General features: G+C 64.2%; 56 protein-coding genes, 1 pseudogene and 1 riboswitch (1 of these 58 cut by a window edge). Of the genes and pseudogenes, 39 read left to right on the top strand and 18 right to left on the bottom strand.

The annotated features are described in order from the left end of the window. Positions 1-290, bottom strand: a 290-nt coding sequence (locus tag EN818_RS07985; protein WP_145972129.1) for a leucine zipper domain-containing protein, incomplete at its 3' end; no start/stop codon positions are given. Between the two features lie 84 nt (positions 291-374). On the opposite strand from EN818_RS07985, the pseudogene EN818_RS07990 reads away from it, so the two are divergent. Beyond that, positions 375-911 (top strand): annotated as a pseudogene (locus tag EN818_RS07990) (acyl-CoA dehydrogenase); the annotation flags it as partial. 27 nt (positions 912-938) lie between these two features. Then, positions 939-1,691, top strand: a complete 753-nt coding sequence (locus EN818_RS07995) for a crotonase/enoyl-CoA hydratase family protein (RefSeq protein ID WP_135904160.1) — start codon at positions 939-941, stop codon at positions 1,689-1,691. A 22-nt stretch (positions 1,692-1,713) separates the two neighbouring features. Here the strand turns inward: EN818_RS07995 and pdxH are convergent, their stop codons facing one another. Beyond that, a complete protein-coding gene (pdxH, locus tag EN818_RS08000; protein ID WP_135904162.1) occupies positions 1,714-2,331 on the bottom strand; it encodes a pyridoxamine 5'-phosphate oxidase in 618 nt (205 codons plus the stop codon). A gap of 40 nt (positions 2,332-2,371) precedes the next feature. On the opposite strand from pdxH, the gene EN818_RS08005 reads away from it, so the two are divergent. The 4 genes from EN818_RS08005 (at position 2,372) to EN818_RS08020 (ending at position 5,426) form a co-directional block, all read left to right on the top strand. Further along, positions 2,372-2,836, top strand: coding sequence for an RT0821/Lpp0805 family surface protein (locus EN818_RS08005; protein WP_135904164.1), 465 nt, complete (start codon positions 2,372-2,374; stop codon positions 2,834-2,836). 116 nt (positions 2,837-2,952) lie between these two features. Further along, on the top strand, positions 2,953-3,873 hold the full coding sequence (locus EN818_RS08010) for a J domain-containing protein (RefSeq protein WP_135904166.1): 921 nt from the start codon (positions 2,953-2,955) through the stop codon (positions 3,871-3,873). Positions 3,874-3,981: 108 nt separating this feature from the next. Continuing rightward, on the top strand, positions 3,982-4,800 hold the full coding sequence (fabI, locus tag EN818_RS08015) for an enoyl-ACP reductase FabI (RefSeq protein WP_129553069.1): 819 nt from the start codon (positions 3,982-3,984) through the stop codon (positions 4,798-4,800). A gap of 38 nt (positions 4,801-4,838) precedes the next feature. After that, complete coding sequence (locus EN818_RS08020; protein WP_135904168.1) at positions 4,839-5,426, top strand: histidine phosphatase family protein; 588 nt, start codon at positions 4,839-4,841, stop codon at positions 5,424-5,426. 283 nt (positions 5,427-5,709) lie between these two features. Here EN818_RS08020 and EN818_RS08025 read toward each other — a convergent pair whose 3' ends face one another. Further along, positions 5,710-5,970, bottom strand: a complete 261-nt coding sequence (locus tag EN818_RS08025; protein WP_095805546.1) for a DUF1344 domain-containing protein — start codon at positions 5,968-5,970, stop codon at positions 5,710-5,712. A 105-nt stretch (positions 5,971-6,075) separates the two neighbouring features. Then, a complete protein-coding gene (locus EN818_RS32590; protein ID WP_189523770.1) occupies positions 6,076-6,225 on the bottom strand; it encodes a hypothetical protein in 150 nt (49 codons plus the stop codon). On the opposite strand from EN818_RS32590, the gene aroC reads away from it, so the two are divergent. The 3 genes from aroC to EN818_RS08040 all read left to right on the top strand — a co-directional run bounded on the left by aroC (position 6,224) and on the right by EN818_RS08040 (position 9,696). After that, the gene (gene aroC, locus EN818_RS08030) at positions 6,224-7,339 is read left to right on the top strand and encodes a chorismate synthase (protein WP_129553067.1); all 1,116 of its coding nucleotides are present in this window, start codon (positions 6,224-6,226) and stop codon (positions 7,337-7,339) included. The genes EN818_RS32590 and aroC overlap by 2 nt on opposite strands. Positions 7,340-7,415: 76 nt before the next feature. Further along, positions 7,416-8,516, top strand: a complete 1,101-nt coding sequence (gene ribB, locus EN818_RS08035) for a 3,4-dihydroxy-2-butanone-4-phosphate synthase (protein ID WP_095805548.1) — start codon at positions 7,416-7,418, stop codon at positions 8,514-8,516. Between the two features lie 199 nt (positions 8,517-8,715). Beyond that, complete coding sequence (locus tag EN818_RS08040) at positions 8,716-9,696, top strand: hypothetical protein (RefSeq protein ID WP_095805549.1); 981 nt, start codon at positions 8,716-8,718, stop codon at positions 9,694-9,696. A 14-nt stretch (positions 9,697-9,710) separates the two neighbouring features. Here EN818_RS08040 and bluB read toward each other — a convergent pair whose 3' ends face one another. After that, on the bottom strand, positions 9,711-10,448 hold the full coding sequence (gene bluB / locus EN818_RS08045) for a 5,6-dimethylbenzimidazole synthase (protein ID WP_095805550.1): 738 nt from the start codon (positions 10,446-10,448) through the stop codon (positions 9,711-9,713). A 41-nt stretch (positions 10,449-10,489) separates the two neighbouring features. After that, positions 10,490-10,670, bottom strand: a riboswitch (cobalamin riboswitch). A gap of 116 nt (positions 10,671-10,786) precedes the next feature. On the opposite strand from bluB, the gene EN818_RS08050 reads away from it, so the two are divergent. From EN818_RS08050 to EN818_RS08085, 8 genes are all read left to right on the top strand, one after another. After that, entirely contained in the window at positions 10,787-11,713 is a 927-nt protein-coding gene (locus EN818_RS08050) for a histone deacetylase family protein (protein ID WP_135904170.1), read from the top strand. 3 nt (positions 11,714-11,716) lie between these two features. Further along, positions 11,717-11,968 (top strand): exodeoxyribonuclease VII small subunit, encoded by a 252-nt coding sequence (locus EN818_RS08055; protein WP_059186707.1) that lies wholly within the window; start codon positions 11,717-11,719, stop codon positions 11,966-11,968. A 25-nt stretch (positions 11,969-11,993) separates the two neighbouring features. Then, positions 11,994-12,260 (top strand): DUF2277 domain-containing protein, encoded by a 267-nt coding sequence (locus EN818_RS08060; protein WP_129553063.1) that lies wholly within the window; start codon positions 11,994-11,996, stop codon positions 12,258-12,260. An 8-nt stretch (positions 12,261-12,268) separates the two neighbouring features. Next, a complete protein-coding gene (locus EN818_RS08065; RefSeq protein WP_135904172.1) occupies positions 12,269-13,189 on the top strand; it encodes a pirin family protein in 921 nt (306 codons plus the stop codon). A 262-nt stretch (positions 13,190-13,451) separates the two neighbouring features. After that, positions 13,452-15,365: a 1-deoxy-D-xylulose-5-phosphate synthase gene (dxs, locus tag EN818_RS08070; RefSeq protein WP_135904174.1), complete on the top strand. Its 1,914-nt coding sequence runs from the start codon at positions 13,452-13,454 to the stop codon at positions 15,363-15,365. Between the two features lie 199 nt (positions 15,366-15,564). Continuing rightward, complete coding sequence (locus EN818_RS08075; RefSeq protein WP_135904176.1) at positions 15,565-16,338, top strand: TlyA family RNA methyltransferase; 774 nt, start codon at positions 15,565-15,567, stop codon at positions 16,336-16,338. Continuing rightward, entirely contained in the window at positions 16,335-17,576 is a 1,242-nt protein-coding gene (locus EN818_RS08080) for a class I SAM-dependent RNA methyltransferase (RefSeq protein ID WP_135904178.1), read from the top strand. The genes EN818_RS08075 and EN818_RS08080 overlap by 4 nt, the downstream gene beginning before the upstream one ends. A 237-nt stretch (positions 17,577-17,813) precedes the next feature. Next, positions 17,814-20,288 carry a caspase domain-containing protein gene (locus EN818_RS08085; RefSeq protein ID WP_135904180.1) on the top strand — a complete coding sequence of 825 codons (2,475 nt, stop codon included), beginning with the start codon at positions 17,814-17,816 and terminating at the stop codon, positions 20,286-20,288. A 177-nt stretch (positions 20,289-20,465) separates the two neighbouring features. On the opposite strand, the gene tldD is transcribed toward EN818_RS08085, so the two are convergent. After that, positions 20,466-21,878, bottom strand: a complete 1,413-nt coding sequence (tldD, locus tag EN818_RS08090; protein WP_135904182.1) for a metalloprotease TldD — start codon at positions 21,876-21,878, stop codon at positions 20,466-20,468. Positions 21,879-22,011: 133 nt separating this feature from the next. Continuing rightward, a complete protein-coding gene (locus EN818_RS08095) occupies positions 22,012-22,557 on the bottom strand; it encodes an invasion associated locus B family protein (protein WP_095805559.1) in 546 nt (181 codons plus the stop codon). A 328-nt stretch (positions 22,558-22,885) separates the two neighbouring features. Here EN818_RS08095 and coxB point away from each other — a divergent pair, with 328 nt between their 5' ends. From coxB to rnhA, 12 genes are all read left to right on the top strand, one after another. Next, on the top strand, positions 22,886-23,770 hold the full coding sequence (gene coxB, locus EN818_RS08100) for a cytochrome c oxidase subunit II (protein WP_129553057.1): 885 nt from the start codon (positions 22,886-22,888) through the stop codon (positions 23,768-23,770). Positions 23,771-23,808: 38 nt separating this feature from the next. Next, a complete protein-coding gene (ctaD, locus tag EN818_RS08105; RefSeq protein ID WP_095805561.1) occupies positions 23,809-25,458 on the top strand; it encodes a cytochrome c oxidase subunit I in 1,650 nt (549 codons plus the stop codon). 76 nt (positions 25,459-25,534) lie between these two features. Next, positions 25,535-26,479 (top strand): heme o synthase, encoded by a 945-nt coding sequence (locus tag EN818_RS08110; protein WP_129553055.1) that lies wholly within the window; start codon positions 25,535-25,537, stop codon positions 26,477-26,479. Next, positions 26,476-26,658, top strand: coding sequence for a hypothetical protein (locus EN818_RS08115; RefSeq protein ID WP_095805563.1), 183 nt, complete (start codon positions 26,476-26,478; stop codon positions 26,656-26,658). Before EN818_RS08110 ends, EN818_RS08115 begins: the two co-directional genes overlap by 4 nt. 8 nt (positions 26,659-26,666) lie before the next feature. Beyond that, positions 26,667-27,293: a cytochrome c oxidase assembly protein gene (locus EN818_RS08120; protein WP_095805564.1), complete on the top strand. Its 627-nt coding sequence runs from the start codon at positions 26,667-26,669 to the stop codon at positions 27,291-27,293. Then, the gene (locus EN818_RS08125; protein ID WP_189523772.1) at positions 27,226-28,176 is read left to right on the top strand and encodes a cytochrome c oxidase subunit 3; all 951 of its coding nucleotides are present in this window, start codon (positions 27,226-27,228) and stop codon (positions 28,174-28,176) included. Before EN818_RS08120 ends, EN818_RS08125 begins: the two co-directional genes overlap by 68 nt. A gap of 90 nt (positions 28,177-28,266) precedes the next feature. After that, positions 28,267-28,752: a L,D-transpeptidase family protein gene (locus EN818_RS08130; protein ID WP_135904186.1), complete on the top strand. Its 486-nt coding sequence runs from the start codon at positions 28,267-28,269 to the stop codon at positions 28,750-28,752. Positions 28,753-28,766: 14 nt separating this feature from the next. Beyond that, the gene (locus EN818_RS08135) at positions 28,767-29,153 is read left to right on the top strand and encodes a DUF983 domain-containing protein (protein WP_095805567.1); all 387 of its coding nucleotides are present in this window, start codon (positions 28,767-28,769) and stop codon (positions 29,151-29,153) included. Then, positions 29,150-29,905 (top strand): SURF1 family protein, encoded by a 756-nt coding sequence (locus EN818_RS08140; protein ID WP_189523773.1) that lies wholly within the window; start codon positions 29,150-29,152, stop codon positions 29,903-29,905. Before EN818_RS08135 ends, EN818_RS08140 begins: the two co-directional genes overlap by 4 nt. Positions 29,906-29,982: 77 nt before the next feature. After that, on the top strand, positions 29,983-30,987 hold the full coding sequence (gene ispH, locus EN818_RS08145) for a 4-hydroxy-3-methylbut-2-enyl diphosphate reductase (protein ID WP_129553054.1): 1,005 nt from the start codon (positions 29,983-29,985) through the stop codon (positions 30,985-30,987). 5 nt (positions 30,988-30,992) lie between these two features. Then, positions 30,993-31,955 carry a homoserine kinase gene (locus EN818_RS08150; protein WP_135904188.1) on the top strand — a complete coding sequence of 321 codons (963 nt, stop codon included), beginning with the start codon at positions 30,993-30,995 and terminating at the stop codon, positions 31,953-31,955. Further along, positions 31,952-32,485: a ribonuclease HI gene (rnhA, locus tag EN818_RS08155; protein WP_135904190.1), complete on the top strand. Its 534-nt coding sequence runs from the start codon at positions 31,952-31,954 to the stop codon at positions 32,483-32,485. The genes EN818_RS08150 and rnhA overlap by 4 nt, the downstream gene beginning before the upstream one ends. 16 nt (positions 32,486-32,501) lie before the next feature. Here rnhA and EN818_RS08160 read toward each other — a convergent pair whose 3' ends face one another. The 3 genes from EN818_RS08160 to EN818_RS08170 form a co-directional block, all read right to left on the bottom strand. Beyond that, positions 32,502-32,978 (bottom strand): DUF2938 domain-containing protein, encoded by a 477-nt coding sequence (locus tag EN818_RS08160; protein WP_095805571.1) that lies wholly within the window; start codon positions 32,976-32,978, stop codon positions 32,502-32,504. Then, the gene (locus EN818_RS08165; protein WP_095805572.1) at positions 32,978-33,460 is read right to left on the bottom strand and encodes a peroxiredoxin; all 483 of its coding nucleotides are present in this window, start codon (positions 33,458-33,460) and stop codon (positions 32,978-32,980) included. The genes EN818_RS08160 and EN818_RS08165 overlap by 1 nt, the downstream gene beginning before the upstream one ends. A gap of 84 nt (positions 33,461-33,544) precedes the next feature. Then, on the bottom strand, positions 33,545-34,351 hold the full coding sequence (locus EN818_RS08170) for a protein-disulfide reductase DsbD domain-containing protein (RefSeq protein ID WP_135904192.1): 807 nt from the start codon (positions 34,349-34,351) through the stop codon (positions 33,545-33,547). 126 nt (positions 34,352-34,477) lie between these two features. Here EN818_RS08170 and EN818_RS08175 point away from each other — a divergent pair, with 126 nt between their 5' ends. Next, positions 34,478-35,086 (top strand): YqgE/AlgH family protein, encoded by a 609-nt coding sequence (locus EN818_RS08175; protein WP_135904479.1) that lies wholly within the window; start codon positions 34,478-34,480, stop codon positions 35,084-35,086. An 81-nt stretch (positions 35,087-35,167) separates the two neighbouring features. Here the strand turns inward: EN818_RS08175 and EN818_RS08180 are convergent, their stop codons facing one another. From EN818_RS08180 to thrC, 4 genes are read right to left on the bottom strand one after another with little or no spacing between them, the layout of a single operon-like run. Continuing rightward, positions 35,168-38,056, bottom strand: a complete 2,889-nt coding sequence (locus EN818_RS08180; RefSeq protein WP_095805574.1) for an EAL domain-containing protein — start codon at positions 38,054-38,056, stop codon at positions 35,168-35,170. 3 nt (positions 38,057-38,059) lie between these two features. Further along, the gene (locus EN818_RS08185) at positions 38,060-38,656 is read right to left on the bottom strand and encodes a GNAT family protein (protein ID WP_095805575.1); all 597 of its coding nucleotides are present in this window, start codon (positions 38,654-38,656) and stop codon (positions 38,060-38,062) included. 14 nt (positions 38,657-38,670) lie between these two features. After that, positions 38,671-39,963, bottom strand: a complete 1,293-nt coding sequence (locus tag EN818_RS08190) for a pitrilysin family protein (protein ID WP_135904194.1) — start codon at positions 39,961-39,963, stop codon at positions 38,671-38,673. Positions 39,964-39,977: 14 nt separating this feature from the next. Continuing rightward, positions 39,978-41,375, bottom strand: a complete 1,398-nt coding sequence (gene thrC / locus EN818_RS08195) for a threonine synthase (protein WP_135904196.1) — start codon at positions 41,373-41,375, stop codon at positions 39,978-39,980. A gap of 129 nt (positions 41,376-41,504) precedes the next feature. Between thrC and EN818_RS08200 the strand changes: the two genes are divergently transcribed. Beyond that, positions 41,505-42,236, top strand: a complete 732-nt coding sequence (locus tag EN818_RS08200; protein ID WP_095805578.1) for a hypothetical protein — start codon at positions 41,505-41,507, stop codon at positions 42,234-42,236. 98 nt (positions 42,237-42,334) lie between these two features. Here the strand turns inward: EN818_RS08200 and EN818_RS08205 are convergent, their stop codons facing one another. Further along, on the bottom strand, positions 42,335-43,024 hold the full coding sequence (locus tag EN818_RS08205) for an HAD family phosphatase (RefSeq protein WP_135904198.1): 690 nt from the start codon (positions 43,022-43,024) through the stop codon (positions 42,335-42,337). A gap of 170 nt (positions 43,025-43,194) precedes the next feature. Here EN818_RS08205 and EN818_RS08210 point away from each other — a divergent pair, with 170 nt between their 5' ends. Further along, positions 43,195-44,328, top strand: a complete 1,134-nt coding sequence (locus EN818_RS08210; RefSeq protein WP_095805580.1) for a site-specific DNA-methyltransferase — start codon at positions 43,195-43,197, stop codon at positions 44,326-44,328. Positions 44,329-44,477: 149 nt separating this feature from the next. On the opposite strand, the gene EN818_RS08215 is transcribed toward EN818_RS08210, so the two are convergent. Then, positions 44,478-45,089 (bottom strand): HAD family phosphatase, encoded by a 612-nt coding sequence (locus EN818_RS08215; protein WP_095805581.1) that lies wholly within the window; start codon positions 45,087-45,089, stop codon positions 44,478-44,480. Positions 45,090-45,099: 10 nt separating this feature from the next. Further along, on the bottom strand, positions 45,100-46,221 hold the full coding sequence (gene mutY / locus EN818_RS08220; RefSeq protein ID WP_135904200.1) for an A/G-specific adenine glycosylase: 1,122 nt from the start codon (positions 46,219-46,221) through the stop codon (positions 45,100-45,102). Between the two features lie 32 nt (positions 46,222-46,253). Here mutY and EN818_RS08225 point away from each other — a divergent pair, with 32 nt between their 5' ends. From EN818_RS08225 to smc, 3 genes are all read left to right on the top strand, one after another. Continuing rightward, positions 46,254-46,754: a DUF721 domain-containing protein gene (locus tag EN818_RS08225; RefSeq protein WP_129553044.1), complete on the top strand. Its 501-nt coding sequence runs from the start codon at positions 46,254-46,256 to the stop codon at positions 46,752-46,754. A gap of 198 nt (positions 46,755-46,952) precedes the next feature. Beyond that, positions 46,953-47,696 carry a DsbA family protein gene (locus EN818_RS08230; RefSeq protein WP_135904202.1) on the top strand — a complete coding sequence of 248 codons (744 nt, stop codon included), beginning with the start codon at positions 46,953-46,955 and terminating at the stop codon, positions 47,694-47,696. Between the two features lie 117 nt (positions 47,697-47,813). Continuing rightward, entirely contained in the window at positions 47,814-51,272 is a 3,459-nt protein-coding gene (smc, locus tag EN818_RS08235) for a chromosome segregation protein SMC (RefSeq protein WP_135904204.1), read from the top strand. Between the two features lie 49 nt (positions 51,273-51,321). On the opposite strand, the gene EN818_RS08240 is transcribed toward smc, so the two are convergent. Then, complete coding sequence (locus tag EN818_RS08240) at positions 51,322-51,624, bottom strand: hypothetical protein (protein WP_129553041.1); 303 nt, start codon at positions 51,622-51,624, stop codon at positions 51,322-51,324. 228 nt (positions 51,625-51,852) lie between these two features. Between EN818_RS08240 and EN818_RS08245 the strand changes: the two genes are divergently transcribed. The 4 genes from EN818_RS08245 to EN818_RS08260 all read left to right on the top strand — a co-directional run. Further along, positions 51,853-52,995, top strand: coding sequence for a helix-turn-helix domain-containing protein (locus EN818_RS08245; protein WP_135904206.1), 1,143 nt, complete (start codon positions 51,853-51,855; stop codon positions 52,993-52,995). A 485-nt stretch (positions 52,996-53,480) separates the two neighbouring features. Continuing rightward, on the top strand, positions 53,481-54,095 hold the full coding sequence (locus tag EN818_RS08250) for an RNA ligase family protein (RefSeq protein ID WP_135904208.1): 615 nt from the start codon (positions 53,481-53,483) through the stop codon (positions 54,093-54,095). A gap of 371 nt (positions 54,096-54,466) precedes the next feature. Then, a complete protein-coding gene (locus tag EN818_RS08255; protein ID WP_245518802.1) occupies positions 54,467-56,116 on the top strand; it encodes an EAL domain-containing protein in 1,650 nt (549 codons plus the stop codon). 129 nt (positions 56,117-56,245) lie between these two features. Further along, positions 56,246-56,506, top strand: partial view of a ubiquinone biosynthesis methyltransferase UbiE gene (locus tag EN818_RS08260; protein WP_135904481.1) — the 5' portion only. Its footprint extends 252 nt past the window's final position; 261 of the gene's 513 nt are visible here — the first part of the coding sequence; it begins with the start codon at positions 56,246-56,248; its stop codon lies off the right edge, out of view.

Below are 56,506 nucleotides of genomic sequence, written 5' to 3' on the forward strand. Positions count from 1 at the left end.
CCGACCTCATGGGCGATGTGCTTGCCGGTCCAACGTTGCCGCCGCAGCGCCATGATGCGCTCGGCGATCAACGCAGCGGTGGCCTGCGGCATATGGGCGGGCCGCGAGGAACGGTCGATCATGCCGGCCCGCCCTTCGGACTTGTAGCGCTCGACCCAGCGCGCCACGATCTTGGCCGACACGCCGTAGACACGCGCCGCATGGGCTTTGGAGAAAGCGCCTTCTATCACCGACAGCGCCATCTCCTCTCGACGCAGCGGTGTGAGACGGGCATTCTTATGGATGTTCATTCGGATCCTCCGATGGATGCTGAAGCGTGGTAACTCCAGTCTCCTCGGTCCGGTCCGAATGGACAACCTCCCGAAAGCTCACAGCTAGGCGTCCAGGTGCATGGCGGCATGGGCTTCATCGAGGAGACGGGCGCGGCGGCGCTCTATCGGGACGCCCGCATCGCGCCGATCTATGAAGGCACCAACGGCATCCAGGCGATCGATCTGGTGTCGCGCAAGCTGCCGCTCGGCGGCGGCGAGCACGTGCATCGCTACATCGGCGAATTGAAAGCGGTAGCCGATGGCGTGCGCACCTCCAACATTGAAGGCTTCGGCCGCACCGCGGACAATCTCGACCGCGCGCTTGCCGACCTCGACGAGGCGACGCGCTTCCTGCAGAAGCAGTTGGCCGACGGCAAGGCCGACGCCGCAATGGCCGGCGCCACGCCCTATCTGCGCCTGATTTCGCTGACCGCCGGCGGCGCCTATCTGGCGCAGGGCGGTCTCGCCGATCGCGGCCGCATCCCCCTTTGCCGCTTCTTCGCCGAAAACCTGCTTGGTGAGACCCAGGCCCTGAAGGAGCGCGTCGTCGACGGTGCCGACAGTCTCGCCGCCGCCGGCAAGGCGTTGATCTTGGCCTGAACGCCCCGAACTGCGAAGGAATCGACCGTGACCGATCATATCCTCATCGAGCGCCGGGGCGCCGTGCAGATCACCCGCATGAATCGGCCGGACAAGAAGAACGCCTTGACCCGCGCCATGTACGCGAAAATGTCGGCAGGTCTTGCCGAAGGCGACGCCGATCCGGCGGTGCGCGTCCATGTCTTCCTCGGCGTACCCGGCGCCTTTTCTGCCGGCAACGACCTTGCCGACTTCCTGGTGATCGCCACCGGCGGCGAGGGCGGCACGGAAGTCTGGGACTTCCTGGTGGCGCTGGCCAGGGCGGAGAAGCCGATGGTGTCGGGTGTCGACGGCATCGCCGTCGGCATCGGCACCACGCTCAATTTGCATTGCGACCTGACCTTCGCCACGCCGCGCACGATCTTTCGCACGCCCTTCGTCGACCTCGGCCTGGTGCCGGAAGCCGGCTCCAGCCTGCTCGCGCCGCAAATCCTCGGCCGTCAGGGCGCCTTTGCGCTGCTCGGTCTTGGCGAGGGCTTTTCCGCCGAGCGCGCCAAGGCCGCCGGCCTGATCTATGAAGTGGTCGCGGAAGACGCGCTGGAGGACGCGGTGCTTGCTGCGGCCAACGAGATCGCCGCCAAGCCGCCACAGGCGCTGAAGATCGCCCGCGACCTTATGCGTGGCTCCCGCGAGGAACTCCTCGCCCGCATCAAGGTGGAGAGCGAGCACTTTCGCCAACGGCTGAAATCCGACGAGGCGCGTGCCGCGCTCACCGCTTTCATGACGCGCAAGAAAGGTTGAACCCTCCCGCCTTCTGCCGTCCTCAGGGATAGAGCCGCGTCTTGTCCCAGCCGCCAGCGGCGTTGCGTGAAAATACGAGCCGATCATGCAGCCGGAACGGACGGTCGTGCCAGAATTCGATCGTGGTCGGCACGATGCGGAAGCCTGACCAGTGCTTAGGCCGCGGGATGTTACCGATCGGATAGCGCGCCGTGTACTCCGCCACCGCCTTCTCCAATGCGAAGCGGCTTTCCAGCGGCCGCGACTGTTTCGACGCCCAAGCGCCGATGCGGCTGCCGCGTGGCCGTGTCGCGTAATAAGCGTCGGCCTCGGCGTCGGTGACGATCTCCACCGGTCCCCGCACGCGCACCTGGCGGCGCAGCGACTTCCAGTGGAAGCACATCGCCGCCTTCATCGTGCCAAGAATCTCGCGACCCTTGGCGCTCTCGAAATTTGTGTAGAAGACGAATCCGTTTTCATCGAACCCCTTGAGCAGCACCATCCGCACATCCGGCATGCCATCGGTGTCGACGGTTGCCAGCGCCACGCCATTGGGATCGTTGATCTCGCTTTTTGTGGCGTCGTCCAGCCATTCGGCGAAGAGCCGGAACGGCTCCGAGGCCTCGGTGAAGTCACTGCTTGTTAACTCAGTTTCGTTCATAGTTTTCCGAATTTTTTACGGTTACGGAGGAGTGGGCCGATTGTCGCGTATCGCGCAAGCTTTTGACAACTGGCAATGGAGCGCTATCGCTTCGGCCAGCCTCAAGGCTGCGTTGCTGACGCTGGCGCTTCCGCTTGCCGCCTGCGGCGCCGGCGGCTTCAGCCTCGAAAAGGCCGAGGTCGACCGCTCGATCATCACCTCCAGCGCGTCTCCCTCGCCTGCCGCGCCGGCTGCCGGCGATAACGACTCCGACCAGACCACCATCGGCAACGCGGTCTCCTCGGCCGACATCCGCGAACTCGGCGGCCAGGCGGTGCCATGGGCCAATGCCGGTACCGGCTCGCGCGGCTCCATCACTGAATTGGTGGAACTGAAGGATGGCGGGCTGACCTGCCGCAGCTTCGCCGCCACGCGGGAGAGCTTCGACGGCGTCGTCATGTACAAAGGTCAGTTGTGCATGGCCGGCACTGGCGGCTGGCGCATGCAGCAATTCAAAGCGCTCTGACTTCGGGGCGCCCGGATTTTCGCTTGTCGGTTTCCTCTTGCGCCACTGGAATTTCTTCCTATCCAAGCGCATATAGGGGGCGACTGTGACTCAATTCTCTCTTGCAGGCAGGAAACATGCGCGACCCCTATGAGGTGCTGGGCGTTGCCAAAAACGCATCGGCCAAGGACATAAAATCGGCCTACCGCAAGCTCGCCAAGAAGCATCATCCGGACCAGAATCCGAATGATCCCAAGGCGAAGGACCGTTTTGCCGCCGCCAATCAGGCCTACGAGATCGTCGGTGACGAGAAGACCCGCGCCGCCTACGACCGTGGCGAGATCGACGCCGACGGCAAGCCGAAATTCCAGGGCTTCGAGGGCGCGGCCGGTGGCGATCCGTTCGCCGGCTTCCGTCGCCAGCAAGGTCCTGGCGGCGCGCATTTCGAATTTCGCACCGGACGCCCGGGCGGCGACCCGTTCGACGGCAACAGCGACATTTTCAGCCAGATCTTCGGCGATGCCTTCTCCCGCGGTGCAGGCCGGGGCGAGCGCCGCCAGCCTGCGCAGGCCGCTGATTTGAATGTCACGCTGGACATCAGCGTCGAAGAGGCGGCCACCGCCGAGAAAGTAACCGCGATGTTCCCGGATGGCCGCAAGATGGCGGTCAAGCTGCCGGCCTATGTCGAGGAGGGCCAGACCATTCGGCTCAAGGGACAGGGCGAGCAGGGGCCCGGCCAGCCCGGCGACGCGCTGGTCAAGATCCATATCCGCCGCCATCCGCGCTACCGCATCGAGGGCCGCGACCTGCATGTCGACCTGCCCGTCGACCTGGCAGACGCGGTGCTCGGCGCCAAGGTGGCGGTCGAGACGCCCACCGGCAAGCTCGCCGTCAATGTTCCGGCATGGTCGAGTTCGGACAAGGTTCTGCGCCTCAAGGGCAGGGGACTGCCGGAAAAAGCCGGCGGTCATGGCGATCTTTACGCGCATGTGCGGCTGATGCTGCCGGAAGGCGGCGACGCCGAGCTCGAAGCCCTGATGCGCCGCGCAAAAGGGTGACCGGCGCAGTTCTGTCGCCTCCACAGCCGGCTTTCGGCGCTTGAAGGGGCCTTGTGCCTGTGCGATAGGGCTCTCCACGAAGCAGATATTCTTGCGGAGAGCTTTCACATGGCGGGTGCAAAAGGCCTGATGGCCGGCAAGCGAGGCCTGATCCTCGGCGTCGCTAACAATCGGTCGATTGCTTTCGGCATCGCCAAGGCCTGCGCTGATCACGGCGCCGAAATCGCGCTCACCTATCAGGGCGAAGCCTTCAAGAAGCGCGTCGAGCCGCTGGCGGCGGAGCTCAACGCACATGTCGCCGGTCATTGCGACGTGACCGATCCGGCAAGCCTCGACGCGGTGTTCGACGACATCGCCAGGCACTGGGGCAAGCTCGACTTCCTCGTCCACGCCATCGCCTTTTCCGACAAGGACGAGCTGACTGGCCGCTATGTGGAGACGACGCGCGACAATTTCCTGCGCACCATGGACATTTCGGTATTTTCCTTCACCACCATCGCCAAGCGCGCCGAGCCGTTGATGGCCGAAGGCGGCTCGCTGCTGACGCTGACCTATTACGGCGCCGAAAAGGTCATGCCGCATTACAACGTCATGGGCGTCGCCAAGGCGGCGCTCGAAGCCAGCGTGCGTTATCTCGCGGTCGACCTCGGTGCCAAGAAGATCCGCGTCAACGCCATCTCGGCCGGCCCGATCAAGACGCTTGCCGCCTCCGGCATCGGCGATTTCCGCTATATTTTGAAGTGGAACGAATACAACGCGCCGTTGAAGCAGACAGTGACGCAGGAAGAGGTTGGCGATTCCGGCGTCTATTTCCTGTCGGACCTGTCGCGCGGTGTGACCGGCGAGGTCCATCACGTCGATTCCGGCTATCACGTCGTCGGCATGAAGGCGGTCGACGCGCCGGACATCTCGACCATCAAGGACTGATCCTCCGTCCCGGCCCTGGCCCGAGCTCCGGAAGACTGATGTATCCGCTCGTCTACATCGCGCGCCACGGCCAGACTGATTGGAATGTCGAGGGTCGGCTGCAGGGACAGGCGGATACAGACATAAACGCGCTCGGCCGCGCGCAGGCGACCCGCAACGGTCGCCGCCTGGCCGAGTTCGTCGACAAGCCCACCGATTTCGACTTCGTCGCCAGCCCGATGCGCCGCACGCGCGAGACGATGGAGCTGATGCGCGCGGCGATGGCACTCGATCCGCTCGCCTACCGCACCGATCCACGTCTTGTGGAGTTGAGTTTCGGCGATTGGCAGGGTTTCACCTTTGGCGAGCTCGAGGCCAGGCTTCCGGGTTCGACCGCCGGACGCCGGCACGCCAAATGGGATTTCCAGCCGCCAGGTGAGGGCGCCGAAAGCTACGAGATGCTGCTCGAGCGCATCAAGCCGTGGTTGGATACCCTCGACCGGCAGACGGTCTGCGTCACCCACGGCGGGGTCATGCGCTGCCTGTTCCGCCTTGTCGAAGGAATGTCGAAGAAGCAAGCGGCCAACCTCGATATTCCGCAGGATCGCCTGCTGCGGCTGCAGGGCCGCAGCCTGGAGTGGCTGTGAGGCAGACGCCTCAACCTCGTCATCCTAGGCGAAGCAGGAGCGAAGCTCCGTCGCGGAGACCCTAGGATCCATGTCGTGACCTAGCCGAATGGCAAAAGCGGCGCAGAATAGAAAACGTTCTGCACTGCTGCAAAGCTCCGACGCAACGGCATGGATTCTAGGTCTGCGCGCGTCGCTCCGCTCCTTGCTTCGCCCTAGAATGACGAAGCTTTCGGCGTCCGGCTAATTTCGAAAGTGGTCCTCTACCGGCGCACCGCGTTGGCCAAGACCTCGCAGCGAGGAACTAATTCTGGTCGCTGTCCGGCAGCTGCATATCGGTAACGACGTTCTCGCCATTGGTCACGTCGAAAGCGATGACGATGTCCATGCCGGGTTTCAGTGCGTCCAGATCGGTCTCGGCGTTGAGCTTGTAGGATTTGCCGTCGTCCAGCGTCAGCGTCAGCGTGTCCTTGTCGACCTTCTTGATCAGTCCTTCGGTCTGGCCGGCGAAGGCGGCGGTGGAAATCAAGAGCATGGCGCCAACAGCGCCAATCAGGGTACGCATCGTCGTCCTCTTTGGTCATTGCGCCGGCTGGTCAGCGGCGGATCCTCAACGGCGGATGGAAGAGAGCAGAAACCAACCGAATGTGTCAAAACTAAATCCGCCCGATCACAGATTGATGCGCCGGAACACCGTTTGACCGCTGTGGAAAACGCCAATAGAAGGCAGCGTGCAGCGCTGCGCGTCCTTTTGGATGCGTGAGGAACGCTGCACCACTTTTAGTTTGCCGGCTCCGCCGCCGGGCAGGGCGCTTTCCATGTCTCACAACACCTTCGGCCATCTTTTCCGCGTCACCACCTGGGGTGAAAGCCATGGCGCCGCGCTCGGCTGCGTTGTGGACGGCTGTCCGCCCGGCATCCGCTTCAAGCGGGAGGATATCCAGGCCGAACTGGACAGGCGCCGCCCAGGCCAGTCGCGCTTCGTCACCCAGCGCCGCGAGCCGGATGAGGTGAAAATCCTCTCGGGCTTCATCCTCGACGAAGACGGCGAGACGATGATCACCACCGGCACGCCGGTGTCGATGCTGATCGAGAATGTCGACCAGCGCTCCAAGGACTATGGCGAGATCGCCCGCCAGTACCGGCCCGGCCATGCCGATTACACCTATGAGGTCAAATACGGCCTGCGCGACCATCGCGGCGGCGGCCGCTCCTCGGCGCGCGAGACCGCGGCTCGGGTGGCTGCCGGCGCGTTGGCGCGCAAGGTGGTGCCGGGCATGATCGTGCGCGGCGCGCTGGTTTCGATGGGCGAGAAACGAATAGATCGCGCCAACTGGAACTGGAATTTCGTCGGCGATGCCGAAAACCCGTTCTTCACTCCCGATCCAGCGTCCGTTCCGGTCTTCGCTGCCTATCTCGACGGCATCCGCAAGGCGGGCTCATCGGTCGGCGCGGTGATCGAGATCGTGGCCGAAGGCGTGCCGGCGGGCCTCGGCGCGCCGATCTATGCCAAGCTCGACCAGGACATCGCCTCCGGCCTGATGTCGATCAACGCCGTCAAGGGCGTCGAGATAGGCAACGGCTTCGAGGCCGCCCGCATCACCGGCGAAGAGAACGCCGACGAGATGCGCATCGGCAATGACGGCAAGCCGGTGTTCCTGTCCAACCATGCCGGCGGCATCCTGGGCGGTATCTCGACCGGGCAGGCGATCGTCGCCCGCTTCGCCGTCAAGCCGACCTCCTCGATCCTGACGCCGCGGAAGTCGATCGACAAGGACGGCAAGGACGTCGATGTCATGACCAAGGGACGCCACGATCCATGCGTCGGCATCCGCGCTGTGCCAATCGGCGAAGCCATGGTTGCCTGCGCGATCGCGGATCATTATCTGCGGCACAGAGGACAGACAGGTAAGGGAATAGGCAGTAGGGAATAGGCAGTAGGCCGCCCGAACAGCCTTTTTCTTTCCCTACTGCCTACTGCCTATTTCCTGCGAGCGAAGCGAGCACCTCATGCCCTACGACCAGAAGAAGATCGTCGAAGCGATCCGCGCCTTCGAGCGCGGCGAGATCGTCGTCGTCATGGACGATGACGGGCGCGAGAACGAGGGCGACCTGATCGTTGCCGCCGTTCACTGCACGCCGGAAAAGATGGCCTTCATTGTCCGCAACACCTCCGGCATCGTCTGCACGCCGATGCCGCGCGAAGAGGCGCGGCGGCTGAACCTGGCGCCGATGGTGGCCGACAATGATTCCGCCCACACAACCGCCTTCACCGTCAGCGTCGATTTCAAGCACGGCACGACCACCGGCATCTCCGCCGACGACCGCACCCTCACGGTGCGCAACCTTGCCAACGGCAATGTCGGCGCCTCCGATTTCGTCCGTCCCGGTCACATCTTCCCGCTGATCGCGCGCGAGGGCGGTGTCTTGATGCGTTCGGGCCATACCGAAGCGGCGGTCGATCTGTGCAAGCTCGCCGGCCTGCCGCCGATCGGGGTCATCTCCGAACTGGTCAATGATGACGGCACCGTCAAGCGCGGCCCCGAGGTGCAGGCTTTCGCCGAGGAGCACGGCCTGAAGCAGGTCTCGGTCGCCGATCTCATCGCCTATCGCCAGCGCAAGGAAACGCTGGTCGAGCGCGTCGCCTGTTCCGACATCGACACGCCCGGCGGCAAGGCGCAGGTCTTCACCTACACGCTTCCCTGGGATTCCATGCACCACGTCGCGGTTGTCTTCGGCGACATCCGCGATGGCGAGGACGTTCCGGTGCGCCTGCATTCGGAAGATGTCGTCACCGACGTCTTCGGCACCAGCCACCGGCTGGACGCGATCATGAAAGCCATGGGCGAGCGCAAGCGCGGCGTCATCGTCTATCTGCGCGAGGGCTCGGTCGGCGTCGCCCACCAGGAGCGCAACCGTCCGGCGAGCGGCGAACGCGAGGACCACGAGGAGGCGCGCCGCCGCGAGAACGAGTGGCGCGAGATCGGCCTCGGTGCGCAGATCCTCAAGGATCTCGGCATTTCGTCGATCAACCTGATTGCCTCGCGCGAGCGCCACTATGTTGGTCTCGAGGGCTTTGGCATCCACATCGCCAAGACCGAAATCCTGTAGGTGGGATTCAGGGTGACGCTTGCGGCTTCCGAGCGGTAGCTCGAAAGCCTGCTCAAGCGGGCCCTGGTCACACCACTGGCTAACCATACCGTCGACTTTGTGCACCGGTTTTGGCAGCCGCGAGCCGCAGCCACAATTGACAAACGTGCGGGTGAGAGCATCCTCCTCGGCCATTCTCTGAGGCGGGAGAGTCGGGGTCATGTGGGACTTCAGCGTCGGCAGGTCGGTGTCCATCATGATGAGGACCTGGCCGTTCATTGCCTTTCGAATGATCGTCTATTTCGGCATCACGGTGGCCTACATCATGGCGACCGGAACCGGCGCCAGCGTCGGCTACGGCGTCGGCCACATCTCCACCGATCCCGACGGGCCGATGTCGTTTGCCCTATGGGGCGGGGTTGTCGGCTTTGGCGTCGTTTCGATCGCGGTCTACTGGATCCGCGAATACATCCTCTACGTCCTCAAGGCCGGCCACATCGCCGTGATCGTCCACCTGATCGACGGCCACGACGTGCCCGACGGCCAGGGCCAGATCGCCTATGCGCGTGAGGTGGTGACCAAGCGCTTTGCCGAGGCCAACATCCTTTTCGTCGTCGACCAACTGGTGAAGGGCGCGATCCGCGCCATTTCCGGCCTGGTCGGCGGCATCGCCGCCTTCCTGCCCATTCCGGGACTCAGTGGCGTGGTCAGCTTCATCAACACCGTCATCCGCCTGTCGCTGACCTATGTCGACGAGATCATCCTCGGCTACAATATCCGCATCAATTCGAACACGCCTTTCGAGACCGCCAGGCAAGGGGTCGTGCTCTACGCGCAGAACGGCAAGCACATGGTCAAGAACGCCGTCTGGCTGGCGGTGATCATGTGGGGCGTGTCCTTCGTCATCTTCCTTTTGATGCTGGCGCCGGCCGGTGCCATCCTGTGGGTCATGCCCGGGCAGCTTGCCGGCTGGGCCTTCGTGCTGGCCATCGTCTTTGCCTGGGCTTTCAAGGCGGCCTTCATCGAGCCCTTCGCCATCGCCTCGCTGATGCAGGTCTATTTCGCCGCCATCGAGGGCCAGGCTCCCAATCCCGAATGGGACCGGCGCCTGGCCGACACCTCGTCGAAGTTCAGGGAGCTTCGCGACAAGGCGCTCAATTCCTTCGGCGGCTCGCGCTGGGATGCGCCCCGGGCGGCTTGATAGCAGCCGCCTGATCAGGGCTTCGGCCGGTCGCCGAGACCGAGGCTGGCGATCGCCGATTTGAGCGGTGCCTCGCCGGCGCCGCAAAACGTCTCGCTCATCACCAGTTCGGGCAAAGGCAGGCGCCTGCCCCAGCCATGTGCTTCCAGGTCCGGCTTCGGCGCGAATGCCGAGACGCGGCCGACGCACAGATAGGCGATCGGCGTGACATGGTCGGGGATCGACAGCAGCCGCTTCAGCGCTTCGGTCTCGATGATGCTGACCCAGCCGACGCCGACGCCTTCGGCGCGCGCCGCCAGCCAGAAGTTCTGCACCGCGCAGACGGTGCTGTAGAGATCCATCTCCGGATTGTGCCAGCGCCCGAGCGGCGAGTTCTGCGAGCGCTGCCGGTCGCAGGTGATGCAGAGATTGAGCGCGCTTTCGCAGATGCCTTCGAGCTTCAGCTTGCGGTAGAGCGCCTGCCGCTCCGCCTCGATGGCCGGCAATTCCTGCTCGCGCGCCGCCAAAAACAGGTCGCGCACCTGGCGGCGCCGTTCAGCATCGCGGATGACGATGAAGTTCCACGGCTGCATGTAGCCGACCGACGGCGCGTGATGGGCGGCCGTCAGCAGCCGCGCCAGCACGCTGTCGTCGAGATCGTCGGCGACGAAATGGCTGCGCACGTCGCGCCGGGTGAACATCGCCCGGTAGACCGCCTCGCGCGCCAATTGGTCAAAGTCATCGCCGCCGCCGGCGGCCGCTCCTGCCTGCATCGCTTTTCCCCTTGCGACAGCAGCCCTGCGCCTGACCAAGCGCAAGACCATGTCTGCCAGGCCGGTCTTCTGGCTCGGGATCGTCCCGCGTCCGGCGCCTTCCCGTCATCGACAGTGGCTTTTGCCGGCGCGGTCCCCCTTACAGCGTTGGGCACGCCACGGAGTTCAACCGTGTTCCCGATTCTCCCGCGCGTTGCGGGCACCAGGCAGTGACACGACCTTACCGTGAGGCGGGCGCCGCGCCAATGCCGTCAGCGACACTATCGGGCGCGAATTTTCCCCAGCCATTCGGCGCTGAAACATGGTCATCCGGGCTGCGCGTGCCTAGATTAGGCGCCATGACAACCCGTCTCTACACTCATCCGGTATTCCTGGAACACCTTACGCCACCCGGTCATCCCGAGCGGCCCGACCGTTTGCGCGCCATCGAGCGTGTGCTGGATGATGACTCATTTTCGGCTCTGGATCGCGTCAAGGCGCCGGAAGCCGATGAGGCGACCATTCTCTATGCCCACCCGCAGGATTTCGTTGCCCGCGTCCGCGCCGCCATTCCCGAGAGCGGCATCGTCTCGATCGACGCCGACACCAGCGCCAGCCCGAAGAGCTGGCAGGCCGCGGTGACGGCGATCGGCGCCGCCAATGCGGCCGTCGACGACGTCTTCGACGGCCGCGCCAGCAATGTCTTCGTTGCTGCGCGGCCGCCCGGCCATCATGCCGAGAAGACCACCGCGATGGGCTTTTGCCTGTTCAACACCGCCGCGATCGCGGCCCGCTACGCGCAGAAGAAGCACCAGGCCGAGCGCGTCGCCATCGTCGACTGGGACGTGCACCATGGCAACGGCACGCAGGACATTTTCTGGGACGATCCGTCGGTGCTCTATTGCTCGACCCACCAGATGCCGCTTTATCCCGGCACCGGCGCAAAGAGCGAGACCGGCGCCGGCAACATCGTCAATGCGCCGCTGGCCCCCCGCACCGGCAGCGAACTGTTCCGCGACGCCTTCCTGTCGCGCGTGCTGCCGTCGATCGACGCCTTCGCGCCCGCCCTGATCATCATTTCTGCCGGTTTCGATGCGCATCATCGCGATCCGCTGGCCGAGATCAACCTGACCGAGGATGATTTCGACTGGGCTACCGGGCAACTGATGGAGCGCGCCGGGCGCCACAGCGGCAATCGGCTCGTCAGCCTGCTGGAGGGCGGCTACGATCTGCAGGGATTGGCATTTTCGGTCGCCGCCCATGTCGGGCGGCTGATGAAGGGATAGGATATGGCTGGCGAAGGCAATGAGGACGTCAAGGCGATGAGCTTCGAACAGGCGCTCGACGCACTGGAGAAGATCGTCGATGATCTGGAGCGCGGCGACGTCCCGCTCGACCAGTCGATCCGCATCTACGAGCGCGGCGAGGCGTTGAAGGCACATTGCGATCGTCTGCTGAAGGCGGCCGAGGACAAGGTCGAGAAGATCAGGCTGTCACGCGACGGCAAGCCGGTCGGAACGGAGCCGCTGGACGCCGAGTAGGTAAAAACGGGCAAGGAGTTCAAGCATGTGCCGCAACATCAAGACCCTGTTCAACTTCGAGCCGCCGGCGACGGACGACGAAGTCCATGACGCGGCGTTGCAGTTCGTGCGCAAGCTGAGCGGTTCGACCAAACCGTCAAAGCGAAACGAGCATGCCTTCAACCATGCCGTCGAAGCGATTGCCGCAGCGGCGCGTGAATTGCTCGATTCCATGGAGACCACCCAGCATCCGCGCAATCGCGAGGAAGAGGCTGCCAAGGCGAAGGCCAGGTCAGCACTCCGCTTCGCCTGAGCCATCGCATGAGCTTCTTCCCGGCCAACGATCCTGAACCCGGCGATGCCTTCGCCTGCGATCGTATCGAGTTGATGATCGTCCCCAACGCCAAGGACATCGGCGGCTTCGAGGTTCGCCGCGCCCTGCCGACGGCAAAGCGCCGGCTGGTCGGGCCGTTCATCTTCTTCGACCGCATGGGACCGGCAATCCTGAGGGCAGGGCAGGCGCTCGACGTGCGCCCGCACCCGCATATCGGGCTGTCAACCGTCACCTATCTGTTCGATGGCAGGATAAGGCATCGCGACTCGCTCGGCACTGAGATGGTGATCGCGCCCGGCGACGTGAACCTGATGACCGCCGGGCGCGGCATCGTCCATTCCGAGCGCACGCCGGAGGAACTGCGCGGCGCGCCGATGTCGATCTCCGGCCTGCAGACCTGGCTGGCGCTTCCCGACGGCAAGGAAGAGGTCGCTCCGATCTTCGAGAACACGGCGGTGATCCGCCTGCCGAAGATCGATGCCGAAGGGATCAGCGGCCGTGTCGTCATCGGCGAATTGTCCGGGCTGCGATCGCCGGTCACGACCGCTTCCGACACGCTCTATGCCGATCTGCGGCTGGCGCCGGGCGCCAGCGTGAAAATTCCCCCCGAGGCCGAGGAACGTGCCATCTACACGCTGGAAGGCGAGGTCTCGATTTCCGGCGACCGCTTCCCCGCAGAACGGCTGCTGGTCTTCAAACCGGGCGACGAGATCGTCGTTTCGTCCGAGCGGGGGGCGCATTTTATGCTGTTCGGCGGAGCCTCGCTCGGCTCCAGGCGTTATATCTGGTGGAACTTCGTTTCGTCTTCGAAAGAACGCATCGAGCAGGCAAAAGAAGAATGGAAGACAGGCCGCTTCGATATCGTTCCCGGCGATGAGGAAGAGTTCATTCCGCTGCCGGAAAGCTGAACCGCGTCACTGACACGCATTTACATTCGCCTGCCGGCGGCATATTTCGCGCATGATCGAGGCGCATATTTGTGAAGGTTGAGCAATTCCAGGAAAAGTGTGAAACGGTTTTCCGTCCGAAATCGCGTGGAACAAAGAGCAATTCCAGGAAAAGTGTGAAACGGTTTTGCGTCCGGAATTGCGTGGAACAAAGAGACAGAGCGGTCCCGTGAAACGGTTAACCTCTCTGACGCAAGGTTAAGATCTTACAGGCCGCTCCGCAGTGAACCAGAAACCCGAAACCCCGCTTCTCGACCAGGTCCGCATCCCGGCGGATTTGCGGGCGCTTGACGAAAGCGCGCTGCCGCAGCTGGCGACGGAACTGCGCGCCGAGCTGATTGATGCCGTTTCGCATACCGGCGGCCATCTTGGCGCCGGCCTCGGCGTGGTCGAGCTGACGGTCGCCCTGCATTATGTCTTCAACACGCCGCAAGACCGGCTGATCTGGGACGTCGGCCACCAGGCTTATCCGCACAAGATCCTGACCGGCCGCCGCGACCGCATCCGCACGCTGCGCCAGGAGGGCGGGCTCTCCGGCTTCACCCGGCGAGCAGAGAGCGAATACGACCCGTTTGGTGCCGCGCATTCCTCGACCTCGATTTCCGCCGGACTCGGCATGGCCATGGGCCGCGATCTTTCCGGCGGCCGCAACAATGTCATCGCCGTCATCGGTGACGGCGCGATGTCGGCCGGCATGGCCTATGAGGCGCTGAACAATGCCGGTGCGCTCGACGCCCGCCTGATCGTCATCCTCAATGACAACGACATGTCGATCGCCCCGCCGACCGGTGCGATGAGCGCCTATCTGGCCAGGCTCGCCTCGGGCAAGGCCTATCTCGGCCTGCGCGATTTCGGCAAGAAATTGTCGTCCTATCTCGGTAAGCGCGCAGATCGCGCCATCACGCGCGCCGTCGAGCATGCGCGCGGCTACGTCACCGGCGGCACGCTGTTCGAGGAGATGGGCTTCTACCACATCGGTCCGATCGACGGGCACAATCTCGAGCACCTGATCCCGGTGCTGAAGAACGTGCGCGACAATGCCGACGGCCCGGTGCTGATCCATGTCGTCACCCAGAAGGGCAAGGGCTACGCGCCGGCCGAAGCCGCCGCCGACAAATATCACGGCGTCAACAAGTTCGACGTCATCACCGGCGCGCAGGCCAAGGCGCCGGCCAACTCGCCAAGCTACACCAAGGTGTTCGCCGAGAGCCTGATCCAGGAGGCGCGCGAGGACGACCGCATCGTGGCGATTACCGCCGCCATGCCGAGCGGCACCGGCCTCGACCTCTTCGGTGAGGTGTTCCCGGCCAGGACCTTCGATGTCGGCATCGCCGAGCAGCATGCGGTGACCTTCGCCGCCGGTCTCGCCACCGAGGGCTACAAGCCCTTCGCCGCCATCTATTCGACCTTTCTGCAGCGCGCCTACGACCAGGTCGTGCATGACGTGGCGATCCAGAAACTGCCGGTGCGCTTCCCGATCGACCGCGCCGGCTTCGTCGGCGCCGACGGCGCCACCCATTGCGGCGCCTTCGACACGACCTTCCTGGCCTCGCTGCCCGGCTTCGTCGTCATGGCCGCCGCCGACGAGGCGGAATTGCGCCACATGGTGCGCACCGCCGCTTCCTACGACGAAGGCCCGATCGCCTTCCGCTATCCGCGCGGCAATGGCGTCGGCGTCGACATGCCGGAGCGCGGCTCGGTGCTCGAGATCGGCAAGGGCCGCATCCTGAAGGAGGGCACGAAGGTGGCGCTTCTCTCCTTCGGCACGCGGCTGCAGGATTGTATGCTCGCCGCCGAGGAACTCGGCGCGGCGGGCCTTTCGACCACGGTCGCCGATGCCCGTTTCGCCAAGCCTCTGGACGAGGAACTCATCCGCCGTCTCGCGCGCTCGCATGAGGTTCTGGTGACGGTGGAAGAGGGCGCGATCGGCGGCTTCGCCAGCCAGGTGTTGCATTTCCTCGCCCATGAAGGGCTGCTGGAAAACGGCCTCAAGGTGCGCCCGCTGATCTTGCCGGACGAGTTCACGGACCACGCCAAGCCCGAGAAGATGTATGCCGACGCGGGCCTCGATACGGCCGGCATCGTGCGCACGGTCTTCGCCGCGCTGGGCCACGGCGTGCAGGCGCAGCGCGCCTGAATCGAAGCTTCAACTTTCTGAATCGGTTTGCCGGCTTAAAGCTGTAACTTGTTGTTAGCGCTGCCGTATCGTCGCCGGCAAGATGACGTGACATACGAGCAGGTTCCTCAGCTGCTGACGCCGGCGTCGAGCGTCGTGTGTCGCGGACGGTCTTCTGATGCCCATTGCCTTCGCGGCCGGCTTTCGCCAATGAAGGCCGATGAATTCTCCCTTGCCAGCCAGCACGCGCCTGAGGCTCGACGAACTGCTCGTCGAGCGCGGCCTGTTCGCCAGCCGCTCGCGCGCCCGCGACGCGGTCGCCCGCGGCACGGTCAGCGTTGACGGCGCGGTCGCCCGCAAGCCTGGCCAGCTCGTCACGCCGGACTGCCTCGTTGCCGTAGACGATCCGGCACAGGCCTTTGTCTCGCGCGCGGCGTTGAAGCTCATTGCCGGCCTCGACCTTTTCGGGCTCGATCCCGCGGGCAGCGAAGCGCTCGATATCGGCGCCTCGACCGGCGGCTTCACCCAGGTGCTGCTCGAACGAGGCGCCGCCCACGTCACGGCGATCGATGTCGGTCATGGCCAGATGCATCCTGGGATCGCCGGTAATTCGAAGGTGAGGGTCATCGAGGGGCTGAACGCCCGCGACCTCAACGCCGCCGATCTGGACGGCAGCATTCCCAATTTCCTGGTTTGCGACGTCAGCTTCATTTCGCTGAAGCTCGCCTTGCCTCCCGCGCTTGCCCTGGCCGCCGAAGGCGCCAGGGCGCTGCTTCTCGTCAAGCCGCAATTCGAGGCCGGCCGCGAAGCGATCGGCAAGGGCGGGCTGCTCAAGGACTCGACCGACGCCGAACGCATCGCCGCCGGTTTGCGCGACTGGCTTGCCGGCATTGCCGGATGGCGCGTGCTGGGACTCGATCCGTCGCCGATCGAAGGCGGCGACGGCAATCGCGAATTCCTGCTCGCTGCAGTCAAGGACGCGGTTTCGCGATGAGCGCGCGCTTCACCATCGCCAAGCTTGGCGCGCAGGGCGACGGCATCGCCAGCACCGATGGCGACGAAGTCTTCATCCCGTTCACGCTGCCGGGCGAGATCGTCACCGCGGTCCGCCAGAAAGACCGCGCCGCGTTGATGTCGGTGCTTGAGACCTCGCCGCTCAGGATCGATCCTGCCTGCCGCCATTTCACCGAATGTGGCGGCTGTGCCTTGCAGCATTTCGAGGCCAAGGCCTATCAGCAGTGGAAGCGCGAAAAGGTCGTGCAGGCATTGAAAGCCAAGGGCATCGTTTGCGAGGTCGATGCGCTGGTGCCTTGCGCGCCTCACACGCGCCGCCGTGTGGTCTTCAGCGCCCGCCGTACCGACGCCGGCATGCTGCTCGGCTTCGTGCGCGCGCTTTCTTCCGAGATCATCCCGATCGAGGAGTGCCCGATTTCGCTGCCGGCGATCGTATCGGCGCTGGATCGGCTACGTGCCCTGGCCGGACTGGTCTGCGCCACGCCGAAGGCCTTCCACATGACTGTGACCGTGACGGCTTCGGGCCTCGACGTCGCCGTCCAGGACGCCGGCAGGCTTGGCGAGAACCAGCGGCGGGTCGCATCCAACTTCGTCATGGCCGAAGGCTTGGCGAAGCTTTCCGTCGATGGCGAGGTGATCATCGAGCCGAAGAAGCCGGTGGTGCAATTCGGGTCGATCGCCGTCGCCATGCCGCCGGGCGCGTTCCTGCAGGCGACCGAGGCCGCCGAGCAGACGATGGCGAGCCTCGTCGGCCGGCATCTTTCGCGCGCCAAGAAGGTGACCGACCTCTTCGCCGGCTGCGGCAGCTTCGCGCTCAGGCTCGCATCGAAGTCGGAGGTGCATGCGGTGGAGGGTGACGCGCCGGCGCTTGCGGCGCTCGACCGGGCCTTCCGCTTCGCCAGCGGCCTGAAGCGGGTCACCAGCGAACGCCGCGATCTCTTCCGGCGACCGCTGACGTTCAAGGAGCTGAACGGCTTCGACGGCCTGGTCTTCGACCCGCCGCGTGCCGGCGCCGAAGACCAGTCGAAGCAGATCGCGCGCTCCGACGTGCCGCTGGTGGCGGCCGTGTCCTGCAACCCGGTGACGCTGGCGAGGGACCTGCGCATCCTCATCGATGGCGGCTACGCGCTGAAGAACGTGACCCCGATCGACCAGTTCCTGTGGTCGCCGCATGTCGAAGCTGTCGCGCTGCTGGAGAAGCCGAGACGGCGCCGATAATGCGTGCGGCGGTTCTGCGGCAAGGACAATGCAATCGTCCCGCCTGAATCCGATAGCGGGACGCGCTGTAGTCCGCAGCCGATGGTTCACAAGAAATTATGAAGCCTTTGTTCCCTCGACGAAATTGTGCCCTAAAGCTGCCTTGTTGCAGGGTCTTAATTGCGTTGTCTGGGAAATATTCCGGCCGCTTCCGCGTTACTGATCTGAACGGACGGCGGATAACGGACGGCGGTTGCAATGCGGACGCTTCAGAAGGTCATCGGCCTCGTCGTAGCTCTCATCGTGCTAGCCGTCGCGCCGGCGACGACCGCGCTCGGGCAGGAGCAAAAACGCCTCGCTTTCGTCATCGGCAACGCGGCCTACTCTCCAGGCGAACTGGTGACGCCGGCGAATGACGCCGGGTTGATCGCACAGACCTTGCAGGCGGCCGGCTTCGATGTGGTCGGCGCGCGCGACGTGGACCAGGAATCCCTGCGCGGCGCCTTCCGCGATTTCCTGACCAAGGTTTCGCAAGCCGGTCCGGACGCAGTCGTCTTCGTCTTCCTTGCCGGCCGCGGCGTGCAGTTCGAGGGCGAGAACTATTTCCTGCCGGTCGACGCCAAGATCGCGAATCCGGCCGATGTGCCGATCCAGGCGGTGCGGATCTCCGATCTCACGCGGCCGCTCGCGGCGCTGCCGACCAAGGTCAACATCGTGGTGCTCGACGCCGCGCGGCCCAACGCCCTCCCGCGGACCAACCAGCCGCTGGCCGGCGGCCTCGCGCTTGTCGATCCCGACCCGAACATGCTGATCGCCTTCAATGCCGCTCCGGGAACGGTCGCGCCGGAGGGCAAGGGGCCGTATGGCGCCTATGCCCCGGCTCTGGCTGAGATGATGCGCGAAGGCGGTCTGCCGCTCGACGAGTTGTTCGATCGCGTGCGCCTGCGCGTCAACGAAGTCACCCAGGGCGCGGAAGTGCCATGGAATGCCTCGAAGATCAGCGCACCCTTCGTCTTCTTCGACCGCGCGCCCGATGCTCCCGCGCCGAAGGTTTCGGAGGCCGAAGACCAGGCGAACCGGACGAGAGAGATCCGCGACTTCGATGCCGACGACGCCTATGTGGCGGCTCTCGATCGCGACACGCTGAGCGGCTACGAGGAGTTCCTCGTCGCCTATCCGCACGATCCGATGGCCAAGCGGGTGCGGGCAATCTGCGCGGCACGGCGCGAGGCGATCACTTGGCGCCAGACTTGGATGCGAGACACGCCGGAGGCCTACTGGTCCTACCTGGACCGTTATCCGCATGGCCCGCACGCGTGGGACGCGCGTCGCCGGCTGGAGCATTTCGACGCCGAGCTTGAGCCACCCCCGAGCTTCACAGTCATCATCTATGACGTGCCGCCGCCGCCGGAGGAGGAATTCATCTATGTCGACCGGCCGGTGCTCTATTTCGACGATCCTGATTTCGATTTCGAGCCGCCGCCCCCCGTTGCGATAATCTTCCTGCCGCCGCCGCCGCCAGATTTCATCGTGCTGCGGCCGCCGCGGCGGCCGGTCGACGTCTTCGTGCTGCCTGTCCCGGTCTTCGTGCCCGTGCCCGTGTGGGTCAGGCCGCCGCGCTATATCGTGCCGCCGCCCAACGACATCATCTTCAACAACATCCACAACACGACCGTTATCAACACCATCAACAACACGACGATCACCAGCGAGGCCAGGCAGCCAGACGGCACTGAAGAGGGCGGCCTCACCGCCGGCCGGAAGGTGACCGCCGGCGCCGCCGCCGCGATGGCGGCCAGGGTCGCATTGCCGCCGCTGTTGAAGAAGCGAGCCGCGATCCAGCAAGGCAAGCAGCCCGGCGTGGTCATGCCGCTGTCCAAGAATGAATCCGCGGGCAAGCTTGGAACCGATCACGCCCTGCCGGGAGGCCGCGGCAAGACGCTGCCGCTCGTCAATGGCAGGCCGGCGCCCAACGGCCTGAATTTGCCCGGCAACGCGTCCAGGAAGCTGCTCGGCAAGCAAGGCACCGTGGACGCCGACCGCGAGGCGACCGGAAACGCAGCTGCTGCCGGCAAGAAGGGGCCGATCAGCATCCAGGGCAAAGACCGCAAGTTCCGCAAGCTGCCGACCGTCAATGGCAGGCCGGCCGAGCAAGGTTTGAGCGTCCGGGAAAAGACCAGGAAGTACAATCCGAATGTATTGTCCGATCGGAACGACGGCAAACCGAGGAAGCTGAGGCGCAAGGATTTGTCCGCCGGCCAGTCGTTCGTCGAACCGAATGATCGGGCTCCGGCCAAGGATAGGGGCAGAAACTTCCGCAAGCTGCCGACGGTCAACGGTGCGCCGGCCGACAGCCGCTCGAGCGTGCAGAAGAGACTGAGAAAGAACAATCCGAATGTGTTCTCCGACCAGGTTCAAGGCCCGGCTGGCGGCGGCAGGAAATTCCGCAGGCTGCAGAACGATCAAGAGGGTTCAGCCGGCGCGGAGATCAACGTCCAACGCAATTTCAAGGTCAACCGGCCGAACGAGAATGCGCAGCGCCAATTCAAGCTGCAGCAAAACCGCAACGTTGAGGTGTTCTCCAAGCCGCAGAGGCCGGAGTTCCGGGCGCAGCCGAGACCTCAGGGTCAGCCGCAGGAGCGTCGTCTGCAGCAGCAGCCCCAGCGACAACCGCAGCAGGGAAACAAGAGACCTGTCTGCGGGCATCCGGGCGAGCCGCCCTGCAGGCAGTAGGTCGGCCGGCAACTCGGCGGCTCCGGTCCGTGAAGTTACAAGACGGGGGATGTCTTTGTTCCGCGCAAAGAAGCAGGAAACCGCTCCGGTCCCGGCAGGCCGTTCGGCCGTCGCGCTTGGCTATGTTCGTGAAGGCTGCCGCCCTGGTTGACTAATTGATGGCACAGGCCCGGGGCTTCAAACCCTGGTGCCGCCCACCGTCATCTCGTTCATTCTCAGATGTGGCTGGCCGACGCCGACAGGCACGCCCTGGCCGGCCTTGCCGCACATGCCGATGCCGTTGTCGAGCTTCATGTCGTTGCCGACCATGGTGACGCGGTGCATGGCGTCGGGCCCGTTGCCGATAAGCATCGCACCCTTGATCGGCTGCGTCACCTTGCCGTTCTCGATCATGTAGGCCTCGGTGCAGCCGAACACGAACTTGCCCGAGGTGATGTCGACCTGGCCGCCGCCGAAGGAGACGGCATAGATGCCGTTCTTGACCGAGGCGATGATCTCCTCCGGCTGCATGTCGCCCGAGGTCATGTAGGTGTTGGTCATGCGCGGCATCGGCTGGTGCGCATAGCCCTCCCGCCGGCCGTTGCCGGTGGCCTTCATGCCCATCAGCCGGGCGTTCTGGCGATCCTGCATGTAGCCGACCAGTCTTCCGTCCTCGATCAGCACGTTGCGCGCCGAGGGGGTACCTTCGTCGTCGACGGTGAGCGAGCCGCGCCGCTCGGCGATCGTGCCGTCATCGACCACGGTGACGCCCTTCGCCGCCACTTGGCTGCCCATCAGCCCGGCGAAGGCGGACGTCTTCTTGCGGTTGAAGTCGCCCTCCAGTCCGTGGCCGACCGCCTCATGCAGCATCACGCCCGGCCAGCCGCTGGACAGCACGATGTCGAACGTGCCCGCCGGCGCTGGAACCGCCTCGAGATTGACCAGCGCCTGCCTGAGTGCCTCGCCGGCTGCGAATTTCCAGCTCTCTTCGGTGAGGAAGTCGCCAAAGCTCTTGCGGCCGCCCATGCCGTAGGAGCCGCTTTCCTGCCGGTCGCCGTCGCCGACCACCACGGCGACATTGATCCTGACCAGCGGACGGATGTCGCGCACCACCTGGCCGTCGCCGCGCACGATCTCGACATGCTGCCAGGAGGCCGCGAGCGAGGCCGTCACTTGCCGCACACGCGGATCGGCAGCACGCAGCCAGGTGTCGATCTCCTGCAGAAGCTTGGCCTTGGCCTCGAAGCTGGGCGAGGGGATGGGGTTCTCGTCGCCGTAGAGGTGGCGGTTGGTGCGGGCGGGCGCGGCGGCGAGCGTGCCGGTATAGCCGCCCTTGACCGCCGACACGGCATCGGCGGCGCGCAGCAGCGAAGCTTCCGAAAGATCGCTGGAGTGGGCATAGCCGCTGGCCTCGCCGGCCACGGCACGCAGCCCGAAACCCTGGTCGGTGTTGAAATTGGCCGTCTTCAGCCGGCCATTGTCGAACATCAGCGCTTCGCTCTCGCTGTATTCGAGGAACAGCTCGCCGTCGTCGGCGCCCTTGATGGTCTCGGCGACGATCTCTTTGATGCGATCGTCGGAAATGTCGAATTGGCCGATCAGGCTGTTCATGGCAGGGCTGTCCGCTGGCGGTTTCGTCTTACCCCCGATGTAGGGGCCAAGACCGGCCAAGGCAATCGGCGACGTTCACACGGGATTGTCAGCGCCGCAGAACGACCCGTCGGCCGCATTGCCGCCGCAGCGCTCAGGGCAGGGCGGCGAAGCCTTCTGCGAATCCCTTGAGGTCGACGGGAATGCCGATGCCTTCCTCGGGCGTCTGGAAAACGATGAACGTGGCGGAGGTGCCGCTCTTCAGCGTGTCGAGCAGCGGTTTTTCGAGGATCACTTCGGCATAGCAGCCGTCCTGGAAGCAGCGCACGAAGTAGGCGCGGCCAATGTCCTTGCCGTCGACGTTGAGGCCAAGCCCGTTGGGCAGCAGCACGCCGAGTGGCGCGAGCACGCGCAGGATTTCGGCCTTGTTGTCGGCGGTGCGCAGGACCACTACCGAAAGTCCCATCTCGGGACGGTCCTCGGCCACGACGTTCTGCATCATCACGCATTGCTCGGAGGTCGCGCCGGCAGGCGTGTCGCAGATGATCGACCATGCCCCGTGCGTCGACTTGACCGTGCCGCTGGGCGGCGCGGCGGTCTGAGGCGGCGCGGCGCTGGCTCCGCCGGCCAAGCTGGCGCCAAGCAGTGCGGCGAGGAAAAGAACCACCTTCGCCGAGGGTCTCGAAAGCCAGGAAGTCATGACGGCTCCATTGCGAATCACGGCACTTTAAGCCGCGCCAAGGCCAAGTAAAGGACGAGACCGTCGCCGGCCCGCCCGGATCCCGGCAATTACGCGCTTTTCCAGAGCAATTTCGCCCGAATTGCGACCGCCCGGCGCGCAGCGTCGCGACGGTCGAGGACCTCCTCTGGGTTGCGCGCAAAAATGCCGCACGGTTTCCTCCGCTCCTTCCTTGCGGAGGGCAGTAGACTATGGTTTGAACCAGCCTAGGGAAAGACCGGGATTCCCAATCCCGGCACTGTCCGTTATTGGTGCGATCCGATCGCAGGAAGTGGGAGACGTGAGGGCGATGAGAAAATTCCTGGCAAGCGCCAAGTATCTGGCAGGTGCTGCAGCCGCGGGCGCGCTCCTCTCCAGTGCATCCGCTTATGCGGATCAGCCGCGGGCTTGGGAGACCGGATTCCAGGCGCCTGCGACCGACATGATGCGGCAGATCGAGTGGTTCGGAAACTACACCTTCGTCTTCATCGTGGTGATCACGCTTCTGGTGCTGATCCTGCTCGCCTATTGCATCCTCAGGTTCCGCGCGAGCGCCAACCCGGTGCCTTCCAGGACCAGCCACAACACTTTGATCGAGGTCATCTGGACAGTGGGTCCGGTCGTCGTGCTGCTGCTCATCGCCATCCCCTCCTTCCAGCTGCTCACCGCTCAGTATACGCCGCCGGAAGAAGCCAAGCTCACCGTCAAGGCGACCGGCAACCAGTGGAACTGGGACTATGAATATCAGGTCGACAAGACCTTCTCCTTCAACTCGGCGATCCTGCAGGACGCCGATCGTGCCAAGGCCGGCAAGGAAGATCGCAATCTCTACCCGCGCCTGCTCGCCGTCGACAATGAGCTGGTGGTGCCGGTCAACACCATGACCCGCGTGCTGATCACGGCCACCGACGTCATCCATTCCTTCGCCGTGCCGTCCTTCGGCATCAAGATGGACGCCGTACCTGGGCGCACCAACGAGACCTGGTTCAAGGCGGACAAGGAAGGCCTCTACTATGGCCAGTGCTCGCAGCTCTGCGGCAAGGATCATGCCTTCATGCCGATCGCGGTCCGGGTCGTGTCCGACGCGCAGTACAAGACCTGGCTGGAGACGGCCAAGACCGACGTGCCGGCCGCCAACAAGGCGCTGATGGCCGAGATCGACGGCACCAACAAGGTAGCGGCCGCCGGCAATTGATGCCGCGGGCAAGCAGGAATTAGGGAACGGAGCGGAACATGGCAGAGGCTGCAGCTCACGAGCACCACGACCACCGGCCGCATGGCTGGGTCCGCTGGGTGTACTCCACCAACCATAAGGACATCGGCACGCTCTACCTGATCTTCGCGATCATGGCAGGCATCGTCGGTGCCGCGCTTTCGGTGGCCATCCGCATGGAGTTGCAGGAGCCCGGCATCCAGATCTTCAGCGGTCTGGCGCAGATGGTCTACGGCATGCAGGGCGACGCCGCCATCGACGGCGGCAAGAGCATGTACAATGCCTTCGGCGCCGCGCACGGCCTGATCATGATCTTCTTCATGGTGATGCCGGCGCTCATCGGCGGCTTCGCCAACTGGATGGTGCCGATCATGATCGGCGCGCCGGACATGGCCTTCCCGCGCATGAACAACATCTCCTTCTGGCTGCTGCCGCCGGCTTTCATCCTGCTGCTCAGCTCGATGTTCGTGCCGAGCGCTCCGGGCGCCTTCGGCGTCGGCGGCGGCTGGACCATCTATCCGCCGCTCTCGACCTCCGGTCAGCCCGGCCCCGCGATGGACCTCGCGATTCTTTCGATCCACATCGCCGGCGCTTCGTCGATTCTCGGTGCGATCAACTTCATCACCACCATCTTCAACATGCGCGCCCCCGGCATGACGCTGCACAAGATGCCGCTGTTTGCCTGGGCCGTGCTGATCACGGCCTTCCTGCTGCTGCTGTCGCTGCCGGTTCTGGCGGGCGCCATCACCATGCTGCTCACCGACCGCAACTTCGGCACAGCCTTCTTCGTGCCGGATCAGGGCGGCGACCCGCTGCTCTTCCAGCACCTGTTCTGGTTCTTCGGCCATCCCGAGGTGTACATCCTGATCCTGCCGGGCTTCGGCATCATCAGCCATATCGTCTCGACCTTCTCGAAGAAGCCGGTCTTCGGCTATCTCGGCATGGCTTACGCCATGGTCGCGATCGGCGCCGTCGGCTTCATCGTCTGGGCGCACCACATGTACACCACCGGCCTGTCGCTCGACACGCAGCGCTATTTCGTGTTCGCCACCATGGTCATCGCGGTGCCGACCGGCGTGAAGATCTTTTCCTGGATCGCCACCATGTGGGGCGGCTCGATCTCCTTCAAACCGCCGATGTTGTGGGCGCTGGGCTTCATCTTCCTGTTCACGATCGGTGGCGTCACCGGCGTTCAGCTGGCCAATGCCGGCCTCGACCGCTCGCTGCACGACACCTATTTCGTGATCGCCCACTTCCACTATGTGCTGTCGCTGGGCGCCGTGTTCGCCATCTTTGCCGGCTGGTACTACTGGTTCCCGAAGATGACCGGCTACATGTACTCGCCGGTGATCGCCAACACCCACTTCTGGGTCACCTTCGTCGGCGTCAACCTGATCTTCTTCCCGCAGCACTTCCTCGGCCTTGCCGGCATGCCGCGCCGCACCGTCGACTATCCGGATGCGTTCGCAGGATGGAACATGGTCTCGTCCTACGGCTCCTACATCGCCGCCGTCGGTGTCGCGATTTTCCTCTACGGCGTCTTCGAGGCCTTCCAGAAGAAGCGGGTCGCCGGCGCCAATCCGTGGGGCGAGGGTGCCACCACGCTCGAATGGCAGCTGCCTTCGCCGCCGCCGTTCCACCAGTGGGAACAGCTGCCCAAGATCAAGTAAGGCAGCTTCCCCACGCATGCGAGGCCGCCGGCAAGCCGGCGGTCTTGGCCAACGGAATGATGGACTTTAAGTACGCATGGCCCTTGCCGACGACAGATTGATGGAGGAAGCGGGCTTTCGCATGTCGGAAGCGACCGCGGGCGATTTCTTCGCCCTCCTGAAGCCGCGCGTTATGTCGCTGGTCGTCTTCACGGCTTTTGTCGGCCTGGTCTCCGCACCGGTCGCCATCAATCCGCTGCTGGCGGTGATCGCCATCCTGGCGATCGCGATCGGTGCCGGTGCGTCCGGCGCGCTGAACATGTGGTACGACGCCGATATCGACGCTGTGATGACCAGGACGGCCGGCCGTCCCGTGCCGGCCGGCCGTGTCACGCCTGGCGAGGCGCTGAGCTTCGGCCTCGTGCTCTCGGTCCTGTCGGTGATGACGCTGGGCGTGCTGGTCAACTGGCTGTCGGCGGCGCTGCTCGCCTTCACCATCTTCTTCTATGCCGTCATCTACACGATGTGGCTGAAGCGCTGGACGCCGCAGAACATCGTCATCGGCGGGGCCGCGGGTGCATTTCCGCCGGTGATCGGCTGGGCGGCGGTGACCGGCTCGGTCAGCCTCGAAAGCCTGATCCTGTTCCTGATCATCTTCCTCTGGACGCCGCCGCATTTCTGGGCGCTGGCGCTGTTCAAGTCGGATGACTATGCCCGCGCGGGCATCCCGATGATGCCGAACGTCGCTGGACAGGCTTCGACCCGCCGCCAGATCTTTGCCTACGCGCTGATCCTGGCGCCGGTCGGCGTGCTGCCTTGGATGCTGGGCTTTACCAGCGCCGGCTACGGCGTCGTCTCGGTCGCGCTCGGAGTGGGCTTCGTCTGGTATGCCTGGAAGGTGTTCGGCATGAGCGACGGCGACCGCGCCATGAAGCCGGCCAAGGCGCTGTTCGGCTATTCGCTGCTCTATCTTTTCGCCATCTTCGCTGCCTATCTCGTCGACAGCGTGGTCGGGCGCGCCCTCGTCATGGGGGGAGCATGATCGTGGCCGACAAGAACCTCGAACTGGTCACCTTGACCGAACGCCAGCGCAAGGCGCGGCGCAACCGTTCCATCGCCATAGGTGTGGCGCTCGCCGCGCTTGTCATCATCTTCTACGTCGCGACCATCGTGCGCTTTGGCCATCACGGCGCAGGCCTGACATCTTCGGGTTTGATGTGAGGCGTTCCATGAGTGGCGAGATCAGCAGACCTCTCGGCAAGAACGGCAACCGCATCGTTGTCGCGGTCTGCCTTGCCTTCTTCACCGGCATGGTCGGCATGGCCTACGCTGCGGTGCCCCTCTACAAGATGTTCTGCCAGGTCACGGGATATGGCGGCACGACGCAGCGCGCAGAAAAGCAATATGCCGGCCGCGTGCTCGACCGTGACATCACAATTCGATTCGATGCCAACACCAACGGCATTCCGTGGCAGTTCGAGCCCGCCACCCGCTCGGTGACGATCAAGATCGGCGAGACCACGCAGGCCCATTACAGCGCGACCAACAGGTTCAGCCGCCCCATCACCGGCCGCGCCTCGTTCAACGTGCAGCCGGAAATGGCAGGCGCCTATTTCAACAAGGTGGAGTGCTTCTGCTTCACCGACACGACGCTCAAGCCCGGTGAGACGCTGGACATGCCGGTCGTGTTCTACGTCGATCCGGACATCGTCAACGTGCCGGAACTGAAGGACTTGAAGACCATCACCCTGTCCTACACCATGTTCCCGGTCGAAAAGAACAAGCCCGTTGCGTCATCGGCTCCAGCCGCCGGCAGCAACAAAGTTTCCAATTCCGAAGCAAGCCTCGGGGGTTGATATGGCAGACGCGCACGCAAAACCGAACCACGACTACCATCTCGTCAACCCCAGCCCATGGCCGTTCCTGGGGTCGATCGGCTCGCTGGTCACGGCTATCGGCGGCGTCTGCCTGATGCAGTATCTCAAGGCCGGCAACTTCCCGATCTTCGGGCACAACATCGCCAACCCGTGGCTGTTCTTCATCGGCCTGATCATCGTGCTGTACACGATGTTCGCCTGGTGGTCGGACACCATCAAGGAAGCGCATGAAGGCCACCACACGCGCGTCGTGTCGCTGCACCTGCGCTACGGCATGATCATGTTCATCGCCTCCGAGGTGATGTTCTTCGTCGCCTGGTTCTGGGCTTTCTTCGACGCCAGCCTGTTTCCGGGCGAGGCCGCGCAATATGCCCGCACCACCTTCACCGGCAGTGTCTGGCCGCCGAAAGGCCTGGAGGTTCTCGACCCCTTCCACCTGCCGCTTTACAACACCATCATCCTGCTCCTGTCGGGCACGACGGTGACCTGGGCCCACCACGCACTGCTGCATGGCGATCGCAAGGGCCTGATTAACGGCCTGGTGCTGACGGTCGGCCTCGGCATGCTCTTCACCATGGTGCAGGCCTACGAGTACATGCACGCTCCGTTCGGCTTCAAGGATTCCATCTACGGCGCCACCTTCTTCATGGCGACCGGCTTCCACGGCTTCCACGTCATCATCGGCACGATCTTCCTGCTGGTCTGCCTGGTGCGCGCCATGCGCGGCGACTTCACGCCCAAGCAGCATTTCGGTTTCGAGGCCGCCGCCTGGTATTGGCACTTCGTCGACGTGGTCTGGCTGTTCCTGTTCAGCTGCGTTTATGTCTGGGCTTCGAGCGGCGCGGTGATCGAAGCCCACTGACCCGGGCGATCTTGGGATTTTTTGAGCAGGCGGCCGCGGCGAGCGGCCGCCTTCTTCTTTTCGACGCAAAGTCACCGGATCGATGGCCCGATGAGGGCTGGAATTCATTTTGCCATCTGCGCAAGTCTGATCGCGGCATCTCCCGCGCTCGCCGGCGAGAAAGTGGATCTTGTCTTGGTGGAGAAATCCAAGCGGCAACTGAGGCTGGTTGGCGATGGAGGCCGAGCCCTGCGCAGCTACCGCATCGCGCTGGGCGGCGACCCCATTGGCCACAAGCCCGACGAGCGGACACCGGAGGGGCGCTATGTTCTCGACTGGCGCAACGCAAACAGCGCGGCCTATAAGTCGATCCATATCTCCTATCCGAACGCGAACGACGAGGCGGCGGCAAAGGCGCGCGCTGTCCATCCCGGCGGCTCGATCATGATCCACGGCCAGCCGAACGGTTTGGGCTGGCTCGGCTGGCTGCTTCAATTGGTCGACTGGACTGACGGCTGCATCGCGGTTACGGACTCCGACATGGACGAAATCTGGGCAATGGTGGCCAACGGCACACCGATCGAGATCAGGCGATGAGCGAAGATCATTAGATGAGTGAAGATAAGGCGATCTGGCCACCCATCGATCCGGTTTCGGCGGGCCTGCACGGCCACTGTCCGCGCTGCGGCGAGGGCAAGCTGTTTTCCGGTTTCCTGACTGTCGGCAAGCGCTGCTACAATTGCGGTCTCGACTATTCCTTCGCCGATGCCGGCGACGGCCCGGCTGTGTTCGTCATTTTGATCATCGGCTTCATCGTCGTCGGGCTGGCGCTGTGGATGGAAGTGACGCTGAGCCCACCGCTTTGGCTGCACTTCATCCTGTGGATACCGCTGGCGCTGGTGCTGAGCCTGACGGCGCTGCGCCTGATCAAAGGGGTGTTGATCACCCTGCAGTACAGCAAGAAGGCTGCGGAAGGCAGGCTGGACAGCGGCCAATGAGCGAAGCGACCGGTTCGACCGCCGGCTCTTCGCGGCCGCGCTCGGCATTGCTGCTTGGCCTCGGCCTCGTGATGTTCGCCATTCTCCTGGGACTCGGCACCTGGCAGGTTCAGCGCCTGTCATGGAAGGAGGGTCTGCTCGCGACCATCGACCGGCGCACCCACGCGCAGCCTCTGCCGCTGGCCGATGTCGAGAAGCAATTCGCCGCCACCCATGACGTCGATTACACGCCGGTAAGGGTGACGGGCACTTTCCGGCACCGGGGGGAGCGGCATTTCTTCTCCACCTGGGAAGGCGATACCGGCTTCAACGTCTATACGCCGCTGCAACTCGATGACGGCCGCTTCGTGCTGGTCAACCGCGGCTTCGTTCCCTACGACCTCAAGGATCCGGCCAAGCGGCAGCAGGGTGAGATCGCCGGCAAGGTGACGGTGACTGGACTTGCCCGCAATCCGCTGCCAGGCAAGCCGTCGATGATGCTCCCCGACAACGATGTCGCGAAGAACATCTTCTACTGGAAGGATCGCGACGCGATGGCATCGACGGCCGGCCTGCCCGCCGGCGCCGTGCTGGTGCCGTTCTTCGTCGATGCCGACAAGACGCCGAATCCCGGCGGCCTGCCGGTCGGTGGCGTCACCATTATCGACCTGCCCAACAACCACCTGCAATATGCCGTCACCTGGTACGGCCTGGCCGCAGCCCTGGCGGCGGTGCTGATCCTCAGGCTTCGCCGCCCGGCGAAGGACGCTTGAGCGCTGCCGCTCTTGACAGGGAAGGGGTGCGCACCTCATTTCGCCTCCAGCCCTCCGATTGAACCGGCCAGTATTCGATGATTCAGACCAAGCCACCGCTGACGATCAGGCTCTGCCAGCCCCGCGGCTTCTGCGCCGGCGTCGACCGCGCCATTCAGATCGTCGTGCTGGCGTTGAAGAAATACGGGGCGCCGGTCTATGTGCGCCACGAGATCGTGCACAATCGCTATGTCGTCGAGGGGCTGCAGAGCCTGGGCGCCGTGTTCATCGAGGAACTGTCAGAGATTCCGCCAGAGCACCGGAAATCGCCGGTCGTCTTTTCCGCCCACGGGGTGCCGAAATCGGTGCCGGCCGACGCCGAGGCGCGCAATCTCTTTTATCTCGATGCCACTTGTCCGCTGGTGTCGAAGGTGCACAAGCAGGCGATGCGCCACCAGCGGCTCGGCCGCCATGTGCTGCTCATCGGTCACGCCGGCCACCCGGAGGTGATCGGCACGATGGGTCAGCTGCCGGACGGCGCGGTGACACTGATCGAGACCGAAGCCGACGCGGGCCGCTTCGTTCCCGCGGACCCCGCAGCGCTTGGCTTCGTCACTCAGACGACGCTTTCGGTCGAGGACACGGCCGGCATCATCCGCGCGCTTCAGGAGCGGTTCCCTGAACTGCACGCGCCGGCCGCCGAATCGATCTGCTATGCCACCACCAATCGCCAGGAAGCGGTGAAGGAAACGGCCGTTGGCGCCGATCTTTTCCTCGTCGTCGGCGCGCCTAACTCATCCAATTCCCGGCGCCTTGTCGAAGTGGCGGAGCGCGCCGGTGCCGCGATGTCGCTTCTCGTGCAGCGCGCCTCCGAAATTCCGTGGGATGAGATCGCCGATATTTCGACGCTCGGCCTGTCGGCCGGCGCCTCGGCGCCGGAAATCATCGTCGACGAGATCATCGACGCGTTCCGGCAGCGCTTCGACGTCACTATCGATCTGGCCATTACGGCGACCGAGACGGAGGACTTTCCGGTGATGCGGGTGTTGCGCGATGTCGAGCTGACGGCGGCCGACATGGCCTTCGTCAATGGAGCCGCGTAAGTCGCATGGCCGTCTATACCGACGTCAACGAGGGCGAGCTCGGCGCATTCCTGAAGGCCTATCCGGTCGGCGAGCTCCTTTCCTACAAGGGTATCGCCGAAGGCACCGAGAATTCGAATTTTCTCGTCCATGCCTCCACCGGCTCCTATATCCTGACGCTCTACGAGAAGCGCGTCGACAAGGACGATCTGCCCTTCTTCCTCGGCCTCATGAGCCATCTCGCCAGGAAGGGCATTTCCTGCCCGCTTCCCGTCACCGCGCATGACGGCACAGTCATCGGCACGCTTGCGGGCCGACCCGCCGTCATCATCACCTTCCTCGAAGGTCTCTCGCTCAGGCGCCCGACGGCAGCGCATTGCGGCGAGGTCGGCAAGGCCCTGGCCGGGCTTCATCTTGCCGGCCAGGACTTCTCGATGACGAGAAAGAACGCGCTCGGCATCGACGGCTGGCGCAAGCTGTGGGCGGCGTCACGGGATCGCGCCGACGAGGTCGAGCCCGGTCTGGCGGCCGAGGTCGACGCCGACTTCGCGGAGTTCGAGCGTGCCTGGCCGGCCGGCCTGCCGAAAGGCATCATTCATGCCGACCTGTTCCCCGACAATGTCTTCTTTCTTGGCGAGAAACTGTCGGGGCTGATCGACTTCTATTTCGCCTGCGACGACCTCTACGCCTATGACGTCGCCACCTGTCTCAACGCCTGGTGCTTCGAGAAGGATTTTTCCTTCAACCTCACCAAGGGCGCGGCGCTGCTTGCCGGCTACCAGGCGGTGCGGCCGCTGGGTGCCGACGAGAAGGCGGCGCTGCCGATGCTGGCGCGCGGTTCGGCGCTGCGCTTCATGCTGACCAGGCTTTATGACTGGCTGACCATTCCCGATGGCGGGCTGGTGATGAAACGCGATCCGATGGAATATATTCGCCGCATGCGCTTTCACCGCGCCATCAAGTCTCCATCCGAATACGGACTGACATGAACAAGCGGGTCGAGATCTTCACCGACGGCGCCTGCTCGGGCAATCCCGGTCCGGGCGGCTGGGGCGCCGTGCTGCGCTACAACGGCGTCACCAAGGAACTTTCGGGCGGCGAGGCCGAGACCACCAACAACCGCATGGAGCTGCTTGCCGCCATCACGGCGCTGAACGCCCTGAAGCAGCCCTGCGCGGTCGATCTCTACACCGACAGCAAATATGTCATGGACGGCATCTCCAAATGGATCCATGGCTGGAAGAAGAACGGCTGGAAGACCGGCGAGAAGAAGCCGGTCAAGAACGGCGAACTCTGGCAGGCGCTCGACGAAGCCAACAGCCGTCACAAGGTGACGTGGTTCTGGGTGAAAGGCCATGCCGGCCATCCCGAGAACGAACGCGCCGACGAACTGGCGAGGCAGGGCATGGCGCCATTCAAGCCGAAGACGGCGCGACCGGCAGCGGTTGCAGCTGTGTCGAAGCCGGAAGGCGCTTCGGCCAAGAGACCCGCGCCCCGGCGCTCGACGCAAAGCTACTGACCACGTCGACCTTTCGTCAGCGGATCGCCAGCGCCGTGGAGAACAGGCCGAGCGCGAACACAGTGTGCGACACGAGATTGAGTGCCCGCACCAGCATCGGATTGGGCCGTTTGGAAGCCGCCCAGCCGGCGCCCATACCGGGCGCCAGCAGGAACCAGCCGGCGCCGACGGTCACGATGCCGAGGATGAAGGCTGGCAGGAACGTCGGCTCGGCAAGCCACCCTGCTCCCGCAAGCACGACCAGGATGACGCCGTAGGCGATGCCGACGAGATAGTGGAAAGCCCAGCCCAGCGCCTTCTCATGCGCATAGGGCGTGGCCTTGCCGATGTCGTCGTGGAAGACGGTTTCGGGCAGGTGGCGGACCCAGCGACCCACCAGTCCCCAATCCGGTCTGGGCAGACCGAACATTCTGTCGAGGACGATCGCCCAGACATCCATGAAGATGGTGGCGCCGATACCGATCGCGACGGCGCGCCAGGCGATGTCGAACATCAGAGCTGCTCGAGGACCTTGGCGGCACCGCTTTCGGCAACACCCGGCTTGGTCTCGATATTGAGCGCCTTGACGGTGCCGTCGTCGACGATCATCGAAAAGCGTTTCGAACGCAGCCCCATGCCGTTCGCGGAAAGATCATTGTCAAGACCGACTGTCTTGGCGAAGTCGCCGCTGCCGTCCGCGAGGTAGAGGATCTTGCCTTCGCCGCCGGTGAAGCGCGCCCAGGCGCCCATCACATGGACGTCGTTGACCGAGATGACAGCGATGGTGTCGACGCCGCGCGCGAGAATGGCGTCGTGGTTTTCGAGGTAGCCCGGCAGGTGGTTGTTGCTGCAGGTCGGCGTGAAGGCGCCGGGCACGCCGAACAGCACCACCTTCTTCCCGGAGAAGATTTCGGCCGAGGTGATCGGCTTGGGGCCGTCCGCGGTCATCGTCTTGAAGGTCGCGTCGGGCAGTTTCTCGCCAACCGAAATCGTCATGGAATTCCTCGTTTGAAAATTTGGGAAGATTTTGTCTGCGATAGCGAAGTCGGGCGTCTCCCGCAACCGGCAGGCCAGCCTGGCTCAAGGGAAAGGCAACAAGCCGTCCACCGCGCCCTCGGCGCTGACCAGCGTGTAGTAGAGCCCGCCATCTGTGGGCGTCGCCGACGGCCGATCGAGGATCGGGACGGTGAATACCAGCTTGCCGTCCTTTTCGCTGCGCACCGGTGCGCCGAACATGTAGTCGCGCTCGCCTGCGATGAAGAAATCGACAGCATCCGGATCTCCCGGCGAATGCGCTTCGACGACGAGGGTCTCGTGGTCACCGGGCAGCACCCGGACCCCGAAATCGGGCCGCGCCGCGGAGGGCAGCGTTGCAAGTGCCGTCTTCACCAAGGCCGCGTCCGTCGCGTTGTGCGGATCGGAGGCGGGATCGACGCTAAGCCGCGTCTGCACCGGGATGCAGATGGTCTCGCATATGCCGAGGAAGACGTGGGCATCGATGGTCGCCGGCTGGTCGGGTGCCGATAACGTGAAGGTAACGGGCAGCGACACGGGGCGGTCATAGCCGGCCCATTTGCCGTAGCCGTCGTCATGCCTGCGTGGTGGGGGGAACGACAGCTGCGCATCGGCAATGTTGGTGCTGCCCGAGATGTCGATCTGCGGCGGCACGCCGGAATCGCCAGGATCTCGCCAATAGGTTTTCCAGCCGGGCTTCAGCGCAATGTCGAGCACGCCATGGATCTTGCCGGACTCGTCGGGCCCGCCGCTGGTCACCAGCCGGACCTTGCCGCCCTCGCTGATGTACCAGACCGAGGACGAAGCTCCCGCCGGAAGACCCGTTCCCAATGCGATGACGGCGGCAAGCACGAGTATGTTCAGGCTACGCATGGCGGTGATTTGATCGTCCGTTGATGGCCGTGCAATGATTTCGTGATCTTGCCGGTATCATATTTGCGTGACATCCGGCACCCGCAGCATCTTTTCGGCGCGCCGGAAACGGGTTACCTTCACGTCATGGACTTGTTGCGCCACAAAAAGAGAGCCACCGGCCGCGGCTTTCTCGACGATCAGTTCCTGATTGCCATGCCTGGCATGAAGGACGACCGTTTCACGCGCTCGGTTATCTATATCTGCGCCCACAGCGACGAGGGCGCGATGGGCCTGATCATCAACCAGACGCAGCAGATGTTGTTTCCGGATCTTCTGGTGCAACTCGGCATCATGAACGAGCAGGAGGCGATCCGCCTGCCGGCTCATGCCCGCGATTTCGTCGTTCGCAATGGCGGCCCCGTCGACCGCAGCCGTGGCTTTGTGCTGCATTCCGGCGACTATCGTGTGGAATCCTCGCTCAACGTCTCTGACGACATTTGCCTCACCGCCACGGTCGACATTTTGCGCGCGATTTCGACGGGCCGTGGCCCGCGGCATGCGCTGATGGCGCTCGGCTATTCCGGCTGGGGCGCCGGCCAGCTCGAGAACGAGATCGCCGAAAATGGCTGGCTGACCTGCCCGGCGACGCCGGAACTCTTGTTCGACGCCGACATCGAGCGCAAATACGACCGCATTCTGGCGTCGATCGGCATCGATCTCGCCCATCTCAGCGCCGCCGCCGGCCACGCTTAAACCGCGCCTGCGCTAACGTCGGAGATTAGCCGAAGCCGCCCTCGACTTCATCATGCTAGGGCGCAGTGAACGCTCGACCCTTCAAGCCTGCGCGAGCGGATACTGTTCCCGCAGCGTCTTCAGCACCTGGTCGCCGGGCATCGGCGCGCCGAACATGAAGCTCTGCACATATTCGCAGCCCATCTGGCGAAGCTCCAGCGCGTCGCTCTCGTCCGAGATACCCTCGGCAACCACCGACAGGCCGAGCTCATGCGCCATGTTGACCATGGACTTGAGCAGCACCGCCCGCTTCGGCGTGGCGTCGTCGACGAAGCTCCTGTCGATCTTGATCGTGTCGAACGGGAAGCGCGTCAGATAGGAGAGCGACGAATAGCCCGTGCCGAAATCGTCGAGCGACAGGCCGATGCCGAGCTGTTTCAGCTTGGTCAGCACATGCGCGGTCTGTTCGGGATTGTCCATCACCAGCGATTCGGTGAGCTCTAGCCGGAAGCAGCGCGGCTTGAGATTGGCGCGCGCGATCACCGAGCGCACGTCGCTCACCAGGTCGCGGCGGATAAGCTGGCGGCTGGACAGGTTGACCGAGATCGACAGCGGCGCATCGCCGATCTGCTTTTGCCATGTCGCCAGGTCCTCGGCGGCCTGCTGCATGGCGAACAGGCCGAGCTGCACGATCAACCCGCAATTCTCGGCCACCGGAATGAAATCCCCCGGCGGGATCATGCCGCGCCGCGGGTGGTCCCACCGGAGCAGGGCCTCGAAACCGGCGACGCTGCCGTCCTCGAGCCGCACGATCGGCTGGTAGGCGAGCGTGAACTCACGTCGCTCGATGGCGCGGCGAAGATCGGATTCGAACTGCAGCCGGTCGGTGCCGACGGTGCGGAAGGCCGGCCGGAACGGCTCGATCCTGTCGCCGCCGAAACGCTTCGCCTGGTGCATGGCAAGCTCGGCGTCCTTGACCATGTCCTCGGCCGAGGTCTGTGCCGTCGTCCAGGTTATCAGGCCGATCGAGGCGGTGAGCACGATCTCGCGCTTGGCGAAGGTGATCGGGTTGTTGATGGCATGCTTGACGGCATCGGCCATGGCGGCGATGCGGGCCGGATCCTGCTCCGACAGCAGCATCAGCGCGAACTGGTCGCCGGCAAAGCGCGACAGCGAGTCCTTGGGTTTCAGCAGCCGGTGCAGCCGGCGCGCGATGGTCAGCAGGATGGTGTCGCCGGCCGAGATGCCGAGGCCGTCATTGACCTGCTTGAAGCGGTCGATGTCGATCACGAAGACGGTCGGGCGCACCTTGTCCTCGGTGCGGGCGATCGAGATGATCGCCTCCAGCCGGTTCATGAACAGCTCGCGGTTCGGCAGGCCGGTCAGGTTGTCATGCACGGCGTCGTGCAGCAGCCTTTCCTCGGATTTCTTCTGCTCCGTCACGTCGACCATCGTGCCGACGCAGCGGATCACCTCGCCGTCCGATCCGATCACCGGCCGGGCACGCAGCGCGAACCAGTGGTAGTGGCCGTCGGCGCCGCGCAGGCGGAAGTTCTGCGCCACCTTGCCGCGCCGGTGCTCCAGCACGACGTCGAGCGTGGTGCGGAAGGTGTCGCGGTCATCGGCGTGCAGCACAGGCAGCCAGTTGCGGGCCGCGCCCGAAAGGCTGTTGGGGGCAAGGCCAAGCTGCAGGCTGATATCGGGCTTGGTCACGACGCGGTCGCGCAGGACATCCCAGTCCCAGACAATGTCGCCCGAACCTGCAACGGCCAGCGCCTGCCGCTCGAGGTCGGAGAACAGGCCCTGATGCAGCGCGCCGCCGGCAAAGGCATGCTGCATGACAGTGAAGCCGATGAGCAGGATGATCAGGATCAGGCCGCCGCCCAACGCCGGCTGGGCGATGTCGTTGTCGAGCATGCCGGTGATCGCCATCCACGAGCCGCATAGCCACAGCAGCACCATCACCCAGCTCGGCACCAGCATGATCGCTCGGTCGTAACCGCGAATACCGAGAAAGATGATCAGGCCGAGCCCGGTCAGGGCGGTGGCAGCAAAGGAGATGCGGGCGATGCCGGCGGCCACCGCCGGGTCGACGATCGCCACGCCGGCGATCAGCAGCAGCCCGAGGATCCAGACCAGCGCGCCGTAGCTGAAATGGCCATGCCAGCGATTGAGGTTGAGGTAGGCGAACAGGAACACCACGAAGGTGGCGGCCAAGGCCACTTCGGTACCGGCCCGCCACATCTGCTCATTGCCGGGCGAAATCTCGATGACCTTGTTGAGAAAGCCGAAATCGACGCAGATATAGGCCAAAACAGCCCAGGCAAGCGCCGCGGTCGCCGGAAACATCGAGGTACCCTTGACCACGAACAGGATGGTCAGGAACAGCGCCAGAAGGCCGGCGATGCCGATGACGATGCCGCGGAACAGCGTGTAGGAATTGACCGAATCCTTGTAGGATTCCGGGTCCCACAGATAGACCTGCGGCAGCTTTGGCGAGGCAAGCTCGGCGATGAAGGTGACGACGGTGCCGGGGTTCAGCGTCACCCGGAACACGTCGGCGTCGGGGCTGGTCTGGCGGTCGAGCGCGAAGCCCTCGCTGGGCGTGATCGCCGCGATGCGGGTTGAGCCGAGATCCGGCCAGAAGATGCCCGAATTCACCAGCCGGAAATGCGGCGCGACGATCAGCCGGTCGAGCTGCTGGTCGGTGGTGTTGGCGAGCGCGAACACCGCCCAGTCGCCGGTCGAGCGCGCGTCATTGGCCTCGACCTCGATGCGGCGCACGATGCCGTCGGGGCCGGGAGCGGTCGAGACCTGGAAGTTCTCGCCCTGGTTGCGGAAGATCTCGACAGCTTGCGAAAGGTTGAGCGCCTTGTCGTCGCGGGCGATCTTGATCGGCTCGACGGCGAGCGCCGGCATCGCCGCCGAAAGCGTGAGGATGACCGCCAGGATGAGAGCGAACAGCGACGCGATTCGCGAAAAATTCGTCACAAATCAGCCCTTCGTTCCATCGCACGGCGGATCGTCCGCGATCCGCGCGTAGAGGTAATGATCCTGCCAGATCCCGTTGATCCTGAGATAGGATCGAAGAAGCCCTTCGCGCCGGAATCCGGCTTTTTCAAGCACGCGGATCGAACGGGCATTGTCGGGAATACAGGCAGCCTCGATCCGGTGCAACCTCAGCGTATCGAAGGCAAAGCGCGACACCAGCTTGACCGCTTCCGTCATCAGTCCGCGCCCGCCATAGCGCTCGCCGATCCAGTAGCCGATGTGGCCGCTTTGCGCGACGCCGTGACGAATGTTGCCGAGCGTGATGCCGCCGGCGAGCTTGCCGCTCGACTTCTCGAAGATGAAGAAGGCGATGGCAGTGCCTTGCGCATAGTCCTCGCGGTAGCGGCTGATGCGCAGCCGCCATGCCGTCCGATCCAGCTCGTCCGGCTGCCACCGTGGCTCCCACGGTTCCAGAAAGGCGCGGCTTTCGCCGCGTACCGTCGACCATTCGCGATAATCGTTGGTCAGCGGCACGCGCAGCGTCACCTTGTCGCCCTTCAGTGCCGGCAGGTCGCGGCGAAAGAAAGGGAGCGCGAACACGGCTCTTTGCGGGGTTAGACGGCGAGCTTGCGGGCCGTGGTCTGCGGACCCGAAAGCGAATCGAGGATCGCCTCGTAGGGCGCCAGCGTGCCCACGGGGCCGACGGCGGTCAGCGTCGGCTTGGTCGAGAACAGCCGTGACGACAGATCCGTCAGTCGCTCGACGGTGAGCGCCGCCAAGCGCTCCATCAATTCCTCCTTGACGATCGGCCGGCCGAACAAAAGCAACTGGCGCGCGATCTGCGAGGCACGGCTGGCCGGGCTTTCCGCCGACATGATCAGCCCGGCGCGGTACTGCGCGCGTGCCCGGTCGAGCTCTTCCTGCAGGATGTTTTCGCCGGCCTTCTGCAATTCGTCGATGATGACCGGCACCAGCTTGGCGACGTCGCTCTGTCCGGTCGCGGCGTGGACGCCGAAGATGCCGGTGTCCGAAAAACCCCAATGGAAGGCATAGACGGAGTAGCAGAGGCCGCGCTTCTCGCGCACCTCCTGGAACAGCCTCGAAGACATGCCGCCGCCGAGGATCATCGACAGCACCTGCGAGGCGTAGAAGTCGCGCACATGGTAGGCGCGGCCCTCGAAGCCGAGCACGATCTGCGCGTCCATCAGGTCGCGGTCCTCGCGGAAGTCGCCGCCGACATATTGGGCGTATTGCGGCATGGTGCTGTTGGCCTTGGCGCGGAAGCCGCCGAGCTGCTTTTCGACCTCGCGCACGAAATTGTCATGCTTGATGTCGCCAGCACCCACGATCACCATGCGCTCGGCGCCGTATTGCCGTTCGATGAAATCGTGCAACTGCTTGGAAGTGAAGGATTTGACCGTCTCCGGCGTACCGAGGATGGAGCGGCCGATCGTCTGATGGCGGAAGGCGGTCTCGGTGAAACGGTCGAAGACGATGTCGTCCGGCGTGTCGTGCGCGGCGCCGATCTCCTGCAGGATCACATGCTGCTCGCGCTCCAGCTCTTCCGGATCGAACTCGGACTCCTGCAGGATATCGGCCAGGATATCCACGGCCAACGGCACGTCGTCGGAGAGAACCCTGGCGTAATAGGAGGTGGTCTCGACGCTCGTCGCTGCGTTGATCTCGCCGCCGACATTCTCGATTTCCGAGGCGATCTGGAAGGCGCTCCGCCGCTTCGTTCCCTTGAACGCCATATGCTCGAGCAGGTGGGCCATGCCATGCTCGTCGTCGCGTTCATTGCGGGCGCCCGACTTCACCCAGGCGCCTAGGGCAACGGATTCGAGGCTTGGAAGGGTTTCGGTGGCGACTGTCAGGCCGTTCGACAGACGGCTTACCTCAACACCCATATGGCAACTACTCCCTAACGTGCCGCCCGCGTGTGGCGGCCCACGTAATCTTCCACCATTTTCAGGTCGGAGGGAAGTATCGTGTATTTTTCGTCGGCTGTCATCAAGCCGCCGAGCCATGCGGGGAGCGCAGGCACAATGCCGCTGGCGGCTTCGACCGCCGCCGGGAACTTTGCCGGATGGGCGGTGCCGAGCACCACCATCGGCACTGCGCCCGAGGGGTAGGCGGCGGCGACATGCACGGCCGCCGCCGTGTGCGGATCGAGCAGATAGCTGCTCGCTTCGAGCGTCGAACGGATGGTTGCGGCGACCTCGCCGACATCGGCCCGGCCGGCATCGAATTCAGCGCGGATCAAGGCCATTTCGCCGGCCTCGACGGTGAAGGCACCCGACTGCTTCAGCCCGTTCATGTAGCGCCTGACCGTCGCGGCGTCGCGGCCCGCGGCCTCGAACAGCAGGCGCTCGAAGTTGGACGACACCTGGATGTCCATCGACGGCGAGGTGGTGGCGAACACGCCCTTGGTGCGGTATTCGCCGGTTGCCAGCGTGCGCGCCAGAATGTCGTTGTCATTGGTGGCGATGATCAGCCTCTCGATCGGCAGCCCCATGCGCTTGGCAGCGAAGCCGGCGAAAATGTCGCCGAAATTGCCGGTCGGCACCGTGAACGACACCGGCCGGTCCGGCCCGCCGAGCGACAGCGCCGAAGAAAAATAATAGACGATCTGGGCCATGATCCGGGCCCAGTTGATCGAATTCACGCCCGACAGCGAAACGCGGTCGCGAAAGCCATGGTCGTTGAACATGTCCTTCACCAGGCCCTGGCAATCGTCGAAATTGCCTTCGATCGACAGCGCATGCACGTTGGCGCCAGTCGACGTCGTCATCTGCCGCTGCTGAACTGGCGACACCTTGCCGTGCGGAAAGAGGATGAAGATGTCGGTGCGGTCCCGGCCGGCGAAGGCATCGATGGCCGCGCCCCCCGTATCGCCGGAGGTGGCTCCGACAATCGTCGCGCGCTGGCCGCGCTCGGCCAGCACATGGTCCATCAGCCGGGCAAGCAACTGCATCGCCACGTCCTTGAAGGCCAGCGTCGGGCCGTGGAACAGTTCCAGGATGAAGCTGTTGGCGCCGGTCTGGACCAGCGGGCAGACGGCATCGTGGCGGAAGGTGGTATAGGCTTCCCGCACCAGACGCTCGAACACAGGCGCCGCGATCTCGCCGCCGAGGAACGGCGTCAGCACGCGGATGGCGAGGTCCGGGTAGGAAAGACCGCGCATGGCGCGGATATCGGCCGCCGAGAATTGCGGCCATTCACGCGGCACATAAAGTCCGCCGTCGCGCGCTAGACCGGCCAGCACCGCGTCGGAAAATCCAAGGACGGGGGCATCCCCGCGGGTACTCACATAATGCATCGCTTACAAGTCCATTTCTGCCGGTGGCGTCATCCACGGCAAATTGGTTAATTTTTGGAGCAGCCTCAGTCGCATTTTCGCCGCGCGGTTGCTATACGTCACCGGCTTTTTGAGAGGGAAGTGCAGTTCATGGCGTTTTATTCGGTCAACCGTCGTTTTGTCGCGGGTCTGGCGCTTGCCGGCTTTATGCTTGCCGCCGCCGGCTGCCAATCGAGCGACAACGGTATCCTGAACTTCGGTTTCAGCAAGAAGGATCCCACCGCGCCGCCTCCGCCGCAGGATCCCCAGGTGCTTGCCAGCCAGTTGCGCGCCTATTGTCCCAAGGTCACCTTGCGCGACGGCACCGCCTTCTTCAACACCTACTCCAAGGGCGGTGCGGTCAAGAAGAAGAAGACCGACCCGGCGCAGAACGCGGAAGCGGCAGCTGCAGCGGCGGCCCAGACCGGGCCGAACGGCGCGCCGATCGATCCCGCCCACGACCCGGCGAAGATCGTCTACCAGGCTTCGATTTCCGACGTCACGCGGGACTGCACCCATGCTAACGGCCAGCTGTCGATGAAGATTGCGGTCGCCGGCAAGGTCGTGCCGGGTCCGATGTTCTCGCCCGGAACGATCACCATGCCGATCCGTATCGTGGTCACGCATGGCACCGAGGTGCTCTATTCGCAATTGCACCAATACCAGGTGCAGGTCACCGATCCGTCCGCTGCCACCCAGTTCGTCTTCACCGACGCCAATGTTGCAGTGCCGGAGCCGGCCGCGCAGGACTATCAGGCCTATGCCGGCTATGACGAGAACGCGCCGAAGGCGACGACGGCGAAAGCCAAGAGAAAGAAGAAGCCCGTAGCGGTGACGAACTGACGGGCCCAGGCGGAGCGGTTCAGCTTTTCACGGAGTGACTGAGCCGCTCTAAGTGCCTGCTCTTGCGAAGTTCCGAACGAAAAGCGCCTCGTTCTTGCCTAGGCGTGCTCCGACCATTCCGCCAGTGCGGCAATCGTGCTGTTCAGTTCCGCCCAGCGGCGGATGACCGTCTCGGCGCCCGCCTCGGTCAGCGCGTCGGCGTGGCCGGGATAGCTGTGGCCTGCGCCGGTGAAGCCGATGACCCGCATGCCCGCCGCCCTGGCGCCGGTGATGCCGTGCACGGAATCCTCGATCACGAAAGTGTTCTTCGGGTCCGCGCCGAGCTTTTCGGCGGCAAACAGGAACACGTCCGGCGCCGGTTTGGTCTTCTTGCTGGGGATGTCCAGCCCCGAGAAGATGCGGCCGGCGAAGAACGGCAGCAGCCGCACCTTCTCCAGCATGAATTCGATCCGCTCCGTGCGGCTATTCGAGCACACCGCGCGCGGCGCGGTCACGGTAGCCACCGCCTCCCGCGCGCCGTCGATGATGCGCACGTCGCTGCGCAGCTTGCGGTCGACCAGTTCCTCGGCTCGGTCGATCAGCGAAGCCTGGAATGGGATGCGCGACTTCTCTTCGACCCGCATCAATATGTCCTTGAAGGTCAGCCCGGCATAGGTCTCGGAAATCTCCTCCGCCGAGATTTCGTAGCCCGCCGACGTCAGCAGCTCGGCCTCGACGCGCGCGGCGATGATTTCGGAATCGACGAGCACGCCGTCGCAATCGAAGATGACAAGGTTTGGCTGGGGCATGGCAATCCGATAGCGGGGGAACATGGCCTGACTGGCCCAAGCGGCGCGACATACACCAAGGGACCGGTTTTCGCAAACCGCGACCGCGGGCCGGCGGCTTTCACCGAATGTTTACGCTGATCGGTAACCATAACGGGCAGTAAACCAGTAACGCGTACCTTGGGTGTCAAATGTCTGCCGTGCGTCTTCTCGACGAGCTTTCCCATGCTCCCCTTAAGTCCGAATGGCTGGACACGATCCTGAAGGGCGACTGCGTCGCCGCGCTCGAGCGCCTGCCGGAAAAATCGGTCGACATCGTCTTCGCCGACCCCCCCTACAATCTGCAGCTCGACGGCGACCTGCACCGGCCCGACCAATCCAAGGTGGACGCCGTCGACGACGACTGGGACCGGTTTGAGAGTTTCGAAGCCTATGACGCTTTCACCCGCGCCTGGCTGCTCGCGGCGCGCCGCGTGCTGAAGCCCAACGGCACCATCTGGGTCATCGGCTCCTACCACAACATCTTCCGTGTCGGCGCCAGGATGCAGGATCTCGGCTTCTGGATCTTGAACGACGTCGTCTGGCGCAAGACCAACCCGATGCCGAACTTCCGCGGCCGCCGCTTCCAGAACGCGCATGAGACGATGATCTGGGCATCGCGCGACCAGAAGGCCAAGGGCTACACCTTCAATTACGAAGCGCTCAAGGCCTCGAATGACGACCTGCAGATGCGCTCCGATTGGCTGTTCCCGATCTGCACCGGCGGCGAGCGGCTGAAGGACGACAACGGGAACAAGCTGCACCCGACACAGAAACCGGAAGCGCTGCTTGCCCGCATCATGATGGCCTCGACCAAGCCGGGCGACGTGGTGCTCGATCCCTTCTTCGGCTCCGGCACCACGGGCGCGGTCGCCAAGCGGCTCGGCCGCCACTTCGTCGGCATCGAGCGCGAGCAGGCTTACATCGACGCCGCCAACCAGCGCATCGCGGCAGTGCGCCCGCTGGAGGGCGCCGACCTCACCGTGCTGTCCGGCAAGCGCGCCGAGCCGCGCGTCGCCTTCATCAGCCTTATCGATACCGGCCTGGTGGCGCCTGGCGCCACGCTCTACGACGCCAAGAAGCGCTGGGCGGCCAAGGTGCGCGCCGACGGCACTCTGGCCATCGGCGACAGCGCCGGCTCGATCCACAAGATCGGCGCGGAAGTGCAGGGTCTGGACGCCTGCAATGGCTGGACCTTCTGGCATTATGAGCGCAGCGGCGGCCTGACCCCGATCGACGAGTTGCGCCGCATCGCTCGCCTCGGCATGGAGCGGGCAGGGGGCTGATCCCGCCAATTTCGCAGCTGAATCGATTTCCCAGCCGATCGCCCCAATGCATGTCGCTCAGAAGTGTGCGCGGTTCTGAGACAACGACATCCATAAAAAAAGGCGTCGCCTGAATTCGTTTCAGCGCGACGCGCTTTAAGCGATTCAACTCACGCCGCGATTCCCAGCCGCTTGAGGTCTTGCTTGAGCGTTTCGGCATCGGTGAACAGCACCGACTGCCAGCCGGCGGCCCTGGCGCCGTCGACATTCTTCTGGCTGTCGTCGATGAACAGCGTCGCCGACGGTTCGAGCCCGAACGCCGCGACATGATGATCGTAGATGCCGCGATCCGGCTTGATCAGGCCGATCTCGCCCGACACGGTGACGCCGCGCGGACGGTTGAGGAAATCGAAGCGCTGGCGTGCCTCGGCAAGCGTGTCGGCGGCGAAGTTGGTCAGCATGGTCACGTCGTGGCCGCTCTCGATCAGTCCGATCATGATCGCGACGCTGTCTTCATAGGCATGCGGGACCATCTCGTGCCAGTGGCGGCGGAAATTGCGGATGTTTTCAGCGTGGTCGGGATGCTCGGCAATTAGCAACGCTTCCGCATCTTCCCAGGTCCGGCCGCGATCCTGCTCGATGTTCCATGCGCTGGTGCAGACGTTGTCGAAGAACCATTTGCGCTCCTCTGCATCGGGGATCAGCCGGCTGAACGGCAGGTCCGGATCGTAATGGATCAGCACCTTGCCGATGTCGAACACGATGTGGCGGATTTCAGTCATTGCCTGCCTTTCAATGCGGGTGGTGCAGCCGTCGCTTTTTGGTCGCGCCCGGTATGGCCGCCTCGATGACCTTTTTCATGACGGTCGGCAGCGCTTCCCCGGAAATGGCATGGGGCAGCGACCAGAAATATCCGTCCGGTGCGTCACCTTTGATGTGGGCATGGAAGACTTCGAGTTCGAGCGCGAAATGGGTGAAGACATGGGCGATGCGCCCGGCGCGCTGCCAGTCGGCCGGAAAGGGTGCTGCATCCGTGGTCGTGGCGCCGTCCGCGCGCGCCGTCCAGGCGGTCGTGGGCACCTCCGTCATGCCGCCGAGCAGGCCCTTCTCCGGCCGCTTGCGCAACAGGACGGCGCCGTCGCCGCGCTCGGCAACGAAGGCCGCACCGCGCCTGAACGGCCTGTCGTCCTTGGGCAGGCGAACCGGGAAGCGTTCCGGATCGCCTGAAAGAATGGCGCTGCAATCCTCGCGCAGCGGGCACAGCATGCAGCGCGGCCGGCGCGGTGTGCAGATCGTCGCGCCGAGATCCATCATCGCCTGGGCGAAGTCCCCTGGCCGGTTGGCTGGCACCAAGTCCTCGACGAGCGCGCGGATCTCTGGTTTCGCCTCGCTCAGCGGCGTCTCAACCGAATAAAGCCGCGAGATGACGCGCTCGACATTGCCGTCGACGACCGCTGCCGGCCGGTCGAAGGCGATCGCCGCGATCGCAGCCGCCGTATAGGTGCCGATGCCCGGCAGTTCCTTCAGGCCGGTCTCGGTATTTGGAAAGCGGCCGCCCTGCCGAGCCAGCAGGTCGGCGCAGGCTTTCAGGTTGCGTGCCCGGGAGTAATAGCCGAGCCCGGCCCAGGCCTTCATGACGTCCTCGGCCGGCGCCGCTGCCAGCGCCTCGACGGTGGGCCATTTCTCCACGAAGGTGCGAAAATAGGCTTTTACCGCCTCGACCGTGGTCTGTTGCAGCATGACCTCGGACAGCCAGACGCGATAAGGGTCAGATCTTGCTCCGCGCGCAAAGGCGCCGGGCGTCACGCGCCAGGGCAGGTCGCGGTGATGCGCGTCGTACCAGGCAAGCAGGCGCGCGGCGATGCCGGCATCTCCTGATTTTGTAGCCTTGCGGGTCTGGTCTTGCGGTGCCATTGATCGGATAAGTCACGGACTGGAAAACGCACATGGCAGGGAAAAGGCCCTTCGGCAATCCCGTTCCGGTGAGCGATCTCGCCACCGAGATCCTCGATCCGGTGCTGAAGAAGCGCGCCGGCATCTCGATCGGGCTGGTGCAGTCCTGGGAAGAGATCGCCGGCCCCCGGCTTGCCGCCCATTCGCGCCCGGAAAAAATCCAGTGGCCGCGCCGCCTGCATGAGGACGACCCCTTCGAGCCGGCGACGCTGATCATTGCCTGCGAAGGCATGGCCGCTCTCCATCTTCAGCATGAAGCCGGCGAGGTCATCAACCGCGTCAACGCCTTTCTGGGGTTCAATGCGATCGGCCGCATCAGGATTCTGCAGAAGCCGGTCCTGCCGCAAAAAGCCCGGCCGAAACCGGCGCCGCGCCCGCTCAGCGAGGCCGAGAAGGCGAAGCTGGCGCGCACCGTAGGCAAGATCGAGGACGATGGCTTGCGTGCTTCCCTGGAGCGGCTTGGAGCGACGATCATGGGACAAAAAAGACCGTGAGCCTGTCTCCCGAAAATGGGCAGCGCTGTCGGGAAAAGACATGCGGCGTGCTGCAAAATTGTCTTCAATATCGCGTATTCGTGATCGCGCCCGAAAAATTTGGCGATTGGATTGGGGACGGCGATGCCTTAATTCGCGCCAACTCTCGCCTTTTCTAGCCCTTGCATTGCAAAATCCAACCGATATCAGGTGATTCGCATGAACAATGCCCCGTTTGGCAAAAGCTTGTCCCGCAGGAACCTTCTGACCACGCTGGCCGCCGTTCCGGCGGTGGCGCTGCTTTCCGCATGCAGCGACTCGGGCGAGGAGGCAAAGGCAGCCAATGCGAAGCCAGCCGATCCGTCGACACCCGCCAAGCCGGCTACGCCGGCGGCTGCCAAGGTGCCGGAGGCGCAGGGCACGGTCGACATGGCGGAACTGCTCAAGCCCGGCGCGCTGCCCGACAAGCAGCTCGGCAAGGACGACGCCAAGGTCACCATCGTCGAATATGCGTCGATGACTTGCCCGCATTGCGCGCATTTCGCTGCGACCACCTTCCCCGAGTTGAAGACAAAGTACATCGACACCGGCAAGGCTCGTTACATCCTGCGCGAATTCCCGTTCGATCCGAGCGCCGAGGCCGGCTTCATGCTGGCACGCTGCGCCAAGGACAACTATTTCGCCATGGTCGATGTGCTGTTCAAGCAGCAACCCAGCTGGGTTGGCGTCAGCAACACCAAGGAAGCGCTGCTGCAGATTTCCAAGCTCGCCGGTTTTACACAGGAGTCCTTTGAGGCCTGCTTGACGGACCAGAAACTTCTGGACGATGTGAGAGCAGTCCAGAAACGCGGAGCGGACGAGTTCAAGGTCGACTCGACACCGACCTTCTTCATCAATGGAAAGACCTACAAAGGGGCGATGTCGATTGAGGAAATGTCGGCCATCATCGACCCTCTGCTCTGACGTCCAGGCCGCGCCGAAGCGCTCGCGCCCCGGCGTTCTGGCCCATTTGTCTGGCCGCGGGATCTCGTCGCAGAACCGCGGAGCACTTTTGCGGAACACCCTCAGGGGGCGGCGCGAATGAAGTTTTCGCGCCTTCGCCTTCTCGGTTTCAAGTCCTTCGTCGAGCCCGGCGAGTTCGTCATCGAACGCGGGCTGACCGGCATCGTCGGGCCGAACGGCTGCGGCAAGTCGAACCTTGTCGAGGCGCTGCGCTGGGTGATGGGCGAAAGCTCCTACAAGAACATGCGCGCGTCGGGCATGGACGACGTGATCTTTTCCGGCTCCGGAGCGCGGCCCGCGCGCAACACCGCCGAGGTCACGCTTTTCCTGGACAACACAGACCGCACGGCGCCCGCCGCCTTCAACGATGCCGATGAACTGCAGGTGTCGCGCCGCATCGAGCGCGAGGCTGGCTCGCTCTACCGTATCAACGGCAAGGAAGCGCGTGCCAAGGACGTGCAGCTTTTGTTCGCAGATCAGTCGACCGGCGCGCGCTCGCCCTCCATGGTCGGCCAGGGCCGCATCGGCGAGCTTATCCAGGCCAAGCCTCAGGCCCGCCGCGCGCTGCTCGAGGAGGCCGCCGGCATTTCCGGCCTGCACACGCGCCGGCACGAGGCCGAACTCAGGCTGAAGGCCGCCGAGCAGAACCTCGAGCGGCTGGACGACGTCGTCGGCGAGCTCGAAGGCCAGATCGACAGCTTGAAACGCCAGGCGCGCCAGGCTTCGCGCTTCAAGAACCTGTCGGCCGATATCCGCAAGGCCGAGGCGATACTGCTGCACCTGCGCTGGACGTTGGCCAAGGCCCAGGAAGGCGAGGCGCGTTCGGCACTTGCCACGGCAACGACGCTGGTCGGTGACCGCGCCGCCGCGCAAATGGCAGCTGCGAGGGAGCAGGGCATCGCCGCGCACCGGTTGCCGGATCTGCGCGACGCCGAGGCCGCCGCTGCCGCCGCCTTCCAGCGCCTGTCGATCGCCAAGACGCAGATCGAGGAAGAAGCCGGCCGTATCCGCTCGCGCCAGGCGGAGCTGGAACGCCGGCTGCAGCAGCTCGACGCCGACATCGCCCGCGAGGAGCGGATGGTGCGCGACAATGCCGATATCCTGGAGCGCCTCCGGGCCGAGGAAGCCGAGCTCAATTCGGAGAACGCGGGCGCGGCCGAGCGCGAGGCCACCACGCGCGCCGCCTTCGAGCAGGCCAGCGCGACGCTTGCACAGAGCGAGGCCAGGCTTGCCGCGCTGACCGCCGAGCGCGCCGAGGCGGCTGCCTCGCGCCACCAGATCGAGCGCACGCTGCGCGAGACCGCCGAGCGCCGCGACCGTTTCGCGCGCCAGCTCGCCGAGGTCGATCGCGAGCTTTCCGACATCGTCGCGCGCATTTCCGGCCTGCCCGATCCGGCCGAGAAGCGGCTTCTGGTCGAGGATGCGCTCGCCCGGCTCGATGAAAGTGAGGCCCGCGCCATCGCCGCCGAGCAAGCGGTCGCCGAGGCGCGCGCCGCCGAAACTGCCGCGCGTCCGCCGCTGCAGGATGCCAGGGCCGAGCTTGCGCGCATCGAAACGGAAGCGCGCACGCTGGCGAAGATACTCAATGCCGCCAGCGGCGATCTCTTCCCCTCGGTGCTGGAACAGATCAGCGTCGAGCGGGGCTACGAGACCGCTCTCGGCGCCGCGCTCGGCGAGGATCTCGACGTGCCGCTCGACCGCAGCGCCCCGGCCCACTGGGGCGAGAGCGCGGTTCAGCCCGGCGATGCGGCACTGCCCGAAGGCGTAAAGAGCCTGGCCAGTGTGGTGCGCGCGCCCGCGCAGCTTGCCCGCCGCCTGGCGCACATCGGCATCGTCGAGGTGGCCGATGGTCGCCGCCTTCAGGCGCTGCTTGCACCCGGGCAGCGGCTGGTCAGCCGCGACGGCGCGCTTTGGCGCTGGGACGGTCTGACCGCGAGCGCCGATGCCCCGACCGCCGCCGCACAGCGGCTGGCGCAGAAGAACCGTCTTGCCGAGCTGGATGCCGAGGCTGTCCAGGCGACCCGCGTGCTGCGCGAGGCCGAGGAAGCGCTGGCCCGGGCCGAGCAGGCGATGCGCCAGGCGAGCGAGGCCGAGCGCAATGCGCGCCAGGCCGGCCGCGATGCCCAGCATGGGCTGGACGCCGCGCGCAACGCGCTGGCCGAAGCCGAGAAGGCCGGCGGCGAGCTGGCGAGCCGGCGCGCCGCGCTCGACGAGGCGCGCGCCCGCATCGTCGACAGCCATGAGGAAACGCAAGCCGCCTTCCTCGAAGCCGAGACGCTGCTCCAGGACGCGCCCGACCTTGGCGACCTGCAGCTGCAGCTCGAACAGGCGTCCGCCAATGTCTCACGCGACCGTGCCACGCTTGCCGATGGGCGCGCCGTGCATGAAGGCCTGCGCCGCGAGGCAGAGGCGCGCATGCGCCGGCTCGACGCCATCGGCACCGAGCGTAAGAACTGGCTTGAGCGCGCCGAGAATGCCTCCACGCAGATAACCGCCCTTGGCGAGCGCAAGGCGGAAGCCGAAGCCGAGCGCGAGAGGCTGGCCGACGCCCCTGACGAGATCGACGCCAAACGCCGCGCGCTGCTGTCGCAGCTGTCGGAGGCCGAAACGCTGCGCCAGGCGGCCGGCGACCGCCTGCAGGAGGCGGAGAACAAGCAGGCCGAGCTCGACAAGGCGGCGACCGCCGCCATCCAGTCGCTTGCCGAAGCGCGCGAAACGCGCGTCCGCGCCGAGGAGCGGTTGACCGCGGCAGACGAGCGGCGCGCCGAGGTGGAGGCCCGCATCCAGGAAGCGCTGAACACGCCGCCGCACCTGGTCATCAAGCACACCGGGCTGGAAGCCGACGATCCGATGCCGGACATGGCCGAGGTGGAGCGCCAGCTCGACCGGCTGAAGATCGAGCGCGAAAGGCTGGGCGCCGTCAATCTGCGTGCCGAGGAGGAGCAGAAGGAACTCTCCGGCCGGCTGGAGACGATCGTCTCCGAGCGCGAGGACATCATCGAGGCGATCCGCAAACTCCGGCAAGCGATCCAGAGCCTCAACCGCGAGGGCCGCGAACGCCTGCTGTCGGCCTTCGAGGTGGTCAATGGCCATTTCCAGCGGCTGTTCTCACATCTGTTCGGCGGCGGCACCGCCGAGCTTCAGCTGATCGAGTCCGAGGATCCTCTCGAGGCCGGCCTCGAAATCCTCGCCCGGCCGCCCGGCAAGAAGCCGCAGACGATGACGCTGCTCTCCGGCGGCGAGCAGGCGCTCACTGCCATGTCGCTGATCTTCGCCGTGTTCCTGACCAATCCGGCGCCGATCTGCGTGCTCGACGAGGTCGACGCGCCGCTCGACGATCACAATGTCGAGCGCTTCTGCAACCTGATGGATGAGATGGCCAAGACCACCGAGACGCGCTTCGTCATCATCACCCACAATCCGATCACCATGGCGCGCATGGACCGGCTGTTCGGCGTCACCATGGCCGAGCAGGGCGTCAGCCAGCTGGTCTCGGTCGACCTGCAGGCGGCCGAAGCGATGCGCGAGGCGAGCTGAGGCCGGCTGGCCCTCGAGTCAGAAGTGCCGATAATGTCGTGTGGTTAACTTACTTGTTGCCTGCTGGTTTCACGGTCAAAAGACCAAGAATCTGCGCGCACTCTCGTGCTCTATACTGACCAGCGATCATCAGCTGGTAGTAATCTTGTCGCTTGTGTTCCGGTACATGGAAACCGCGCCGAAAAGCCGCCGCCTCTTTCGGGGTTCGCGTGCAACCGAGCTTGCTGGCACTAACCTTCAAACTGGCAAGTGAACATCCGAGCTTGGCCGCAATATCTTTCAAGGGTTCGTTATTAACGTATCCATCAAGAATTATCTTGCGACGAGCTTCTCCTGTAAGCTTCGCGTTCATGTTGTGGTCTCCTCGACTGCCCTTTCACGATGCATGAATCTATGCGCGTCGGGTCAACAATGTCGTTAGCGCCGCATCCAGAAACTTATCCCGGCATGCATTTCTTACTGCCATCCCGCGTGATCCCCGCCTCGGTCAGCTCCAGGTTTGAAAGTCTTGCCAGACTACCCAGATACATCACATGATTGAGAGGGCAGGGGCATATCGATTCGGATATGGCACCACGCGATGGACGCTAAGAAGCAAGACGAGGCGCTTGCGAAGCAGGGGCCGGGTCGTGATCGACGTCGTTGGCCGCGCGAAGCGCAACCTCCCAACGAGGCAGCCCCGTCAATCGCGCCGGCACTCGAGCCTCTGCATTTTTCAACACTCGAACTGACGCCGGAGGATCAATTCCCCGCCTGGCAAGCGCATATGGCGCCACTTGTCGAAATCAGGCTGCCGGATGGCAGATCGCCGGAGGCTGGCTTTCCTGCGGAGCACACGGCCTGGAACCTCGGCGGCATGCTGATCGCTCAGCAGCGCGCCCCCGCACACAGCTATGTCCGTTCTGCCGCGAAGCTTCGCTCCAGCTCGATCGATCATTGGTATGTCGCCTTGCCGCATAATGGCCGGTCATGGACGGAGGTCGATCGCCGGGTCGCGGAAGGCCAGCCGGGCAAATTGGAAATCAGGTCGCTTGGCTACCCGTTTCGAGGCAGGACAACGGATTCCGAAGGTGTCTTCGTCTATTTGCCGCGCGATTTGTTCGCCGATGCAGCGGCAACCCTCGACGCCAAGAACAATTCGATTTTGTCCGGCAACCTTGCCAGCCTGCTGGCCGACTACATCAACAGCATCGAAGCCAGACTGCGCAGTCTCACGGCTGAAGATCTGCCCCGCATCGTGCACGCAACGCGCAGCATGATCATTGCCTGCCTCGCGCCGCCTGCGGAGCATGCCGCGGCCGCCGAACAGTTGGCGAGTGTCGCGCTCATGGAGCGAGCGCGTCGATACGTCCATCAAAATCTGGATGCGGCACATCTCACTCCGGATTCGATGTGCCGGGCGCTCGGCGTCTCACGCTCCCGTCTCTATCAGTTGTTCGAACCGAGCGGTGGCGTCCTCCACTACATTCAAAGTCGCCGGCTTTTGGCAGCTCATGTCGCACTCAGCGATCCGGCGGACAGCCGGCGCATTGTCGCTATCGCCGAAGCCGTCGGGTTCAGTTCCGCTGCCAATTTCAGCCGGGCATTCAGCAAGGAATTTGGCTACAGCCCCCGCGAGGTCCGCAGCAGCGTGGTGCTGCCGCGCCCCGCCCAGCCTGTTTCGCTTGCTGAACAAAAGAAGGCCGCCTCGTTTGAAGGTTGGCTCAAGGCGCTCGGAAGCTGAGCCAGAGAACCGTGGTGATTGAGATCGCCTGGTGCTTATGCGCCATGCAATGCCGTGTGGAACGCCTGTGGCCGTGAGGCCGCAATCCCCCATTGCGCGAGCCGGCTGCATCAGCCGGTGGGCAACCGCCTCGCCGATCGCGAGATATGTACGCCCGGATAAGTATTTGGATGCGCAGCTAACGACAAGGCCGGCGTGTTCGTAGATGTTCGCCATGACTTAGCGGGGGCCGGCACAGGCGGCAGGTTTCCAAGTTGGGGGGGAATATCGAGCCAGCCTGTGCCGATCGCGCCACCGCTATCCGTCAAAAGGGGTGGCGTATTGCGTAAGCGTGCCAAGGCTGGGGGGCGGCCGGCTGGAGTTCATTCCGTCGCAGAATGGGTTAGTGGGGGCACGGCACAGGCGGCAGATCTTCCAGGTTGGGGGAATATCGAGTCGCCTGTGCCGACCGCGCCAGCACCATTCCGTCAAAGGCGGTGGCGTAAGTGAATAGGCGTGCCAAGATGGCCGGCGTTCGGTTGGAATTCATTCCGCCGCAGATGCCAACTCTCGTCGAACAGCCTCCCGAGGATCAGGGATGGGTTCACGAGGCCAAACTCGACGGCTACCGCACGCAAATCATCATCGATAAAGGCGGCGTGCGTCTCTACAGCAAGAACGGCCGTGACTGGACGGCAAAATACTGGCCCATCGCGCTGGCGGTCGAACTGCCATGCCGGGCGGCCATTCTCGACGGCGAGATGGTTGTGTCGGGCGAGCAGGGTACGCCCGATTCTCCTGCGCTGGAGGCCGCGATCTGGAACGAGCCGAACCGGCTGGTGTTCGTCGCCTTCGACATCCTCCATCTCGACGGTCGCGATCTTGTCTCCTCGCCCCTTCTGCAGCGCAAGCACGCGCTCCGGCAACTGGTCGAGCCTGGCGTCGGCACTATCCGATACAGCGAGCATTTTGAGGGTGACGCTCTGGCGATCTTTCGCGCCATCGAGAAGACAGGACTGGGTGGCGTCATCTCGAAACGGGCCGACAGCCGCTACAGCAGCGGACCGTCGAAAACATGGCTGAAGGCCGAATATTCGCGAAACCGGGTTTCGAACTGCTGACTGCATGATCCAGGCGGGCAGCCAACGCCAATCAGCCCATCGGTCGCAATATTTCGAATCACCTCGAGCACGACGCCAATTATCGGAAAATTTGCAATTTATTAACGAACAATGACTGTTCATCGTGTGGATAAGCTGCCGCCAATCACTGCAAGGCTTTCCTCGCGACTATGCCGGGCCCGCGGCTTGTTAGCAATGCGAGTTGAAAGTTTGCCAAGCTAGATAGTTATGCTATTCCTAAACTGGGGGACGCACATTGGCACCGCCTACGGAGGTGGCACTTGCATCCAAAGGCATCAGGCGTTGGTCCGGAGAGTGAAGGGCCTTCCTCAAGCGCTCCTCGTGCCGTCGATGCGCTTCTGGCTGACCTCTTGGCGAACACCGCCGATCTCGTGTCGTTTTATGACCGCGATTTCCGCCTGACGCATTGTGCTGCCACGCTCAAAGGCGTGTACGGCAGCGTGGCGGCGGTGGGCGCCGCCATCTGGGAGATCTATCCGGCCTTCCTGCTTGCCAGGCATCGCGACGAATTTCTTCGAGTGTTCCAGGGGGGCCCTCCGGCCAACATCGACCTGTCGCGATCATCGGGCGAGGCGCCCCGCTCGGTCTTCGTCTTCAGCACCGCCAATGGCGTGGGAATCATCGAATCGAGGGAGCAGGGCGGGCGGAGCGCGGCCGAGGAACAGGAGCATGTGGTCCTGCTCCATCAGGCGACGCACGATGTGCTGACCGGCCTGCAGAATAGGCGGCGATTCGGCGAGCGGCTGCAGCAGGCGCTGGCCGCCATCGGCGGACCGAAGTCGAAGGCTGCGCTGCTGCAGATCGACCTCGACGATTTCAAGGCGGTCAACGACACGCTCGGCCATGGAGCGGGCGACACGCTGCTTCAGCTTGCGGCAGGTCGAATTCGCGACGCGCTGCAGGAAGGCGAATCCGCCTATCGCTATGCCGGCGACGAGTTCGCCGTCATCCAATTGGGAAAGGAGCAGCCCGCCGAAGCTGAGCGCCTCGCCGGATCGCTGATCGATGCCTTCAAGCAGCCCTTCGTCATCAACGGGATTCCCGTATTCGTTGGCTCCAGCATCGGAATTGCATTCGCGCCGGAGCATGGGACCGATGGCGAGCAGCTGATGAAGGCCGCCGACATCGCCCTCTACGCAGCCAAGACGGATGGGCGCGGCTGCGCTCGGACCTTCAACCGTTCGATGCTGCTCATGCTGGAGCAGCGCGAGAATCTGAGGCGGAGCCTTCGAACCGCGCTAGAGCGCGGAGAGCTCTATTTGGAGTACCAGCCGCTTGTTCGGCCCCCCTCGTCGGTGGTCGGTTTCGAGGCGCTGCTGCGCTGGCGGCACCCGGAGATCGGAATCATCCCTCCCAGCGTGTTCATACCGATCGCCGAAGGCGACGGCCTGATGGACGAAATCGGACGCTGGGTGATCGAGGAAGCCTGCCGCCAGGCATTGTCCTGGCCTGCCTCGCTGACGGTCGCGGTTAACCTGTCGCCGGCTCAGTTCCTTAGCGGTTCGCTGACGGACACCGTTGCTCAGATCATCGACGATGTTGGAATTCGGGCCGAACGGCTCGAGCTTGAGATAACCGAAACGGTCCTTCTCGAGAAGACGATCGACAATATCGACACACTAAATACGCTCAACGTGTTGGGGATACGCATCTCGCTCGATGATTTCGGCACGTATTACTCGTCGTTGAGCTACCTTAAGAACTTCCCGTTCGACACATTGAAGATCGATAAGTACTTTATCGCTGACCTGGAGACCGATCGCAAAGGCCAAACCATCGTCCGATCGATCATAAATCTCGCGCACGGCCTGGGAATAAGCGTCACCGCCGAGGGCGTCGAGAATTCGGCGCAGGCAAAATGGCTGATCAAGGAAAACTGCGATTGCCTGCAGGGGCATTTCCTCGGACGGCCGCTCGGTGCGGAGGCGGTCGGCGAATTCATCCAACGGTCCCCGCTGAGGATGGGACGAGCGATGGAGGAGACCAACGGGGCGGGCTAGCGCTTGGCGCCCCGATGAAGTCGAGAATCATAGAAACGATCGGGGCAGGTGCCGCGCCACTCATCCAGTGAGGCGGGACTTGCGGCGCCCGCCAGGGCTCGAATTCTAATGGAACAAGTGAGGATGTCGATGGGACCCGTTCATGACCTGGCTGGCGAGCCGACTTTTGATCCGATGATCCAGATCGACATGGAGATGCGAGCCTTTGTCTCCGCCTGGAAACACTGCGACTATGTCTCGACCTACATGGCCCGCATGATCAGCCAGAACAGATCGGATTCGGTCCGGCACTCGAATCTCTTTTCCTCCGCCGTCAACGAATTGCTGGAAGTCGCCTTTCGCACGCGCCATGCCGACGGCGAACTGGCATGCAGGGTGTCCCGCCAGGGC

This window comes from Mesorhizobium sp. M3A.F.Ca.ET.175.01.1.1 (assembly GCF_004791945.1).
In the GTDB taxonomy this organism is placed as follows: domain Bacteria; phylum Pseudomonadota; class Alphaproteobacteria; order Rhizobiales; family Rhizobiaceae; genus Mesorhizobium.

Coding starts and splice junctions, on each gene's coding strand:
- pdxH (WP_135904162.1), bottom strand. CDS start 2,331: ATGAACGAAACTGAGTTAACAAGCAGTGACTTCACCGAGGCCTCGGAG.
- EN818_RS08010 (WP_135904166.1), top strand. CDS start 2,953: ATGCGCGACCCCTATGAGGTGCTGGGCGTTGCCAAAAACGCATCGGCC.
- fabI (WP_129553069.1), top strand. CDS start 3,982: ATGGCGGGTGCAAAAGGCCTGATGGCCGGCAAGCGAGGCCTGATCCTC.
- EN818_RS08020 (WP_135904168.1), top strand. CDS start 4,839: ATGTATCCGCTCGTCTACATCGCGCGCCACGGCCAGACTGATTGGAAT.
- EN818_RS08025 (WP_095805546.1), bottom strand. CDS start 5,970: ATGCGTACCCTGATTGGCGCTGTTGGCGCCATGCTCTTGATTTCCACC.
- aroC (WP_129553067.1), top strand. CDS start 6,224: ATGTCTCACAACACCTTCGGCCATCTTTTCCGCGTCACCACCTGGGGT.
- EN818_RS32590 (WP_189523770.1), bottom strand. CDS start 6,225: ATGGAAAGCGCCCTGCCCGGCGGCGGAGCCGGCAAACTAAAAGTGGTG.
- ribB (WP_095805548.1), top strand. CDS start 7,416: ATGCCCTACGACCAGAAGAAGATCGTCGAAGCGATCCGCGCCTTCGAG.
- EN818_RS08040 (WP_095805549.1), top strand. CDS start 8,716: ATGTGGGACTTCAGCGTCGGCAGGTCGGTGTCCATCATGATGAGGACC.
- bluB (WP_095805550.1), bottom strand. CDS start 10,448: ATGCAGGCAGGAGCGGCCGCCGGCGGCGGCGATGACTTTGACCAATTG.
- EN818_RS08050 (WP_135904170.1), top strand. CDS start 10,787: ATGACAACCCGTCTCTACACTCATCCGGTATTCCTGGAACACCTTACG.
- EN818_RS08055 (WP_059186707.1), top strand. CDS start 11,717: ATGGCTGGCGAAGGCAATGAGGACGTCAAGGCGATGAGCTTCGAACAG.
- EN818_RS08060 (WP_129553063.1), top strand. CDS start 11,994: ATGTGCCGCAACATCAAGACCCTGTTCAACTTCGAGCCGCCGGCGACG.
- EN818_RS08065 (WP_135904172.1), top strand. CDS start 12,269: ATGAGCTTCTTCCCGGCCAACGATCCTGAACCCGGCGATGCCTTCGCC.
- EN818_RS08075 (WP_135904176.1), top strand. CDS start 15,565: ATGAATTCTCCCTTGCCAGCCAGCACGCGCCTGAGGCTCGACGAACTG.
- EN818_RS08080 (WP_135904178.1), top strand. CDS start 16,335: ATGAGCGCGCGCTTCACCATCGCCAAGCTTGGCGCGCAGGGCGACGGC.
- EN818_RS08085 (WP_135904180.1), top strand. CDS start 17,814: ATGCGGACGCTTCAGAAGGTCATCGGCCTCGTCGTAGCTCTCATCGTG.
- tldD (WP_135904182.1), bottom strand. CDS start 21,878: ATGAACAGCCTGATCGGCCAATTCGACATTTCCGACGATCGCATCAAA.
- EN818_RS08095 (WP_095805559.1), bottom strand. CDS start 22,557: ATGACTTCCTGGCTTTCGAGACCCTCGGCGAAGGTGGTTCTTTTCCTC.
- coxB (WP_129553057.1), top strand. CDS start 22,886: ATGAGAAAATTCCTGGCAAGCGCCAAGTATCTGGCAGGTGCTGCAGCC.
- ctaD (WP_095805561.1), top strand. CDS start 23,809: ATGGCAGAGGCTGCAGCTCACGAGCACCACGACCACCGGCCGCATGGC.
- EN818_RS08110 (WP_129553055.1), top strand. CDS start 25,535: ATGGCCCTTGCCGACGACAGATTGATGGAGGAAGCGGGCTTTCGCATG.
- EN818_RS08115 (WP_095805563.1), top strand. CDS start 26,476: ATGATCGTGGCCGACAAGAACCTCGAACTGGTCACCTTGACCGAACGC.
- EN818_RS08120 (WP_095805564.1), top strand. CDS start 26,667: ATGAGTGGCGAGATCAGCAGACCTCTCGGCAAGAACGGCAACCGCATC.
- EN818_RS08130 (WP_135904186.1), top strand. CDS start 28,267: ATGAGGGCTGGAATTCATTTTGCCATCTGCGCAAGTCTGATCGCGGCA.
- EN818_RS08135 (WP_095805567.1), top strand. CDS start 28,767: ATGAGTGAAGATAAGGCGATCTGGCCACCCATCGATCCGGTTTCGGCG.
- EN818_RS08140 (WP_189523773.1), top strand. CDS start 29,150: ATGAGCGAAGCGACCGGTTCGACCGCCGGCTCTTCGCGGCCGCGCTCG.
- ispH (WP_129553054.1), top strand. CDS start 29,983: ATGATTCAGACCAAGCCACCGCTGACGATCAGGCTCTGCCAGCCCCGC.
- EN818_RS08150 (WP_135904188.1), top strand. CDS start 30,993: ATGGCCGTCTATACCGACGTCAACGAGGGCGAGCTCGGCGCATTCCTG.
- rnhA (WP_135904190.1), top strand. CDS start 31,952: ATGAACAAGCGGGTCGAGATCTTCACCGACGGCGCCTGCTCGGGCAAT.
- EN818_RS08160 (WP_095805571.1), bottom strand. CDS start 32,978: ATGTTCGACATCGCCTGGCGCGCCGTCGCGATCGGTATCGGCGCCACC.
- EN818_RS08165 (WP_095805572.1), bottom strand. CDS start 33,460: ATGACGATTTCGGTTGGCGAGAAACTGCCCGACGCGACCTTCAAGACG.
- EN818_RS08170 (WP_135904192.1), bottom strand. CDS start 34,351: ATGCGTAGCCTGAACATACTCGTGCTTGCCGCCGTCATCGCATTGGGA.
- EN818_RS08175 (WP_135904479.1), top strand. CDS start 34,478: ATGGACTTGTTGCGCCACAAAAAGAGAGCCACCGGCCGCGGCTTTCTC.
- EN818_RS08190 (WP_135904194.1), bottom strand. CDS start 39,963: ATGGGTGTTGAGGTAAGCCGTCTGTCGAACGGCCTGACAGTCGCCACC.
- thrC (WP_135904196.1), bottom strand. CDS start 41,375: ATGCATTATGTGAGTACCCGCGGGGATGCCCCCGTCCTTGGATTTTCC.
- EN818_RS08200 (WP_095805578.1), top strand. CDS start 41,505: ATGGCGTTTTATTCGGTCAACCGTCGTTTTGTCGCGGGTCTGGCGCTT.
- EN818_RS08205 (WP_135904198.1), bottom strand. CDS start 43,024: ATGCCCCAGCCAAACCTTGTCATCTTCGATTGCGACGGCGTGCTCGTC.
- EN818_RS08210 (WP_095805580.1), top strand. CDS start 43,195: ATGTCTGCCGTGCGTCTTCTCGACGAGCTTTCCCATGCTCCCCTTAAG.
- EN818_RS08215 (WP_095805581.1), bottom strand. CDS start 45,089: ATGACTGAAATCCGCCACATCGTGTTCGACATCGGCAAGGTGCTGATC.
- mutY (WP_135904200.1), bottom strand. CDS start 46,221: ATGGCACCGCAAGACCAGACCCGCAAGGCTACAAAATCAGGAGATGCC.
- EN818_RS08225 (WP_129553044.1), top strand. CDS start 46,254: ATGGCAGGGAAAAGGCCCTTCGGCAATCCCGTTCCGGTGAGCGATCTC.
- EN818_RS08230 (WP_135904202.1), top strand. CDS start 46,953: ATGAACAATGCCCCGTTTGGCAAAAGCTTGTCCCGCAGGAACCTTCTG.
- smc (WP_135904204.1), top strand. CDS start 47,814: ATGAAGTTTTCGCGCCTTCGCCTTCTCGGTTTCAAGTCCTTCGTCGAG.
- EN818_RS08240 (WP_129553041.1), bottom strand. CDS start 51,624: ATGAACGCGAAGCTTACAGGAGAAGCTCGTCGCAAGATAATTCTTGAT.
- EN818_RS08245 (WP_135904206.1), top strand. CDS start 51,853: ATGGACGCTAAGAAGCAAGACGAGGCGCTTGCGAAGCAGGGGCCGGGT.